The sequence below is a fragment of the uncultured Enterococcus sp. genome, from assembly GCF_913775425.1.
GTDB lineage: Bacteria > Bacillota > Bacilli > Lactobacillales > Enterococcaceae > Enterococcus_G.
Window position 1 is genome coordinate 1 of the sequence record NZ_CAJYIS010000054.1, and the last position, 50767, is coordinate 50767.

45 protein-coding genes and 1 riboswitch are annotated in these 50767 nt (G+C 37.1%); of the genes, 39 read left to right on the plus strand and 6 right to left on the minus strand.

Translation table 11 applies throughout. The features are described 5' to 3' along the window. The 9 genes from fetB to QZ413_RS05690 form a co-directional block, all read left to right on the plus strand. The coding region (gene fetB / locus QZ413_RS05650; protein ID WP_297077379.1) for an ABC transporter permease at positions 1–526 on the plus strand (526 nt) is incomplete at its 5' end. 86 nt (positions 527–612) lie between these two features. Beyond that, positions 613–1164 carry an ECF-type riboflavin transporter substrate-binding protein gene (locus QZ413_RS05655; RefSeq protein ID WP_297077380.1) on the plus strand — a complete coding sequence of 184 codons (552 nt, stop codon included), beginning with the start codon at positions 613–615 and terminating at the stop codon, positions 1162–1164. 68 nt (positions 1165–1232) lie between these two features. After that, the gene (locus tag QZ413_RS05660; RefSeq protein ID WP_297077382.1) at positions 1233–2936 is read left to right on the plus strand and encodes an ABC transporter ATP-binding protein; all 1704 of its coding nucleotides are present in this window, start codon (positions 1233–1235) and stop codon (positions 2934–2936) included. Next, positions 2933–3760 carry an energy-coupling factor transporter transmembrane protein EcfT gene (locus tag QZ413_RS05665; protein ID WP_297077384.1) on the plus strand — a complete coding sequence of 276 codons (828 nt, stop codon included), beginning with the start codon at positions 2933–2935 and terminating at the stop codon, positions 3758–3760. Before QZ413_RS05660 ends, QZ413_RS05665 begins: the two co-directional genes overlap by 4 nt. Before the next feature lie 42 nt (positions 3761–3802). After that, positions 3803–4549: a hypothetical protein gene (locus QZ413_RS05670; RefSeq protein ID WP_297077387.1), complete on the plus strand. Its 747-nt coding sequence runs from the start codon at positions 3803–3805 to the stop codon at positions 4547–4549. Between the two features lie 130 nt (positions 4550–4679). Next, positions 4680–4847, plus strand: a riboswitch (M-box (ykoK) riboswitch). 74 nt (positions 4848–4921) lie between these two features. Then, a complete protein-coding gene (locus QZ413_RS05675) occupies positions 4922–6067 on the plus strand; it encodes an FtsW/RodA/SpoVE family cell cycle protein (RefSeq protein ID WP_297077388.1) in 1146 nt (381 codons plus the stop codon). After that, positions 6060–7214, plus strand: coding sequence for an FtsW/RodA/SpoVE family cell cycle protein (locus QZ413_RS05680; RefSeq protein WP_297077390.1), 1155 nt, complete (start codon positions 6060–6062; stop codon positions 7212–7214). The genes QZ413_RS05675 and QZ413_RS05680 overlap by 8 nt, the downstream gene beginning before the upstream one ends. A gap of 29 nt (positions 7215–7243) precedes the next feature. Then, positions 7244–8143, plus strand: coding sequence for an LCP family protein (locus tag QZ413_RS05685; RefSeq protein WP_297077392.1), 900 nt, complete (start codon positions 7244–7246; stop codon positions 8141–8143). 95 nt (positions 8144–8238) lie between these two features. Next, complete coding sequence (locus QZ413_RS05690; protein ID WP_297077394.1) at positions 8239–9243, plus strand: linear amide C-N hydrolase; 1005 nt, start codon at positions 8239–8241, stop codon at positions 9241–9243. Positions 9244–9414: 171 nt separating this feature from the next. On the opposite strand, the gene QZ413_RS05695 is transcribed toward QZ413_RS05690, so the two are convergent. The 4 genes from QZ413_RS05695 to QZ413_RS05710 are packed head-to-tail and all read right to left on the minus strand — an operon-like array spanning position 9415 to position 12040. Further along, positions 9415–10698: a ferredoxin reductase family protein gene (locus tag QZ413_RS05695; RefSeq protein WP_297077396.1), complete on the minus strand. Its 1284-nt coding sequence runs from the start codon at positions 10696–10698 to the stop codon at positions 9415–9417. Then, positions 10667–11464, minus strand: coding sequence for an FAD:protein FMN transferase (locus tag QZ413_RS05700; protein ID WP_297077398.1), 798 nt, complete (start codon positions 11462–11464; stop codon positions 10667–10669). Before QZ413_RS05700 ends, QZ413_RS05695 begins: the two co-directional genes overlap by 32 nt. Positions 11465–11477: 13 nt before the next feature. Next, complete coding sequence (locus QZ413_RS05705) at positions 11478–11741, minus strand: FMN-binding protein (RefSeq protein WP_297077401.1); 264 nt, start codon at positions 11739–11741, stop codon at positions 11478–11480. After that, positions 11672–12040 carry a hypothetical protein gene (locus tag QZ413_RS05710; RefSeq protein WP_297077403.1) on the minus strand — a complete coding sequence of 123 codons (369 nt, stop codon included), beginning with the start codon at positions 12038–12040 and terminating at the stop codon, positions 11672–11674. Before QZ413_RS05710 ends, QZ413_RS05705 begins: the two co-directional genes overlap by 70 nt. 115 nt (positions 12041–12155) lie before the next feature. On the opposite strand from QZ413_RS05710, the gene QZ413_RS05715 reads away from it, so the two are divergent. The 6 genes from QZ413_RS05715 (at position 12156) to QZ413_RS05740 (ending at position 22603) form a co-directional block, all read left to right on the plus strand. Next, positions 12156–13613 carry a HAMP domain-containing sensor histidine kinase gene (locus QZ413_RS05715; RefSeq protein ID WP_297077405.1) on the plus strand — a complete coding sequence of 486 codons (1458 nt, stop codon included), beginning with the start codon at positions 12156–12158 and terminating at the stop codon, positions 13611–13613. Continuing rightward, a complete protein-coding gene (locus QZ413_RS05720) occupies positions 13591–14286 on the plus strand; it encodes a response regulator transcription factor (RefSeq protein WP_297077407.1) in 696 nt (231 codons plus the stop codon). The genes QZ413_RS05715 and QZ413_RS05720 overlap by 23 nt, the downstream gene beginning before the upstream one ends. Before the next feature lie 78 nt (positions 14287–14364). Further along, entirely contained in the window at positions 14365–14814 is a 450-nt protein-coding gene (locus QZ413_RS05725) for a DUF2798 domain-containing protein (protein ID WP_297077408.1), read from the plus strand. Positions 14815–15157: 343 nt separating this feature from the next. Continuing rightward, positions 15158–18220 carry a Cna B-type domain-containing protein gene (locus QZ413_RS05730; RefSeq protein ID WP_297077410.1) on the plus strand — a complete coding sequence of 1021 codons (3063 nt, stop codon included), beginning with the start codon at positions 15158–15160 and terminating at the stop codon, positions 18218–18220. 173 nt (positions 18221–18393) lie between these two features. Beyond that, entirely contained in the window at positions 18394–21066 is a 2673-nt protein-coding gene (locus QZ413_RS05735) for a Cna B-type domain-containing protein (protein ID WP_297077412.1), read from the plus strand. A gap of 79 nt (positions 21067–21145) precedes the next feature. Next, entirely contained in the window at positions 21146–22603 is a 1458-nt protein-coding gene (locus QZ413_RS05740; RefSeq protein WP_297077413.1) for a CotH kinase family protein, read from the plus strand. 40 nt (positions 22604–22643) lie between these two features. On the opposite strand, the gene QZ413_RS05745 is transcribed toward QZ413_RS05740, so the two are convergent. After that, entirely contained in the window at positions 22644–23498 is an 855-nt protein-coding gene (locus QZ413_RS05745) for a DegV family protein (protein WP_297077415.1), read from the minus strand. After that, complete coding sequence (locus QZ413_RS05750; RefSeq protein ID WP_297077417.1) at positions 23495–24049, minus strand: DUF1836 domain-containing protein; 555 nt, start codon at positions 24047–24049, stop codon at positions 23495–23497. The genes QZ413_RS05745 and QZ413_RS05750 overlap by 4 nt, the downstream gene beginning before the upstream one ends. A gap of 596 nt (positions 24050–24645) precedes the next feature. On the opposite strand from QZ413_RS05750, the gene QZ413_RS05755 reads away from it, so the two are divergent. From QZ413_RS05755 to QZ413_RS05870, 24 genes are all read left to right on the plus strand, one after another. After that, positions 24646–25401 (plus strand): pilin N-terminal domain-containing protein, encoded by a 756-nt coding sequence (locus QZ413_RS05755; RefSeq protein ID WP_297077418.1) that lies wholly within the window; start codon positions 24646–24648, stop codon positions 25399–25401. Further along, on the plus strand, positions 25398–27218 hold the full coding sequence (locus tag QZ413_RS05760; RefSeq protein WP_297077420.1) for a SpaH/EbpB family LPXTG-anchored major pilin: 1821 nt from the start codon (positions 25398–25400) through the stop codon (positions 27216–27218). The genes QZ413_RS05755 and QZ413_RS05760 overlap by 4 nt, the downstream gene beginning before the upstream one ends. 33 nt (positions 27219–27251) lie before the next feature. Further along, a complete protein-coding gene (locus QZ413_RS05765) occupies positions 27252–28463 on the plus strand; it encodes a class C sortase (protein ID WP_297077421.1) in 1212 nt (403 codons plus the stop codon). A 411-nt stretch (positions 28464–28874) separates the two neighbouring features. Further along, positions 28875–30281, plus strand: a complete 1407-nt coding sequence (locus tag QZ413_RS05770) for a deoxyribodipyrimidine photo-lyase (protein ID WP_297077423.1) — start codon at positions 28875–28877, stop codon at positions 30279–30281. A gap of 125 nt (positions 30282–30406) precedes the next feature. Then, complete coding sequence (locus QZ413_RS05775; protein WP_297077425.1) at positions 30407–31003, plus strand: TetR/AcrR family transcriptional regulator; 597 nt, start codon at positions 30407–30409, stop codon at positions 31001–31003. 17 nt (positions 31004–31020) lie between these two features. After that, the gene (locus QZ413_RS05780) at positions 31021–32085 is read left to right on the plus strand and encodes an ABC transporter permease (protein ID WP_297077460.1); all 1065 of its coding nucleotides are present in this window, start codon (positions 31021–31023) and stop codon (positions 32083–32085) included. Positions 32086–32097: 12 nt separating this feature from the next. After that, complete coding sequence (locus QZ413_RS05785) at positions 32098–32787, plus strand: ABC transporter ATP-binding protein (RefSeq protein WP_137614765.1); 690 nt, start codon at positions 32098–32100, stop codon at positions 32785–32787. A 10-nt stretch (positions 32788–32797) separates the two neighbouring features. After that, on the plus strand, positions 32798–33205 hold the full coding sequence (locus QZ413_RS05790) for a DUF2871 domain-containing protein (protein WP_297077429.1): 408 nt from the start codon (positions 32798–32800) through the stop codon (positions 33203–33205). Positions 33206–33343: 138 nt separating this feature from the next. Then, positions 33344–33751 carry a DUF2177 family protein gene (locus tag QZ413_RS05795; RefSeq protein WP_137614767.1) on the plus strand — a complete coding sequence of 136 codons (408 nt, stop codon included), beginning with the start codon at positions 33344–33346 and terminating at the stop codon, positions 33749–33751. A gap of 5 nt (positions 33752–33756) precedes the next feature. Further along, positions 33757–35538 (plus strand): DAK2 domain-containing protein, encoded by a 1782-nt coding sequence (locus QZ413_RS05800; RefSeq protein ID WP_297077432.1) that lies wholly within the window; start codon positions 33757–33759, stop codon positions 35536–35538. Then, positions 35535–36308 (plus strand): DUF1295 domain-containing protein, encoded by a 774-nt coding sequence (locus QZ413_RS05805; protein WP_297077434.1) that lies wholly within the window; start codon positions 35535–35537, stop codon positions 36306–36308. Before QZ413_RS05800 ends, QZ413_RS05805 begins: the two co-directional genes overlap by 4 nt. A gap of 38 nt (positions 36309–36346) precedes the next feature. Continuing rightward, entirely contained in the window at positions 36347–37414 is a 1068-nt protein-coding gene (locus tag QZ413_RS05810) for an ABC transporter permease (RefSeq protein ID WP_297077435.1), read from the plus strand. 11 nt (positions 37415–37425) lie between these two features. Then, positions 37426–38109, plus strand: coding sequence for an ABC transporter ATP-binding protein (locus QZ413_RS05815; protein ID WP_137619599.1), 684 nt, complete (start codon positions 37426–37428; stop codon positions 38107–38109). Positions 38110–38112: 3 nt separating this feature from the next. After that, positions 38113–39600 carry an NAD(P)/FAD-dependent oxidoreductase gene (locus QZ413_RS05820; protein WP_297077438.1) on the plus strand — a complete coding sequence of 496 codons (1488 nt, stop codon included), beginning with the start codon at positions 38113–38115 and terminating at the stop codon, positions 39598–39600. Continuing rightward, complete coding sequence (locus QZ413_RS05825) at positions 39590–40477, plus strand: phytoene/squalene synthase family protein (protein ID WP_297077440.1); 888 nt, start codon at positions 39590–39592, stop codon at positions 40475–40477. The genes QZ413_RS05820 and QZ413_RS05825 overlap by 11 nt, the downstream gene beginning before the upstream one ends. Beyond that, entirely contained in the window at positions 40470–41021 is a 552-nt protein-coding gene (locus tag QZ413_RS05830; RefSeq protein ID WP_297077443.1) for a TetR/AcrR family transcriptional regulator, read from the plus strand. Before QZ413_RS05825 ends, QZ413_RS05830 begins: the two co-directional genes overlap by 8 nt. Positions 41022–41034: 13 nt before the next feature. Next, positions 41035–41781 (plus strand): alpha/beta hydrolase, encoded by a 747-nt coding sequence (locus tag QZ413_RS05835; RefSeq protein WP_297077445.1) that lies wholly within the window; start codon positions 41035–41037, stop codon positions 41779–41781. 39 nt (positions 41782–41820) lie between these two features. Then, positions 41821–42225: a YbgA family protein gene (locus tag QZ413_RS05840; protein ID WP_297077447.1), complete on the plus strand. Its 405-nt coding sequence runs from the start codon at positions 41821–41823 to the stop codon at positions 42223–42225. Between the two features lie 231 nt (positions 42226–42456). Next, positions 42457–43038 carry a signal peptidase I gene (locus QZ413_RS05845; RefSeq protein WP_297077449.1) on the plus strand — a complete coding sequence of 194 codons (582 nt, stop codon included), beginning with the start codon at positions 42457–42459 and terminating at the stop codon, positions 43036–43038. Positions 43039–43067: 29 nt separating this feature from the next. After that, positions 43068–44120: a BsaA family SipW-dependent biofilm matrix protein gene (locus tag QZ413_RS05850; protein WP_297077451.1), complete on the plus strand. Its 1053-nt coding sequence runs from the start codon at positions 43068–43070 to the stop codon at positions 44118–44120. Between the two features lie 73 nt (positions 44121–44193). After that, positions 44194–44877 carry an LPXTG cell wall anchor domain-containing protein gene (locus tag QZ413_RS05855; RefSeq protein ID WP_297077453.1) on the plus strand — a complete coding sequence of 228 codons (684 nt, stop codon included), beginning with the start codon at positions 44194–44196 and terminating at the stop codon, positions 44875–44877. 6 nt (positions 44878–44883) lie between these two features. Next, a complete protein-coding gene (locus tag QZ413_RS05860; RefSeq protein ID WP_297077455.1) occupies positions 44884–45747 on the plus strand; it encodes a BsaA family SipW-dependent biofilm matrix protein in 864 nt (287 codons plus the stop codon). A gap of 13 nt (positions 45748–45760) precedes the next feature. After that, positions 45761–46384: a hypothetical protein gene (locus QZ413_RS05865; RefSeq protein ID WP_297077457.1), complete on the plus strand. Its 624-nt coding sequence runs from the start codon at positions 45761–45763 to the stop codon at positions 46382–46384. A 2-nt stretch (positions 46385–46386) separates the two neighbouring features. Then, on the plus strand, positions 46387–50767 hold a 4381-nt coding region (locus QZ413_RS05870), incomplete at its 3' end, for an isopeptide-forming domain-containing fimbrial protein (protein ID WP_297077459.1).

Consider the following 50767-nt stretch of genomic DNA (forward strand, 5'->3'; position numbering starts at 1 on the left):
ATACAATGCCCATAAACGCAATCCAAGCCAAACGAAAACCTATTGGCATTCTTTTGCAGCAATTTTTATTAGCACTTATATTACGTTGGGGATTTTATTACTGGCAGGTGCGGTATCTTTTATTCCCTCACAAATCGTACCAATCACGGGAATGATCGCTAGTAATTCAATGATTGCGATCGGCCTATGCTATCGTCAGTTAGCTTCTCAATATGAAGATCAACGCCAACAAGTTCTAGAAAAATTAGCATTAGGAGCGTCGATTAAATTAGCTTCACAACCCATTTTACGACAAAGTATCAAAACGGCGATGCAACCGACGATCGATTCAGCGAAAACGGTGGGACTTGTGAGTCTGCCTGGAATGATGTCGGGATTGATTTTTGCTGGGCTTGATCCAGTCCATGCCATCAAGTATCAAATCATGGTGATGTTTATGTTGCTATCGACAACAAGTTTAGGCTCAATCATTGCGGGGTATTATGCATATAAAACGTATTTTACGAAAGACTATCAGCTAAAATAGTAGGAATTCCATTGCTTTTTTTAGACTGAAATTATAAGATAGAAAAGAATTCATAAAAATAAACGCAGTGATAAAGGAGAAGCGACATGTCAAAAGGATTTTCAGTGAAAACAGTCGTGGCAATCGGGATTGGTGCGGCAGTATATGTGATTTTAGGCCGTTTTGTAACGATTCCAACAGGTATTCCAAATACGAACATTCAAACAACGTATCCTTTCCTAGCTTTAATGGCAGTTTTGTTTGGTCCCGTTGCCGGAGGATTGATCGGTTTGATCGGTCATGCGTTGACTGATTTTACAACGTCTGGTGCTCCTTGGTGGAGTTGGGTCGTTTGTTCCGGTATTTTAGGTGTAGTATTCGGTCTAGCTGGTCGTAAGTTAGATTTGGCACACGGTGTCTTTGAGAAAAAAGGGATCATTTCATTTAATATTGCACAAATTTTAGGAAATCTAGTGGTTTGGATCATCATCGCGCCAACTTTAGATATCTGGATCTACAGTGAACCTGCTAGTAAAGTGTATACACAAGGGGTAATTTCAGCGCTAGTCAACATTCTATCTGTTGCCATCATTGGTACGATTTTAATGAAAGCTTATGCTGCAACGCAAACAAAACAAGGTAGTCTAAAAAAAGATTGATCTTGAGAAGCTGAAAACTCAGGACGAGTAACTGAGTTTTCGGCTCTTTTTTAGGTAAAGGAGAACAGATGAAAAAGCCTATTATTGAATTTAAACAGTTTACATTTCAATATTTTACGCAAGCAGAACCAACGCTACAAGATATCGATGTTACGATATACGAAGGCGAAAAAGTTTTGGTAATTGGACCTTCTGGTAGTGGGAAATCCACTTTTGCTCATTGTATTAATGGTTTGATTCCCAATCAATATGAAGGTGAAGCAAAAGGAGAATTATGGATCAACAATCGCCAAGTTTTTCAAGATTCATTATTTGATCGTTCTTTTGAAACATCGACAGTGTTACAAGATACTGACGGTCAATTTATTGGTTTGACAGTGGCAGAAGATATCGCTTTTGCATTGGAAAATGACGAAAAACCCGTGACCTATATGAAGGAACAAGTACAAAAATGGGCAGAAATCGTTGATGTCGATCACTATTTAGCACATCGACCACAAGACCTTTCTGGTGGACAAAAACAACGGGTCTCAATGGCAGGAGTATTGATCAACGAAGCACCGATCTTGGTTTTCGATGAACCGCTTGCTAACTTAGATCCACAGGCTGGGCAAGAAGCGATTGCTTTGATCGACCAAATACATAAAGAAAATAAAACGACTATTTTGATTATCGAGCATCGATTAGAAGAAGTATTGACTCATGAAGTCGATCGTATCTTACTTTTTCATGAAGGTGCGATTGTAGCAAATGTAACACCAAATGAACTACTCGCATCGGCAACTTTAAGTGCATATGGTATTCGTGAACCCTTGTATATCAGTGCGTTAAAATACGCGGGGGTTGATTTGACCACCTTGGACCAGTTGACACCTTTATCCAAAGTGTCTCATCCTTTAATTCATGAAAAATTGACGCAGTGGCAAAAGCAGTTAGATGAAAAAATACAATCACAAGACACAAAGCCGCTATTAACCTTACGTGAGTTTAGCGCAGGGTATCTCAAAAATCAGCCTACTGTGAAACAAATCAGTCTGACGGTCAATCGTAAAGAACGTATCAGCATCGTTGGAAAAAACGGAGCCGGAAAATCAACGCTGATCAAAGCCATCTGTGGCTTTTTGCCAATTCAAGGAGAGATCATGCTAAACGGTTGTTCGATCAAACAAGCATCGATTAAAGAACGTGCGGACCACATCGGTTACGTGATGCAAAATCCTAATCAGATGATTTCACAAAAAATGATCGTCGATGAAATTGCCCTAGGATTAGTGTTACGTGGTGTTGAAGAAAATGTAATCAAAGAAAAAGTCGACCGAGTATTAAAAATCTGTGGACTGTATGCATTTCGTAATTGGCCGATTTCTGCACTTAGTTATGGGCAAAAAAAACGAGTGACTATCGCTTCGATTTTAGTACTAGAACCAGAAATTATTTTATTGGATGAGCCAACAGCTGGACAGGATTTTTATCATTATACAGAAATGATGCAGTTTATTGATCAATTATCCGAACAAGGCAACACGATTATTATGGTAACGCACGATATGCATTTGATGTTAGAATACACAGATCGGGTATTGGTGATCGATCAAGGGCAGTTGTTAGCGGATACGACGCCAGTCGATGTGTTGACAGACAAGCTGTTGATCAAACAAGCATCGTTGGCTGAAACCAGTTTATTTACACTAGCCAAACAGTTTGAATTAAATGATCCAATCGCTTTCACGCATCAGTTCATTACACATGATCGGAAGGTACGTAAACAATGAATCAACAAACATTAGGGTATCACCCGGGCGAAACAGTCATCCATAATGTGAATGCAACAGCTAAATTAGTTTTTTTATTAGTAACAACGATTGCCTGTATGACAACGTATGACACGCGCTTTTTATTCGTTATTAGTTTGTTTTCACTAGGTCTATTTAAATTCTCGAGTATCAAATGGCAACAAGTATCATTTGTAGTCAAATTTATCGCATTCTTTTCTGTTTTAAATTTAGTCGCAGTATATGTGTTCCAACCAATGTATGGAGTGCAGTTATACGGAAGCGAACATATTTTGCTAAATGGTTTCGGCCGCTTCAATTTGACACAAGAAGAAGTCTTTTATTTATTTAATTTATTGTTAAAATATTTTTGTACGATTCCACTTACATTGATTTTTTTATTGACAACAAATCCAAGTTCATTTGCAGCTAGCTTAAATCAAATTGGCATCAGCTATAAAGTCAGTTATGCTGTTTCTTTAGCTTTACGCTATATTCCAGATATCCAAGAAGACTTTATGAATATCTCGCAAGCTCAACAAGCCCGTGGGTATGAAATGTCTAGAAAAGGAAGATTATCCCAGCGGATCAAAGGAACAGCACGTATCGTATTGCCGTTGATTTTTTCAAGTTTAGAGCGTATCGAAGTCATTAGTACAGCAATGGAGCTCAGACGGTTTGGTCAGAAGAAAAAACGAACATGGTACGTTTCACAACCATTTAAAGCAATCGATTATATCGTGATTTTAGTTGCATTAATGATTCTTGCAAGTAGTATTGGCTTATTCATGGTAAATCATGGTCGTTTTTACAATCCGTTTTGATGAGAGGATCCGTTCAAATATCAAGTGAAGTGGAGCGTAATGATGATGAAACAAAAAACAAGCAGACCGTTTAGTATGTTCAAAAAAACAGCACAACACTTGTCGCTAGGATTAGCAGGGGTAGTTGCAATTTTTGGTGTTCGTCAAGACGAGCAAGTGATGGCATTAGAACATGAAAGTAAACACACCGGAAAGCAAAATGAAATCAAAATGGATACGCAAAAGCTATATATGTATCAAAAACAAACGAAGATTCCTGCAGTAACAGAACTCGCACAGAAAAAAACGCGGATCGTAGCTTCAGCACCTATTTCTTCAAATAATATAAAACAAGAATCAACTGATGTTGGATCTCTTCAAAACAGTCAATCGACTAGTAATAGTCAAAGTGCGGTTCAATCGACGAGTTTGAAGACGATGGAGAGTACAAGTCAAAAAGCAAGCGAGTCTACCAGTACACATTCAGCAAACGATCTATCTCAAAAAAACAGTCAATTAAAAGTCAGTGAATCTCAAAGTCAAAAAATGAGTGAAACAAGCTCTTCCTCACTTTTGTTAGCAGAAGAAAAACAAAGTGGCTCGACAACTACTAGTGAATCTACAGCTTCTAGTAAATCAAGCAGTGAAAGCAACTATTCACCTTTTGTGATGAGTGTGATGAACTCGCAGTCGCTTAGTTTATCGGTTAGCGAATCTTTAGTGCATCCTAATAGCACGAGTCAAGAGACGAGTGAACTGGTGAGTGATTTTTTACAAGACGATTTTGATCTTGATTTTTGGCTAAGCTAAAGTTAGGGGAACCTTAACTTTAGCTTTTTTATTTTTTAAGGAAAGTTTTAGTTATTCGTGAATTTTCGAACTTTTGTTGAAAAATAAAATATTTCTCGCTAAGATAAGGAAGAATAGAAAATGAAAACTAAATAAAACTTGTTAGGTGAGGCTCCTATACAAACATAAGCTATTGTTCAGAAACGTCGAAAGACGCCAATGGATGAAGCAGAAATTGTCGAATTAAGGCTTTTTCAAAATAGCTAAGGATATTTCCTTTACGTTGTATAGTGCTAAAACTCGGACGAAGAGATTAGATGAAGTCGTAGTCAGCTCCTTGTTCGGTGGGGGACTGACTTTTTTTATTGCGTTGAAGCATAAGGAGGTAGACATGTGCGACGTGTAAAACAACTAGATTGGGTTTTACTCGTACCTTATTTAGTATTATCGATTATCGGGTTATTGGAAATTTATAGTGCCAGTTCTTATCGCTTATTGGTAAATCATCAAGCGGCAACGAGTCTATTGATCAAACAATTCATATTTATGTTATTAAGTTGGTTTGTGATTGGGGTAACATATTCGTTGAAATTACGTTATTTTTTACAGTATCGCATCGCAAAAATTGGGATCATCGTATCATTAGTAACGTTGATCATGGTCAAAGTCGGTCTATTTGCGGTAACTGTCAACGGGGCACAACGCTGGTTGTCGATTTTTGGCTTTCAGTTTCAACCAGCTGAGCTAGCAAACTTAGCTTTGATTTTATATTTGGCTTATGTCTTTCGTTCGGCTACCTCAATTCCTAAAAAATTACTTCAAACAGTACTGATCGTCATTACCATGGCTATTCTTGTTTTATTTCAGCCAAAGATTGCTGGAGCATTTATGATTTTGTTTATTGCTGGGATGATGTTTTGGGCAGCTTTACTTCCTTTCAAAAAAGGGGCGATGATCGCAGGTGGAGCGACTTTAGGTCTGGTTCTAGTAGCTGGTGGCGTTTTATTTTTAGGAAGTCATGATCTATTACCTGGGATTTTTGCGCATGCATATGAACGGATCGCATTGGTTAAAAATCCTTTCTTAGATGAACATGGTTCGGGGTATCAAATGGCTAATTCTTATTATGCACTTTATAACGGAGGACTATTTGGACGTGGGATTGGTAACAGTATTACCAAAAAAGGATATTTACCAGAATCTGAAACAGATTTTATTTTTTCGATTTTAACAGAAGAGCTAGGATTAATCGTAGCGCTAGGTGTGATCTTATTATTATTTGGTTTATGCTTACGATTGTTTCAACTGGCAACCAAAACGGCTAATCAACAAGCAGCGCTTATTTTATTAGGAATCGGCCTGCTGATTTTTTCGCAAACCTGTATCAATTTAGCGAGTATCTTAGGATTTATTCCCATGACGGGTGTGCCATTACCTTTTATTAGCTATGGCGGAACGAGTTATTTGATCTTATCTTTTGCGATTGGATTAGCTTTAAATATTTCAGCGAATCAAAAGCGAGGTGGTTTAGATGCGTAGCGCTCGTCGCAATGTTGAAAAAATAAACTATGCATTGTTTTTACCGATTTTTTTATTGCTGCTGATCAGTGTTTGGGTTCAATATCAAGCAGCTGTATTAGATGGAAATCCAGTGAAATCGATTGTCATTAAACAACTTATTTTTGCGATTGGAATGTTATGTATTTTATTTGGTTCAAGTTTGATTCCATTTCGCTTGTTTATCAAGTATGCATATTGGTTGTATGGATTATCATTAATTCCGATGATGTTATTGCAGTTTTTTTATGATCCTACGATGTATCAGTTGACTGGAACGAAACGTTGGTTACATTTAGGACCGATTACATGGCAACCTTCAGAGTTGGTGAAGATCACGTTTGTATTGGCTGTAGTATTACTGACGATCACCTTAAGGCAAGAGAAAGTCCGCTACACGTTAAAAGAAGATTTAATTTATATGGCTAAAATTTTACTGCTCGCTTTGCCAACATTTTTACTGATGTTTTTACAAAGAGATTTTGGTACGAGTATCGTATTTATTTGGGCATTGATGGCCATTTTTGTCATCGCAGGTGTTGATTGGCGGATTTTACTGACTGGCTTTTTAGGTGTCGCACTAGCAGCGAGTGCATTATTGTTGTTCGTATTTACAAAATGGGGACAAGAAATCTTATATACGTTACATTTTAAAGAATATCAATTAGATCGAGTTCGTGCGTGGATCGATCCCTTTGCTTACAAAGATACGATTGCTTATCAACAGGTTCGTAGTATGTTAGCGACAAGTTCAGGTGGAGTCTTTGGTCAAAGTCTAGATGCCCAGTCGATCTATGTGCCAGTTAGAGAATCGGATATGGTCTTTACAGTCGTAGCAGAACGTTTTGGATATTTAGGTAGTTGTGTGGTCTTGTTTACGTATTTTTACTTGTTCTATCAAATGATTATGACAGGATTAAAAACTAATCAACGCGCCAGTTTGTATTATTGTGTAGGATTTATCTTTATTTTATTGTTCCAAGTATTTGAAAATATCGGTGCCGCTATTGGGATTTTGCCATTAACTGGGATCCCATTACCATTTTTAAGTCAAGGCGGGACTTCTTTGCTGACAATCGGGTTAGGGTTAGGGATCATTTTGGGGATGAAACCAAAACAGAATAACTGATCATAGAGAAGATCTGAAAGGAAGAAAGAATGAAAATTTTTCGTAGAGTACTTATTGGTGTTGTCGCAGTTGTATTTATAGTCGCAGGATATATTGGAATCGAATTTTTTATGGGGTACCAAGCAGCAAAAGAAGTAACCGGATCACAAACGAATGCTCCGAAAGTGGTCAAACGTAAAGATATCCCTGATATTTTACAAGTCGCATTAGTAGGATCTGATGCTCGTTCCCTAGATGAGAATGGCCGTTCGGATTCATTGATGGTCGGACAGTACAATCAAAAGACCCACGATGCAAAATTGGTATCGATCATGCGCGATTCTTATGTCGATATCCCAGGGTATGGTGAAGATAAAATTAATGCAGCTTACTCATACGGAGGCTATCCTTTATTACAAGAAACACTGAAAGATAATTTTGCGATGGATGTACCTTATTATGTGACGATTACATTTCAAAGTTTTATCGATTGTGTCAATGAGATTTTTCCGAATGGAGTGACGATCGATGCTGAAAAAGAAATGGAATTAGACGGTGTTGAGATTCATCCTGGAGTTCAAAAAATGGATGGCAATACGTTGTTACAATATGCTCGTTTCCGTGAAGATGAAGAAGGTGATTTTGGCCGTGTGAGACGTCAACAACAAGTCGTAACGGCATTAGCAGATCAGGTAAAAGACGTCACCTCGATTTTGAAATTACCAAAGGCAGTTGGAAAATTGATGGGAAGTATTCAAACAAATCTACCGCAAAGCTTTTTAGTTGAATGCGGGTTGGATTTTGTTCAAGGAGAGGTAAAAGAGATTAATACATTATCTGTGCCTGTAGAAGGTAGCTGGGATTTCAATGACGATACCCCTTCTGGTAGTGTATTAGAACTTGATCTACAACAAAATCAACAAGCAATTAAACAATTTCTAAATCAATAATCTCCTTACAAGAATGATCGTCAAATGAATGGTGAGATTTAGTCTAGATAGCTTAAACTAGACGTAGAGCTTAGTTATGTTTAGGAGGAATGAGCATGTGTACAGCAGCAATGATTGAATCATTACAAAAAAATCCTTATTGGGCAAGAACCATGGATTTTCCGATTGACTTTTTTGAAAGTGGTGGAGAAGTTCTTTATATGCCAAAAGACAACCCACTAGACATGTTATCTGGAACGATCACCGCGAAATATGATTTCTTTGGTATGGGATTGCCTAATTCTTATATGATGATGGATGGTATTAATGAAGTTGGTTTGACGGGAGGATTATTCTTTTTTGAAGAAGCGACTTGGGCAAATGAAACAAGTTTGAAGAAAAAAGATAAACTTCCAGTGGTATTAGATGAACTCGTTTCTTATTTCTTAGCACAATGTCAAACCGTTGAAGAAGTTGGCGCATTAGCATCACGTTTAGCAGTGATTGAAAAAAGTACAATGCCAGAAAATGGATTGACACCACTTCACTTGATGTTTGCCGATGCACATGGTCATGCCATCGTTTTAGAACCAGTCGAAAATGGTGAATTTACGATCCATTACCAAACAACAAAAACGATGACCAATAGTCCGACATATGATTGGCATGTCACGAATCTTAGAAATTATGTCAATCTATCTGATTATACGATTGCTCAATCGCAAGTCGGTGAGCTTGTGATCAAAGATATCGAGAGCGGTTCAGGACTACTAGGATTGCCAGGTGATTACACTAGTCCATCACGTTTCATCAAAATTACGATGTTGACGAAAATGATGGATAAGGTCAATGATGAACATGCGTTAAATGCTCTATATACCGCATTTCATTCTGTGATTATTCCAAAAGGTATTGAAAAAGATACGCCGACAGTTGGCGATTCGACTTCTTATTGGGTGGGATATGATATCAAAAATCGCACGTTACAACTGTTACCGATCGCTTCGCAAACTTTTACGACCGTATCATTAGCTGAATTAAGTGCACAATTTGGCGACAATACGACTCATTTACCGATCAATTTGACTGAAAATCTTTACCATCACCTAGTTGGCGAATAGAAGAAAAGAGGCTGTGACAGAACTCTATCACAGCACTAAAAATGAATAAATGGTGTTCCAAAAGTAGCCCTACGGAAATAAGCCGAATCATGTCGATAATAGGTTCACCTATTTCGATTATGATTCGGCTTATTTCTTGAATTTGACCACTTCTGTCACAACCTTTTTTGATTACCAGCTGAAACTTTCGTAATAGATTTGTTCTTTAGTGATGCCGTGATCGATTAAAAATGCTTCATAAGCCAGATTCATCGCCATCGGTCCGGCAATCAAGTAAATCGCATCTTCATGTAATGGAACATGTTCTTTTAGTTGGTCTTTTGTGAACCGTCCTTTTTGAAGAAATAATGTCCGATTTTGTGCTTGATCCCATGTTTCAAGTAGTTCGCTTTCTAGAAATTCTTTTTCTTTTTTGATTGAATAAAAGAAGTACATCGTTTTTTCTTTAAATTCCGATAAGATAGAAAAGAAAGGAACAACACCGATCCCACCGCCGAGTAAGACGATTTCTTGTGCGGGTTGTGTCTTTTTGATCATATCGTGTAAGACACCATAGCCTTTTGAGAACGTTACAGGTGTGTTGGAGGTGACGTTGGCTAATTGCTGAGTGTAGTCACCTACAGTTTCAATCAATAATTTGATCGATCCAGCTTGACGTGGGTCATTGGCTACAGAAAATGGGTGCGGCTCCTTTAGTCCTTGGATCTGTGGGAAGGATAAGAAAATAAAATCACCTGACTGGACTTGTTTTAACGATGATCGAGGTGCTTTGATCACGACTTCTAAAATAGTGGGAGCGACAAACGAAATCTCTTTGATCACACCAGGCATTAGGGAACGATTGGTAATCAGTAAATACCATGCATAACTTGCAAATGTCAAAATTGTATAAAGTGTCAATAAAAAGAAAAATAGTGGTAGTGTACGTAAATAGTCAATCAACCACACATGGACATAAACGACTAACGTTGCGACGATATTGAGTCGATGTAACCAAACGGAAACTTCATGTTTAAATATTTTTTCTAAACTTTTTTTGATAAACGCTGCAATTTTCACGCGACTAGTAAACCAACCGCCTAAAAAAAAGAGTGAATATACAATTAAACCGGTAAACACATACAACGAAAAATCGCCACTTGTTTTGATCCATCCAGCTGATGGAGATAGATATTTGTGTAACCAAGCTAAGAGCAAAGCGAAAATCGATAACATCCCATGGACCAGATACATGTCTGGTAGACCGATACGTTTATCTAACCATTTTGGCTTTGTGGCTAAGTAGATCACAGCAAGCATCCATGTATAGGCGATCAAACCAGCGTTGATCCCGAGTTTTTCTCCTTGATATAGACTAGGCAGTTCTTGATAAATCGCAAATAATAGCGGTAACGGCAAAGTAAATAAGATTAAAAGCCATAAACTATTCACACGAAAGCGATGACTGTGTATCATAAGTGATCCCTCCTTGTTGGAATTGATAGGTGTGATGTTCGTTTAGATAAACGATTCCAGTCAATTTTTCTTGTTTGATAAAGGTTTGAAAATGTTGATCATCCGTGGCGAGACCTACAGTGGCCCAACAATCTGCTAAAGAAAGATAAGGAGCCAAAACAGTAACTTGTTGTCTTAAATCACGACCGCTGGCAACATGCTGCCCGCGTTTTGTGTTACCAGAAGTAGCAATCGCTCCATTTTTTAAAGTATAGGTTGCGATGATTCCAGTTTTCGTGGGGTGTTCGATCCCGATCTTCCAAGAAAAATCGACCTGTTCTTTTGCGCCTACTTGCATATCACCACCGCCATTAATAGAAGCTGCGATTAATTGATTGGTATCTAGTAATGGTTGTAAGTAACGAAAAAATGCTTCCTCGATCGCCCAACCTTTGACTAAACCAGTTGGATCGTATGTTCCGCTATAAAAAGGATCAAAAATACCTGCGCTTTTTTCTTGCATCAATAAACATTGTGCAAAGATTGCTTGATATTCCTGGTTTTGAAGCAAAAATGTAGGCACGACTTGTCCCATTTGTGGATGTTGACGAACGAAACTACTTTCTAAAAATGGTGAATAGTCACGATTGATACGGGCTAAAAATTGATCGATTTGATCGATTGTTTCTTTTTTTAAATATGGATCCAGAGGCTTTGTAGTCACCAAGTGAATCGTAAATGGGATCGTCATGTGAGATAAAACAGTAATGTCATAGCAAGGTTCCATACAAATCCCTCCTTTAGCTTAATGCTTGATTTAATGCATCTTGCAGTGAACCGGTAAATCCGTTATAGGTTTCTGTAGCACCAGAAACCAATTGGATCGAACTTGATTGGGCATCGATTGCTTCTTGTTTATACGTAGGGAGAACTTGTTGGTTGATTGATTGTGATTTGCGATCACGAGTGGGATAAGACAATACATCGACATTAGTCAATTGACCATTTGCAATCGTGATTTGTACTTGTACATCGCCCCATCGTGTACTTGTACATCGCCCCATCGTGTACTTGTCGCGCTACCAGTATATGTCCCATCTTGATACCCAGAACTAGAAGCTGTAGTCGTTTGTGTATTTTCAGCAGTTTCTTGTTCTGTTTGAGTTTGGGATGTATCTTGACTAGTAGTCGTTTTTTGACTCGTAGTACTTTGATTTGTAGCCGCTTGTGTAACGTTTGCAACTGTTTGAGTTGTGGCAGCTTGCGTATCGGTATCCTTTTTGATTAAGGTAAAATACGTATCGGCTAGAATAGATGCTCCTGTTAGTGTGAGGAGCATGATTTTAGTAGGTAAATGTTTCATGTTGATTCCTCCTATAAATATGATAAATTTAGTATATCCAAGATTCATCACAAAATTGATGGAAAAATATCAACAAAGTATCAACAAACTCTTAAGAATAAGTAGGAGCAAGCTTATGAAATTGAAACAACGTCTGTATCTCTCAAATGTCATCATGATCATATTGCCGATTGTATTTGTCTTGGCATCAGGCTATTTGATTTTTTTTACAGTCAATCGTCATTTTGGTCAAGAGTTCTATCAACATTGGCGCGAAAATGCGACTTATTTTAAATTAACCGAGTCGATCGAAGAAATAGGGAAACAAAAAAAGACCACAGATCTGACCCAACAGTTACAAGAAATGTATGAAAAAAAAGGCTCTAAGCAAGTCGAAGTGTTTTATTTTGATGACCAAAATCAATTGGTTTGGAAAAGTGAACAAGAAGTTGATTCGGTCGTTGAACAAGTTTTGGCTCAACCGATGTTAAAGCAAGTCTCTTTTGATCAACGTTTGATCGAAAAGATTCCTTTCCAAAAAGGGACCGTGATCGTAGTCAATAATGCGTATCATGCAATGATTGAAAAACAACTGTTTGAACACAAAGAGCTATTGCAAAAACTGATTTGGATTTCTTTATTGGTCGCGCTATTGTTAACAGTGATTGCTATGATGGTGTTTGCGCGTATCCTCTATCAACCGATAAAAAAAGGATTGTCTGTATTGATCAAAGGGGTCGATACGATTAGCCAAGGTGAGTTGGATTACCGCATCGATTACCAAACCAAAGATGAGTTTCAAGAAGCCATCGATAATTTTAACCAAATGGCCTCACGTTTAGAGATTATGGTGGAGCAACAACAGCAATTACTAGAAAATCGTAAAGCGCTGATTGCTGGAATGTCTCATGATATTAAGACACCTTTGACTTCGATCAAAGCATACGTCGAAGGATTGGAACAAGGGATTGCTCAAACTCCAGAACAATATGCACGTTACTTACAAATCATTACACAAAAAACGAATGAGTTGAACCGCTTGGTTGATCAGTTGTTTCTATTTTCTAAATTAGATATCGGTGAGGAAACAATTCATTATGATCAAGTCATCGTCGACGATGCTTTACGTGCGTATATTGTCGAACATGAATTAGAATTTCAAACAAAAGAACTTATAGTAAAACTCGATCTAGCAGCACCAACTACCAAAGTATGGATCGATCCACAACATTTGCGTAATATTTGGCTGAATCTCTTTGAAAATAGTCTAAAATATGCACGTGTGTCGCCTGTTGTGATTCATTGTCAAACTAAGGTCGAATATGATCAGCTTTTAATTCGGATCGAAGACAATGGACAGGGAGTCGAGCCGACACAATTACCGTATCTATTTGATATATTTTATCGTGGTGATCAAGCACGAACTAATCCTGGTAAAGGTAGTGGGATCGGTTTAGCGATGGTGAAAAAAATCGTTGAGTCCGCCAATGGAACAGTCTCAGCTTATCTCACAGGAGTAGGTGGATTAGGGATTCAGATTTTATTTCCACAAGATAAGGAGGAGGGATTCGATGGAACAAATTTTAATTATTGAAGATGACGAAGCGATCGCGATGATTGAAAAAGATTTTTTGGAAATCAATGGGTATCAAGTGACAGTTGCATTAGATGGAGAAACAGGCTTGAACTATGCGACGAAGCAATCGTTTGATTTGATTATTTTAGACATCATGATTCCCAAAATCGATGGATTAACGATCATGAAGACGTTGCGTTCACGTTTAATGATTCCAATTTTGTTTGTTACGGCCAAAACAGATGAGATCGATCGTTTACGCGGACTAGGTATTGGGGCAGATGATTATATTTGTAAGCCGTTCTCACCTACAGAATTAGTTGCACGCGTCAAATCCAATTTAGCAACTTACGATCGACTCAAGCAACAATTTAATGCCGTACCGATCCAAAATGAATTAGTCGTAGGTCCGATACGAATTCAACCACAAGCGTATCGATTGTGGGTAGCTGATCAGGAAGTGACGTTAAAACGTAAGGAATTTGAATTATTATTATTCATGATGGAACATGTCGACCAAGTATTAAGTAAAGAACAATTGTATGATCGTATTTGGGGTGGAGAATCTTTTGGTGATTTACGGACGGTAGTTGTTCATATCAATCGATTACGTGAAAAAATCGAACGCGATCCTGCACAACCCAAACACATTCAAACGGTTTGGGGAGCAGGCTATAAATTTATTCCGTAAATGAGAAAATTCTCACTTACGAACGGTTGGAATTTTGTGCTAGACTAAATCCTATTCATAAATATAGGGGGAAATGATATGCCAACCAACAAAAAAGAAGGACTATTTTTTACAACGATGATGTGCGGATTGATGGTGATTGGAATGAGTATTTACAATCTTTCATTACATCAAGCCTTAACACTTGAGAGTTTTGCGATCGGATTGATTCCAGCATTTATCTTCGCGTTTGTTTTAGATGTATTTATCGTCGGCGTGATTGCGAAAAAAATTGCATTTTCGTTACCGATTCCTAAAGAAAAACCGATTTTCTTGATCTTGACCATTTCGACACTCATGATCATTGGAATGGTAACGTTTATGTCTGCCTTTGGAATCTTGATCAATGGGCAATTTTCTGAGTTTGGAACTGTCTATGCTCAAACTTGGGGATTAAACTTTATTGTCGCGTTACCTTATCAATTATTGATCGTAGGCCCAATTTCACGTTATCTGTTGTCTCAAGTTCAACAAACCGCAACCGAGTAAAATTTGGGAATTTTTGCTTAGGCATTTGTACATCTAAATCATTTTGTTAAAGCTAAGGAATCACTATATAAAAAAGAAGTTCTATGCGTTTTTTAGCATAGAACTTCTTTTTTTTGTTACAAATTAAGTTAAAAGGCTTTAATGAAACATACAGGTTGGGTTGATATTTATTATGGTATAAAATAACATATTTAAATAGAATTTTTATTTTAAAATAAAACTTTTTTAATATTAAAAATAACTATAATAATTATTTAAAGGTGTTATATTTAAGTTGAACAACATATAAGTAAATGCTAAGTTAAATATGTCGATAGAGCGTTTAAATGAGGAGGAAATGAAAATGGGGAGCATACATAAGCATCAATCGTTACATCTATACATAATAGTACTAACTTTCAGTATAATCACTTCTTTTGTGACAACGACTGTTCATGCAAAAGAATTTTTATTAAACGATTATGTATCACAAGTTGGATTTACGGATATGGAAGGAAATACTGTTAAAAAAGCAATCGTTGGTACACCGATTCAAGCAACAGTAAGTTTTGATCTACCAGAAAAGACGTTTTTTGCATCAGATCAAACGGTGATGTATCAATTGCCTTCTGAATTAGCTGCAATGGTAAACGAAAACACGATGGTGTATAACGAATACAATCAAATCGTAGGAAAAATGGAAAAATCTTATTCTGGTGATGAGCTGGTTGTGTTGCACCTGGTTTTACCCAATTACTTAGAAAAGCAAAAATTGCATGTATCTTTTTTCGTAAGAGTGAAAGAGCAGCAATTCATCAACAATCGTACGTTGACTTTTGGGGATCAAATGATCCAAGATTTAACAGTGGAAGCTGCGACTTCAGGTTTTTTTGGATGGAAAACGGACGTGTTAAATTATGCTCTAGAAGAACGAGCAGCGCCTTATTTTGAAGACGATTATACGTTGATGGGGACATATTTTGAAGCCCGCTTAAAAGGGGATACGATTAAGGCGAAAAATCCTAATTATCAAGGGCGTATCCCAGAACGTGGTGTACCCTATATCTTTTTTGGGAAAAGTGCACAAAACGGAGTGTATTATCCAAATGAGATTGCCATTTGCATCGACATTTTTCATTCCTTAGTAGAGGGCAACGGATACAAATCAGATATTGAAGAGTATGTTGATCCAGAATCTGCAAAACATATTGTAGATATTATTCATATGGGCGCGATTCGTGCAGAACAAAACGGGATGCAAATCTTGAAAAGTGCCAGTTATCAAAAACCAATTATTTTTGGCGATATGTTGACCGAAAAAGGCTACAATCAACGGGCCTATATGTTTACGGCACAATTGATCGCGTGGCAAGTTGCTGCTCTAGGGAATTTGAATCCAGACTATCGTTTGCAGACTTTGCCGATAAGTGATATCAATCCAGTGATGCGTAAACCAGGGACAGCTTTTTCAAGTGTTGATCTAACAAAGTACATCAACGAGTTAGAACAAATGCGGGTCTATTTTAATGATTGGTCATTTATCGATAGTTTGCAAAACCAAGAACTCTCAACTGATCGAGTGATCACGTTAACTTTACCTAAAGAACAAGATGATTTTGAAGTTTATTTGGATTATGAGCAGTCAGAAAACCTTGAGTATTTAGTGCAAAGCGATTTACCTGAAAAAAATGTACCGTTTACGGAATTAAAACTGCAACTGAATAAGCCATTACCGGCTGATCAGAATGTAAATTTGGTTTTTTATAAATTACCAAAAGACTCTTGGAAAGGTGACGTTGGCTTTAGTGGGATTTCAGAAGGGAATAAACAATATAAAGCTGTTTATACTTTACCGACTAAATACCGTCCAACGACTAAAGTCCCTTTTGAAAAAGAAGAGGATACAGGCGAAAAAACGGAACTTGAAGGTGAAAAGATTTGGGTTGACGGTGAGGATAAAGCACGACCGCTAGCGATCACAGTTGCTTTACTTCAAAACGGAATCGAATTTGATCAAACGGAAGCTACAATGCAAAATAATTGGCAGTATCGCTTTACGAAATTACCAAAATACGATAAAAATGGGAATGCATATACCTATACGGTCAAAGAAGAAGCTGTTCCAGGATATGAAATGAGTATTGATGGTACAACGATTACCAATACGAAAGTGACAGATATCGAAGGCGAAAAGATCTGGTATGACGACAATAGTACGAATAGACCAAAGTCGATTACAGTTCATTTGTTGCAAAATGGGAAACGAATCGATAAGCAAACGGTAACCGCACAAACCAACTGGAAGTATTCATTTAATAATCTACCGGTGTTTGATATTTCTGGAGTGAAGTATGACTATACAGTAGAAGAAGATGCTGTTTCAGGGTATGAAACCACGATCAAAGATACAACGATTATCAATACGAAATTAACAAGCATCTCCGGTCAAAAAACATGGATCGATGGCAACAATAGCGACAAAACACGCCCCAGTGAAATCACTGTGATCTTATTACAAAATAAACAAGAATATGATCGGAAGACAGTAAAACCAGATCGCTTAGGAAAATGGAGTTACACGTTTACGAATTTGCCGATGTATGATGAAAATGGAAAATTATATAGCTATACCGTAACGGAGATTCCAGTAGATGGATATGAAACCAGTGTTTCGGGAAATAACATTACAAATACCCAATTAATTAATTTAACAGGTGAAAAGAAATGGTTTGATGGGGATGGAAGCAATCGTCCTCAAAAAATCACGGTGAATCTTTATCGTAAAACGAAAGGCAGTATTTTTGGTAAAACAAAAGTAGACAGCCAATCTGTTTCAGAATCCACTAATTGGCGATACAACTTTACCGAATTGCCAAAATACAATAGTAGCGGAACGTTATACGAATACTCCATTGAAGAAGAAACTGTCCCTGGGTATGAGTCTGTGATTTCAAATGACTATCAAACGATTTCAAACTATGCCTATACTGAAGTTAATGGTGAAAAAATCTGGGATGATGGCGATAATCAACTCAATTCACGGCCAAATTCGATCATTGTCGAATTATTACAAGACGGTCAACCCTATCAAGAAAAACAAATTACCGCAGATAAACATGGAAAATGGAATTATGCTTTTACCAACTTACCAATGTACAATAAAGAAACCAATCAAATCTATACGTACACCGTCACCGAAAAAGAAATTCCCGAACAATATCTTTTATCGGTTTCCGAAGCAGTTATTAAAAATGGCAAAACCACGATCGATCTAACGAATACTTATCGACCAACTGGCGTATTGCCAGAAACCGGGAAAGGTAAGTTAAAAAGAAGACTAATCATCGCCGGTTCAGGCATTACAGCTATGAGTTTACTTGCTACATCTTATGCAGTATATCAATCTAAAAAATATTTTGATAACTAATACAAGGTGACTGCCTTATCATAGGTGGTCATTTTCTATATTTATAACACCTTACAAAAGTGTTCGTAAAATTACAAAGGAATGTTCGTGACTAACAATAAATATAATTTATACTGATAATTGAAGAGAAGATGACGAATAAAATAACGTTATATACAAAGGGGATTACAAAAATGAATATCAAAAAAAACGTATTTCTAGTTTTATTTTTAGGTGTGATGTTCAGTTTAGTGGGGTTAAGTCAGACAGCAAAAGCCGATGTACAGTCGCTAGATTCGATTGCTACGTTGGAACAAGTTGAGGTAGTCAAAGGTGGAGAACAAAATTTAGAAGATGTTTCAGTTGGAATGCCGTTAGTTGTGACACTAACTTTTAAACTAAAACAAGAAGCTATTGTGAATGGAGAATATGGTTACAATTTACCAACCCAATTAGAATTATTTGCAACAAGTGAACTAGAATTTCGTAATGCACAGGACCAATTATTTGGTACACAAGAACGGATCCAAATGGGGCAACAATATGTTGTACTAAATTTAAGTGATACCAGTTTGTTGAAAGCTGGACAATCTCTTAAAATCCAATTGCTAGCTGCGTTAAAAGATGGCACACCGACTGGCGAAGTTAATCTTGATTTTGGGAACAATCTACATCAGATGATTGATATAAAAGAGGCCAATCCAGGATTTTTTGAATTACAACAAGCTCAAGAAATCACAGATCTACGTCGAAGCCGTGCCTTGATATCTAAGAATTGGACGGCAGATACTAGTACGATGGCCGAGTATTTTCGAGTACTAGTCAATACATCTGCTGTTAGCAATCGCAATCCTTACTATAGTAGTGGAATTGAAAGTTCCGGATACCCATATTACTTTTGGGGACTAAATAGTTGGGGACAGTACTTGCCGAATCAGTTAGCGATGTGTGTCGATATTTTTCACCCAAAAATTACAGGGGCTGGCCAATGGGATTCAGATTTAGCAAAATATATTGGAAAAGATGCCGCAGAAGACGTAGTCTATACGATGCATATGGGGGCCACTTTAGCAGAAAATGCGGGTATGAATCATTTATCTGATAAAGCACAGTATACAGTACCTAAATTATTTAATAACCGTACGATGAGTTCGTCGACTGTTGATATGGCACGTTTATACATGTTTCGCATGCAAACAATGGTTTGGCAGATTGCAGCTTCCAATAATGTGAATATCTATCAACGATTAGTCATTTATGATAGTGATTTTACACCACAATATAATCTAAATGGAAGTGGATTTAGTGGGGGGTATTCGAATTTTAACTGGGCTTGGAGTGCAAAATATACACAAGCTAAAAAAGATATCGAAGCTTTGAAAAAAAGTTTTAAAGATTTAAGTTATCTGAAATTCGAGAACGAAACACCTACAAGTTCAACTGTCATCAATAAAAATAATAAAAAAGTTCCAGTGGATGAGTATACAGTAGAACAAAATAAAACTTATACGATTAATGTGCCCGCTGGACAACAATTGTTTTTACATACGATCGATACAACGACCGGGACAACATCTGTTTCGAAAAATTTAGATCTTGTAAAAATCGAAACAATCAATAATTCGAAAGTCAATGGCTCATTTACTACTGTCAAGGTGACACCAATCAAAGATTTTGACGGTAAACAAGTCGTGATTGGATTTAAGAAAAACACAGCTGACTTTTGGAATAGTGATAATGGGAAAACAGGGTTGATCAGTGACTCGAATCCAAATCAATATAAAGCGATCTTTACTATGCCAGAAGCATTGAAATTGGAAAAAGAAATTATTTTGAATATGAAACCTGTAGAAAAAACAAGTATTTCAGGTGAGAAAAAATGGTTGGATGATGGCAAAAATCGTCCAAATCAGATTACCGTAAGCCTACTACAAAATGGTCAAGAAACAGGCCAAACACAAGTCGTTACGGCAGCAAATAACTGGAAATACGAATTTACTGATTTAGTGAAGTATGATGAATCCGGAAAAGCTTATGAATATAGTGTGAAAGAAATTACAGTTCCAGGATATGAAAGTCACGTAGATGGAACGACGATCACAAACATTCAGTTGACTGCGTTAAAAGGTGAGAAAAAATGGTTTGACGATAATGGATATACAGATGGAGTGAAGCGCCCAGATCAGATAACGGTTCATCTTTATCGTAAATTAAAAGAGAGCAGCGATGAACCAATCGATACAAAACAAGTACAAGTGGCAACTGCAAACAATAACTGGAAATATGAATTTACGAATCTGCCTAAATACGATGAGACTGGTAAAGAGTATGAATACAGTATCAAAGAAGATGCTGTCCCAGGTTATGATTCTGTTGTTTCAAGTGACTCACAGGTAATTTCAAATTATGCTCATACCGAAGTGGAAGGCGAGAAAAAATGGGAGGATGGCAATAATCAGTATGGTACGCGCCCTAAAGAAATCGTTGTCCAATTACTTCAAAATGAGAAAGTAATCAAAGAACAAACAGTAAAACCTGATCAAAACGGAAACTGGACCTATACCTTTACTGACTTGCCGATGTATGATCAAAAAACAAATCAAAAATATAGTTATACTGTGAAAGAAAAAGAAATTCCTAATGGCTATACTTTTGCTGCAGAACAGGCTGTGATGAAAAATGGGAAAATTACTGCGAATATGTTGAACACCTATCAACCTGAAGGTGTGCTTCCGGAAACTGGAGCAGGAATGACTAAGCAACTGTTGATCATCGTCGGAGCTAGTGTGGTATTGATCAGTCTAGGTTTTGTTAGCTTTTCTTGGTATCAAAAAAAAAATATAATTAATAGAAAAAGAGTTCCTTAATAAAGGAACTCTTTTTTTAAGGTTCATTTAAGTCCGATACACTATAGTCAGTATAGGTTAACAATACAGGAGGGATTTTATGAAAAAAATGAAAACCTACCTTGTTTCGGCAGCCATGCTTACCATGCTTTTAGCAGGATGCAGCGTACAAGGTACAACAAGTTCATCGACAACAACCAAATCAGATACAACAAATGTCTCGACAACAAGTAGTGATTCAACGAGTACGGAAAATACGTTCTTTACAGATGATACTGTTCATACGATTGAAATCGAATTTAATGACGAGGATTATCAAGCGATGTTGACTGCTTATAAAGAAGACAATAAGAAGAAATGGATCTCAGCGACCGTAACGATCGATGGTCAAAAATTTGAGAACGTCGGGTTGAAATTAAAAGGAAATTCAACCTTACGAAATGCATTATCTAGTGGTCAAGGTGTGAAGAATGGTGAGGTAACCACAGATAGTACAACAGACAGTAGTACCGATAGCACAGAAACCAATGCCGAAGACTTGCCATGGATCATTCGTTTAGATAAATATGTGGATGGCCAAAGTTATTCAGGTAGAACAGATTTTGTTATCCGCGGCAACAATAGCGAAACATCTTTAAATGAAGCGGTGGCCTTATCGATGCTGACGGCAGCAGATATTCCAACCGAACAAAGTGCCTTTACCAAAGTTTCAGTTAATGGTTCAGATCAAACATTACGTTTAGTGATCGATACACCAGATGATGATTTATGGACGGAGGAACATTTTGGCACTAACGTATTAGTATACAAAGCAGATGCCGATGGGGATTATTCTTATCGTGGCGATGATGCAAGTTCTTATACAGATGTCTTTGATCAAAAATATGGTGATGATGACATGACACCGATGATTGATTTCTTGAAATTTATCAATGAAGCAAGTGATGAAGATTTTGCGAATAAATTATCGGATTACCTTGATGTCGATGAGTTTGCTACATATCTTGCGATGCAAGAAATCGTTGGCAACGACGATGATATCGACGGTCCGGGAAATAATGCGTATTGGGTCTATGACAAAGATACGAAGAAATTCCAAATCATCGCTTGGGATCAGAACCTATCCTTTGGTGGTATGGGGCAAAATGGACCTGGCGGCGGTGGCCAAATGGGGCAAATGGATGGTACGGGTGATGATACGAACCGACCAACCCCGCCAACTGGCCAAGATGGACAGATGGGTCAAACTCCGCCAGATCAAGCAACAGATCAAAATCAAACTGGTGATCAAACGGCCGGTCAAAACCCAGGTGGTGGCGGTGGTATGAATAAAGAAAATCCACTGACAGAAAAATTTGAGGCCAATAGTACATTTGCTGCTTTGATTGCTGAGAAGAAAACGGAGTTGATCGCTTCACTTGTGACAAGTGGCGATGCAGCGAAAATCGTCAGCGATGATCAAGCATTACTTGAAAAAGATGCCAGTGATCTAGTAGATCAAAGCACCATTCAAAGTGAAGCGTCATCGATTACAACCTATTTAAGTTCATTAAAATAAAAGCAAAAGAGGGATGACAGAAGTCTGTCATCCCTCTTTTTTAATCTAAAATTTGCACACCTAATCCGACTAGTCCTGGACCAGTATGGACGACCAAGGCTGGCGAGATCGTACCAAATAGTACTTCTGTTGCATCCGGGAACGTTTCTTTGACTAAAGAACGTACCCATTCACCTTCTTCCAATGCATCTCCATGCGCTACAGCAATTCGATACTTTGTATGATCACCGATATCTTTTTTGAGTAATTTGATCAAGTTCTCTAAACTTTTTTTGCGACCACGAGTTTTGGCTACAGTATAATAGATTCCTTCTTCATTACAAGAAATCGTCGGATTTAAGCGTAACGCTGTCCCGACGATCGAAGAGACTAAACCGATTCGGCCACCTTTTTGTAGAAATTCTAATGTTGCGACATTAAAATATAAGATTGTTTTTTGAACTTCTCGTTTGAGTATCTGCATGATTTCTTGGAATGCAAGCCCACTTTGGATCAATTCATAAGCGTGGATTGCTTGTAAACCGGCACCGATACCGATATTTTTAGTATCTAATACGTTCATTTCAAGACTCGTTTCATCTGCGAGCAACCGTAATACATTATACGTTCCGCTTAATCCACTTGAGATCGTTACTGCAATGATTTTTTCGTAGCCGTCTGCTTTGATTTTTTCTAAAACAGATAAGATTTCAGCACCATCGGGTAGAGAGGTACTGGGGATTTCAGTCGTTAGTCTTTGATAAACTTCTTCTGGTGAAATATCGACTTTATCCTTGTAGACGTGATTTTTATAGATAATTTGTAGGGGGATCGTATAGACTCCAGCCTTAGAGGTAATTTCTATTGGGACATCTGTTCCAGAATCGACTAAAACAGCAATTTTTTCTTGATTCACTTTGCTTCCACCTTTTCTAGATAATCTTTTTCAAGCTGAACCATTTTTTCAGCTAATAATTTGCCCGAAAAACTTTTAGCGGCTGCAGTTACAGCAATCAGTTCTAAGGGAACGTTGGCGATTGGTGTTGAAAAATCACCTTGAATTTGTTTGCCGATCAATTGGATGGCTTGTTCTTGAGTTACACAAAACAAATCATAGGCTTGTCTGATACCGATTTGTTTCGCTTGGAATAAAATTCCCGTTCGAATCTCTTCAAGTACTAAGACTTGTTTAAGTGAGGTAATGGCGATTAAAAAAGCCAAGTGCTTACGATTATATTTTTTTTTGATTGGTGCTGGAATGATCTTCTTTTTGACATAATTATTGACCATTGCTGCTGTCAATAATGAGTGCTTTTCACTTTGAATGACAGGGGATAAATATTGGTCAACAAGCGTGATCACTTGATCCATATAAAGTTCTAAATCGGGCAATTCTTGCCAGCGTGGCAAATGAAAGCAAGTCAATTCTTGTGCCCATTCGCGTAATTCTTGTTGGAGTGTATCCATGAGTGCGCTCCTTATATTGAGTTTTAAAAATCGTTTTATCTAGTTTTTGAAACTAGATAAAGGATACCATATTTTCCATGTGATGAATAGTATTGCATTTCAGTTGTAATATTTTTTTATGTTTCGTTATTTTACTTAAATATAAAAAATGAATTTAATAACGAAATAAAAATTGTGAATTTAATAATTTATTTGTTAAAAAAAGGATAAAAAAACATAAATAATAAAAGTTATTTCATGTAACATCTGTTATGATGTTATCATTTTAATTGTAATAGATGGTTTTTATTTGTATAACTAAAATAATATGTGAATAAATTATTAATATAAGCTTTTTTTTTATTTTTAATGTAAAAAAATAACTATATTTTAACTTTCATTTTTGTTAGATTGTCGTACAAAAATGTTTGGATAATCGATTAATGATTTTGGATGCACACGCTATACTTGAGTTAAATAAAAATCATCTACTGACAATTAGCTAGTAGGGAATAGTGAATGCGAGGGGGAGCAGGATGAATAGATGAGAAAAACGTACGATGAATATTCATGAGTTTCAGAAAAAAGGGGGGTCATCATGAAAGAGGAGATGGACAATGAAGAAATTAGTTAGCGGAGTACTAATGGTTTCTGTTTTAAGTGGTTTCTTACTGATGTTGTTTACTCGTTCAGTAGATGCTGAAACAGCGATTGCGAATGTTACGATGATCATTCATGAAGATGAAAGTGACAGTGAGCAGACGACGATGGGTGGTAGATTAGTTGGGTTATACGATATCACTTCAATTTATTTGGAAGCAAAACAAGCTTCAGACTTCGATGAGAAAAAATTTAGTGAAACATGGTCAGATAAAACGTTACACAGTGATGAAGGATTACCTGCACCATTAAAAACGGCAACAACCAATAGTGAAGGCGAATGTGAATTTGTCGTTCCTATGAAACAAAATGGTGAATATGCTGTGTATCTTGTTCGTGAAATGAGTCAAATCCAGTCGAAAAAAGTATTGCCTTCAGTGATTATTTTGCCAGTTCGTTCAGTCGAAACTAACGAAGTATTAACTACTATCGATGTGTATCCCAAATATATTGATGGAAAAGTATCAGAAAAGCCAACCACTCCAACAGAACCGAGTGTACCAGAAGAACCATATACACCGACAGAGCCAAGTGTACCAGAAGAACCGTACACCCCAACTGAAACGACTTCAACTGAGTCGACACCGTTTGGGAAATTTCCAAGTACCAACGAGCTGAAAACCAAGGCTTCGTGGATCGGTGCAGGGATTATCTTACTGGCGGGGATTTTGATTATAGCCAGAAAAAAACAAACTAAAGGAGAGAGAAAATGAAAAAGAAAAAACGCAATCTATGGATGAGCATGATGTTGTTATTACCAGTCATGGCTGGTGTGATCACAGCAGGAAGCCATCAGGTCAAAGCAGCTGAAGAAGATAAAAATACTGTAAATATTACGCTAAATAAAAAAGCATATGATGAAGTAAGAGATGACAAAGGGAATATCATTCCACCTACAGAGTATCCAAATACAGGATTGGAAATGGACGAATTTAAAAATGCGAAACCGTTACCAGGTGTGACGTTTAAAGCCTATAATGTCACTGAAGACTACACTGCAGCATATAAAGCTGCCTTTGACACGACGATCGATCAAAAAGAAGCAGCAGAAAAAGCAGCTGAAGCAGCCAAAAACAAACTAATGAGCACTTACAGTAATACAGAATTACCTAGTTCAGGGAAAGTTGGGACTGAAGTTACAGATGCTAATGGTCAAGCAAAATTTACAGACTTAACAGCAAAATCTAACGGAATCTATCAAGCATATATGTTTTTTGAAACAGCTAAACCAGCTAACGTTTCTCAAGAAGCTGCACCGATGTTAGTTGTTTTGCCTGTAGAAAATGGTGGAAAACTGTTAACAGATATTCAACTTTATCCTAAAAATGTAATTAAAAATGAATTTGATAAACAAATGGTAGGGCATGAAAAAGAAACAACTGAAAATGGTTTAGCTGTTGGTCAAAAAGGTGGATATACGGTTAAAGAGGATACAGGATATGCACAAACTGTCGGCGATAAAATTCAATATTATGTCGATTTTACCGTACCAAATGGTATTGGGGAAAGTGTTCCATTTGAAAATGGTACTAGAACTTTATACGACAAATTAACGATCAGCGATAAAATGAACGTAGTCGGTACAACATTTAATCAAATTGACAGTTTCACTGTACCAAGTGAAAACAATAAAGAGATCACTGGTGAATTAAAAGATCACTATACATTAACAAATGTTACAGGTCCAGTTACAGTGGATGGTAAAACGACTCAAACTGATCCATCAGGATTTACAATTGCTTTTAATTTAAACAATAACGTAGACGATGCAACTTCAAAAGCAACTGCAGCTGCACTCGAGCCATATGCAGGTCAAACATTGCGCGTATACTACACGATCACGATCAATGAATTTGCAGTTCCAGATGTGTATATGCAAAATGGAGCAACATACGAATTCAAAAAATCAACTGAAAATGATAGCCACAAAGATGAATCAAAAGCACCTAAATTAATCGTTGGTGGACGCCATTTCAAAAAAATCGACGGTAGTTCAGAAAATGGTTTAGCTGGAGCAGAATTCATCATTCAATTGAATAACGATATTAAAAACAACCAAGGTCAAATCGTCGGTAAAGCAGGACAATATGTTCAATACACAGAAGGACCAGCTGATAAAGTCAATGGATTAGGAACAGGAGCTGCACAAGAAATTTACAATCCAGCAACTGCTCAAGGTGTACGTTATGTCGATGACCAATCTAAAGCAAGCATTATCAAATCTGGCGAAAACGGAAACTTTGAAGTAAAAGGATTATTGTATGCTGAAGAAGATGCTTATGCCTTGATTGAAACCAAAGCACCAGAAGGTTATGTGATTGTAAAAGAAAAAACTGATTTTACGATCAATGCAGGTAGTTATGGTCAAGCAGGTGATGACTTAGAAATCACGATCATCAATAATCATGAAGGATTCTTGCCAGGTACTGGTGGTAATGGAATTTATGCTTACTTAGCAGTAGGGGCGCTTGTTGTAGCAGCAGCAGGTTTCTGGTTTGTAAGATCTAGAAAAAATGAAGTGAAATTTTAATCACTTGCAATAAATAAAATGGGGGTAATATATATGAAGCGTACAAATAGAAGTTCTGGGCCGAAAAATCAATTGTTTAGTCGATTGATGGTACTAGGGTTACTTTTGATTGGATTGCTGATTATGTGTTACCCTTTTTATATTGATGCGGTAAATGGCTATATCGACCAATATCGGATTACGAAATTTGAACAAGAAATGACGGAGCGTAATGCTGAAACCGTCGCGGCACAAAAGAAAAAAATGGAAGAAAAGAATAAGGAAATCGCTAAAAATGGTTTAGTAGCAAATTCAGATCCATTTACTGATATTTCAGAAAATGAGATCACCTCAAATGCAATGCGGAAAGAACATTTGATTGGATCGATTAGTATTCCTAAGATCAAAGTTACGATTCCTTTATTTGATACGACCAATGACTTCTTGCTACAAGACGGTGCAACAGTATTAGATGATTATTCGATGCCGACTGGCGGTGAAGATACGCATGCCGTGATTGCAGGACATAGAGGACTAGCTCAACGAAAACTATTTACAGATCTAGACAAAATCAAACTGGGCGATACTTTTGTTATCAATGTATTAAATGATAATTTAGCTTACGAAGTTGATAATATCCAAGTCGTAAAACCGAATGATATCTCAGCGCTTGCGATCCAACCACATCGCGATTTGGTCACGTTAGTTACATGTACGCCTTATATGATCAATAGTCATCGTTTATTGATTACAGGCCATCGCGTACCGTATACACCGGTGATTGCCAAAGAAGTTGCAAAAGGAAATCAAGGAATGAATTTGCAACGAATCTTGATTTTAAGTGCCTTTGTCACAGTTACTCTAACTATATTTGCCACGATGGGCTATATGATCTACCGTGCACGTCAAACGACAAGAATGATCACGATTCGTTTACTTGTAACTAATCAAGAAAATCAACCGCTGGCACATGAGCAAGTGTTGCTATATCCCAAAAAAGGTAGTCAACCATTGATGGAAAATGGACGCCGAATGATTCGGACGACAAACGCTCTAGGGATTGTAGAATTCAACTATTTAAAAGCAGATATCTATCGAGCAAAGTTAGTCTATCATGAAGATGTCGAAGTATTTGTTGGCATCAAATCGAAGAAACAAAAAGCGATCGAAGTCTATCAAGTACAAGTAAAACATCAAACACATCAAAAACAAAAGGATTGTCAAATCTCGCTTGTTCAACCAAGAACGTCATTTGCAATCTCTTAAAGAACACATCCGTTTAAAATAGGATGTGTTCTTTATTTTAGTCCGAAAAATATGCAAGATATAAAAAAAAATGAACTTTAAAATTTGTTATTTTTTGATAGAATTAAATTATCAAAAGTTATTGAAACAATATTTTTATAAATAACCTTATATATATTATTGTTTTTTTATTAGTGATTTTAAAGGAATCGAATACTGACAACCGTTATTCAAAAAAATATCTTCTTTTGCTTTTTAATCTAATAAAAATAAGTATCTTTTGATACCTCCCCAAAAAACCTATGAAAACAAGCAGAGCAATGGATGTTTCGTTAAAACCATCCGTTGCTCTGCTTGTTTTGCTATGCATAATAATGCCATAATTTTTTTAAATCACGTATACTAGATAAAAACAAGTGGGAGGAAATGACGATGACTTCAGTAATGTGGTTTCGTAAAGATTTACGAATTTCAGATAATAAAGCACTAGCAAAAGCTTGTGAGGAATCAGAGGAATTGATTTTATTTTTTCAATTAAATCCAGAACAATTTATCGAAGGCAGTCCTAATCATCAGGCCTTTTTTTCAAGTGTAGCGTATCTAAAAAAACAAATCGATCAACATCGCCACTTGCATGTTCATTTTGGAGATCCTAAAGATTCATTTAAAGAACTATTGAAGGCTGTGCCAGAAATTACAGATATTTATTTTAATACTGATGAAACGGGATATGGTGCTACTCGTGATCAAGAAATGCGTACTTTTTTTAAAGAACAAAAGATCCAAGTCCACGAATTTATGGATGGGTATCTGCATGGAGCAAGAGAAATTACACGAAATGGTAACTATTACAAAGTCTATACACCGTACTATAAAAAATGGATCGAGCAAGTGAAGGAAAGTCCAATCGAAGTGGATTTAAGCAAAACGACAGTAAAAAGTCAGCTGATTTTTGAAAAAGAAGAAGCGCGATTCGAGACGTTTTGTGAGCAATTACCTGTGCTTGACGATCAGCCTTTAGGTGAAGCCTATGCAATAGAACGACTGAAGAAATTTGTCAACGAAGATCTTAAAGTATATGATCAAAAGCGCGATATTCCTGAAGCAGATCAAACCAGTCGCTTGTCTCGTCACTTGCGTACCGGTGAAATTTCGATTCGTACCGTTTGGCAAGCAGTTCAAAAGGCACCGAATTCGACCGGTAAAACGACATTCGAAAAAGAATTGTGCTGGCGTGATTTTTACCACATGATCTACGCAGCTTTTCCAAAACAAAAAGAAGAAAGTGTCCAAGAAAATTATCGATATGTCGAATGGGAAAATAAACGAGCTGACTTTAAAAAATGGCAAGCTGGTCAAACGGGGTTTCCAATCGTGGATGCGGCGATGCGTCAGTTGAATGAAACCGGCTGGATGCACAATCGTTTGCGGATGATCACAGCTTCTTTTTTAACTAAGGATCTTTTAATCGATTGGCGTTGGGGTGAAAAGTATTTTCAGCAGATGCTAGTTGACTATGATCCGGCAAGCAACATTGGCGGCTGGCAATGGGCGGCTTCGACAGGTACCGATGCAGTTCCTTATTTTCGAATTTTCAATCCGACTACGCAATCCGAAAAATTTGATCCAAAAGGAAACTTTATTCGAACTTTTGTACCAGAGTTAAAAGCAATACCAAATAAATTTATCCATCAACCTGAAAAAATGACCGAAGCCCAACAAAAAGAATATGGGATCAAATTAGGTGAAACGTATCCGTTACCGATAGTGGACCATAAAGAACAACGTAAAAAAGCACTTGCAAAGTATGAATTTAGTAAAGAAAGAGCACAAGAATAGTATTGCGAAAAGACTTACAGTACTGTAAGTCTTTTCTTTTTGTTTAATTCTTGACTTCAAAAAATAGTTCGATTAGAATAATAAACAAGAAGTGACGAAATGTCACTTTTGAAGGAGCGAGTAAAATGCCAACACAAACTTTTTATAATTTAGCCGATGAAAAACGTATGTTGATTGAAGGAAGCTTAATCGATCTGTTCAATGAATTCCATATTAGTCAAGTCAAAGTAGCGCAAGTCGTAGAAGCGACTGGAATCTCACGAGCAGCGTTTTATAAATACTTTGTCAATCTAGAAGATGCCCATCGGTATATTGTCCAAAAATTTGCCAATCAGATCCATCATGATATTTTAGATGCAGTCATGGCGACACCAGAAGACATATTCTTTGGTTTGAAAGAATATTTGATAACAAGTCTGACGCTCGATCGTTTGAGCCAAGAATTCAAAGGATTACACTTATTGCTTAAAGGAGAGACGACGACTTTATATAAGCGCACAACAGTCGACGAGAGTAAACACTTCATCGGTCAGTGGATGCGTTTATTAAAACAAAATCAATTTAACATCGAGACGAAAGAAGAAGCACATGCGTTTTTATTCTTTTTAATGGATCTGGTGACAGATTCCATCACTTCAGCGCTCGTCAATGAATGGACTGAAGATGAATTAGTAGCTGATTTTGATTTTCGAACACAATGGTTAATTAAAGGCTTAAGATAAAATTGGAGGGATAAATGATGTTTTTAGCTTTAAACGAAATTCGACATTCAAAACTACGGTATAGTTTAGTGATCGGTGTGATGTTTCTGATTGCTTACTTGGTCTTCTTTTTAACAGGCCTATCTTATGGGTTAGCGCAAGAATTTCAAATGTCGATTGATAAATGGCAAGCCGATAATGTTATTTTAACAAGTGTTTCAAATGATAATTTAAATATGTCGATGATTACGCAAAAAGAATTCGATGCTATCAAAGCAAGTGATAAAGCAGGGTTAGTTCAAAAACCAGGTATTTTGGTCAAAGGTAATGATCAAGATGATAAGGTAAACGTTACGTTTTTTGGAATCGACAAAGAGCAGTTTATTGCGCCAAATATTATTGAAGGAAAAATGTTTAGCGAAAAGAATGAAGCAGTGGCCGATGAAAGTGTGAAAAAACAATACAACATCAAACTGGGGGATACAGTCAGTGTAGCTGGGACAGGTGAAAAAGTAAAAATCGTTGGATTTACAGATAAAGCAAGTTACTCTGCCTCACCTGTTCTTTATGTATCGTATGCCACAACGACCGATTTAGGTGGTGCACCCACTAAAAATAATGAACAAATATATAATGCAGTTGTGACCAGAGGGACTGTCAAAGATCTACCAAAAGGTTTAGAAAAATTAACGATCGCAACATTTATTAATAAATTGCCAGGATACAACGCACAAGTATTAACATTTAGCTTTATGATTGGCTTTTTAGTCGTGATTGCTGCTGTCGTGATTGGGATTTTCGTGTATGTACTTACGATGCAAAAAATCAATATCTTTGGTGTGATGAAAGCTCAAGGGATCTCAAGTGCCTATATCGCACGCTCCGTAATTGCACAAACGTTCTTTTTAGCTGTCGTAGGAGTCGTTGTCGGGTTGCTTGCAACACTAGGTTCTGCATTGTTGTTGCCTCAAGCCGTACCATTCCAAGTGAATACGATGTTCTTTGTAGGTATTAGCGTCTTGATGGTGGTCATTGCGATCTTAGGTGCCGTGTTCTCAGTACGCACGATCGTGAAGATCGACCCATTGAAAGCCATTGGATAAGGAGGAGATTAGATGAAAGCTATTGAATTAAAAAATGTAACGAAATATTTTAAAGACGGCGACGAAACGATCGAAGCCTTGAAACCTACTAATTTTTCGGTTGAAAAAGGCGAGTTTGTGGCAATCATCGGTCCTTCTGGTTCGGGGAAAAGTACCTTTTTAACGATCACTGGAGGCTTACAATCGCCTTCTGAAGGAGAAGTATTGATCAACGGTCAACCATTTAGTGATAAAAAAGAAAAAGAACGTGCTAAATTACGATTTGATGAAATTGGTTTTATCTTACAAGCATCAAATCTCGTTCCGTTTTTGACCGTCAAACAACAAATGAAGCTTGTGGATAAAGTGACAAGGGCAAAATCTAAAATCGATGTTGAACAATTATTCGAACAATTAGGCGTAGCAAAATTAAAAAATAAATATCCAGAAGAATTATCTGGAGGAGAACGTCAACGAATCGCGATCATCCGAGCGCTTTACAATGATCCGACGATTATTTTAGCCGATGAACCAACTGCGAGTCTAGATACAGAGAAATCGTATGAAGTGGTTAAAATTTTAGCAAAAGAAACAAAAGAAAAAAATAAAGCAACGATTATGGTTACACATGATATTCGTTTAGTTGATTTTTGCGATAAAGTATACGTGATGAAAGATGGCGTATTGACACAAAAAGATCATGTAAAAGCCGAGGAAGTTTAAGGGGGAAATGATGAAAAAACTAGTCAGAGTAAGTATGTCGTATATGATCATTGGATTATTATTGGGGGTTTATTATAGAGAATTGACTAAATGGTTTGATTTTAGTGGGAAAACACAACTAAGCACCCTACACACACATACGTTAGTCTTGGGGATGTTTTTCTTCTTGATTGTGTTATTATTAGAAAAAAATTTCCATATTATGGCACATAAATGGTACAAGCGATTTTATATCACGTACAATATCGGTTTGGGAATCACCTTATTACTTATGCTGATCCACGGAACAATGACCGTGATGGGGATTGAAAGTTCAGCAGCGATCTCAGGTATTGCCGGTCTAGGGCATATTATCATGACGATCGGGTTAGGTTTTTTCTTTGCTGTATTATTTGGTTCAGTAGAAGAGCATGCGTAGAGCATGTTCTTTTTTTGTCATAAAAAATAACGTGTTATTTAATTAGCAGAAAAAAGCGCTTGAATTTGAGCAACATTCTAGGCATGAAAATGGAGATATGCTACACTTTGCTTATCAAGTGATAAGGGGGAGGAAGGCATGTCACAATTTTTCAAATTATTTTTAACAAGTGCGATTGTCTTTTTGATTTTTGACTTATTTTGGTTGTTGGTAGTATCGAAAAAAATGTATCAACATTTTATTGGACAACTAATGGGAGAAGTAAAATTGGCTCCAGCAGTGATTTTTTATGTGCTTTATGTGATAGGTGTTGTCTTTTTCGTATTATTACCAGGAGTCGAAAAACAGAGTATTCTTTATACAATCGGTGCGGGAGCATTATTTGGGTTGATTTGTTACGCAACGTACGATTTGACAAATTTAGCCACGCTTAAAGATTGGCCAGTGAAGATGACGATTATCGACCTTGCTTGGGGGACTGGTGTAACCGCTGTGACGTCGGCAATTGTTTATATGATCCAAGCGAATTTTTTTAAGGGAATGTGAATGAAATGAAAGAATCAGAAGGAACCAGGTTACTCGAAGGCTTTTTGAATGGGGCTAAAGAAGTCGTCAATCAAAAACAAGAATTGAATCGAATCAATGTATTTCCTGTAGCTGATGGAGATACTGGGAGTAACTTGGCTGCTTTGATGCAAACGATCTTAGACCAAGTTTCCATACAAACAAACAGCATCAAAGATGGATTGAACCAATTATCAGAAGCGGCAATGATGGGTGCTAGAGGAAATTCGGGTATGATCTTTGCTCAATATTTTTATGGGTTAAGTACTAGCTATGATGATGCACTCGTAGCAGAAAAAGCACTTGTTTATGCAGCACAAGAAGCGTCAAAAAAAGCATATCAAGCTGTCTTGGAACCAAAAGAAGGTACGATTTTATCAGTTATGCATGTGTGGTCAGAACATCTCGTTGAGCAGATCGAACACGGAAATACCCTGATTGAGGCGTTGACGGTTGCAAAAAGACAGACTAAAGCAGCGTTGGAACAGACACAGTTCCAAATGGCTGTACTGAAGAAGAATAAATTAGTCGATGCAGGTGCAAAAGGATTTTATTATTTTATTGCCGGTCTAACCGAATATTTTTGTAATGGGGATGTCTCTCACTATGAAAAGATGCAAGTAGATCAACAGGAAGCAATCGAAGAACATTTTCTAAGCGAGGCACCTAGATATCGTTATTGTTCAGAATTTTTAGTCAAACAGTTGACGATAGAATTTGACACATTTAAAGCACAACTGGCACACTATGGTGATTCTTTGGTTTTGATTGGTGATCAAACACAAGTAAAGATACATATCCACACTAGTGAACCTGCACGATTGATGTCTTATTTAGTATCTAATGGTCAAGTGACGTATCAAAAAGTCGACGATATGCAATTGCAATATCAAATTGGACAAAACGCAAAAGCAAAGATTGCGATTGTAACCGATTCGATCGCAGACTTACCAAAAGATTTTAGCTTGGAACATCAAGTACATGTGTTACCGATGAATCTTTTACTAGATGAAGAAACATTTTTAGACAAATTGACTATCGAACCAGATTATTTACAGCAACGACTAAAAACAGCTAAAAGTATGAGTACTGCGCAACCAAATATAAAAACGGTCGATGCCTTGCTTTCGTTTTTAGAAGGGAAATATGATCATGTGTTGGTTATCAGTGTAGCGGCTAAATTAAGTGGAACGTATCAATTGATCACCCAACGCATAAAAGAAAAACAGCTCTCTTCTAACTGGATTCAAGTAATCGATTCGAAACTCAATTCGATTGCCCAAGGATTACTTGTCAAACGAGCCGTAGAGTTAGTTGAGGCAGATAAATCATTTGAAACAGTCGTGAATGAATTGCGGTCCTTGCGTGAACGTATTTTTATATATGTAGCAGTAGCGGATTTAGATCCGATGATTCAATCTGGCAGAATTCCCCAATTATTAGGAAAAATCGCTCAAAAAGCCTCTGTCCATCCAATCGTCAGTCTAAATGAAGAAGGCGATGGCAAGTTGATTGGCGCTTCTTTGAGTCAAAAACAAAGTTTGAAAAAAATCACAAAAAAGGTTAGCGGATTTGCTAACAAACAGCGTTTAGAAGCAGTCTATGTCACACATGTGTTCAATGAACAAGCAGCACTTGATTGGAAAACGAGCTTAAACGCACGAGCGATACCAGTCGATGCGATCGTAGAAAGCTCAGCAGCGATTGCGATCAGTGCGGGACAATCAAGTTTAGCGATCGCCGGGGTATTAAAGGAGGAAGAAAAATGATGTATGGGATTGTTGCATTTGCATTACTCATCTATTTTATTTGTTGGTTTATTATTTCAAAAGGCAAACGCAAGTATTCGTTAGTCGATATTGCTTGGGGTGGGGGGTTCGTTGTAGTAGCTTGGGTCGGTTTGATTGCTACAGATTTGATCACATTACAACAATTAGCCATTTTAGTACTCGTGACATTATGGGGTGGAAGATTATTTACCCATCTTGCTCGTCGCAATTGGAACAAGCCAGAAGACTATCGCTATGTGAACATGCGTAAACGCTGGGGGACAAAATATGTCGATATCAAAGCGTTCTTAAATGTATTCGTCTTGCAAGGCGTATTATTATTTATTATTGCGCTACCGATCACGTATACATTTGCTAACCCAAATGAATCCATGATGTGGTGGCAATGGCTTGGCGTTTTGATTTGGTTGATTGGCTTTATTTTTGAAGTTGGCGGCGATCGTCAATTAGAACAGTTCAAAAAAAATCCACAGAATAAAGGCAAATTACTAACAAGTGGTTTTTGGTCGGTAACACGTCATCCAAATTACTTTGGTGAAGCCGTTTGTTGGTGGGGCGTATTTTTAGTTGCGCTGACAAGTTGGTCGACATTATGGCTGATTTTAAGTCCAATCTGTATTACATTGTTGTTATTATTTGTTTCAGGAGTTCCATTATTAGAAAAGAAATACCATGATCGTCAAGACTTTAAAGAATATGCAGCACATACTGCAAAATTCTTTCCAATTATTGGGAAAAAAGGGCTATAAGTGTAGCCTTTTTTTTCTACCAAAAAGGGGGAAAATCGATGTTTTTAGCATTAAATGAAATCAAACATTCTAAATTACGTTACACATTAGTCATTGGTGTGATGTTTTTAATTGCCTATCTGGTCTTTTTTTTGACAGGATTAGCTTACGGATTAGCTCAAGAAAATCGAATGGGAATCGATAAATGGCAAGCAGATAATATTTTATTATCCAGTGAAGCCAATGATAATTTGAATATGTCGATGATCGATCCTAAAGATTTTGATAAGGTTGATGTCAAAGACAAGGCTGAATTGTCACAACTTTCTGGTATCGTCTATCGTGAAGGGGATAAATCAGAAAAAGAAAATGTCAGTTTCTTTGGAATCAATCCAGATCAGTTTATTACTCCAGAAGTTACAGAAGGAAAATTATTTACAAAAGATAATGAGGTCGTTGCCGATGAAAGTTTAAAAATCAATGCAGGGTATAAAATCGGCGATACGATCATCTTAGCAACAAATGAAGACGAATTGACTATCACAGGATTTACAAAAAATGCAAAATTTAATGTGGCACCAATCCTGTACACAACGCTAGATACGGTCCACAAACTAAAATACGGTGAACGTGCGCAAATGCAACCGATGAAATTAAATGCCATTGTGACAAAAGGGAAACTAACGGATGTACCAAGTAGTTTACAACGTTTAACGATTTCAACATTTATCAATAAACTTCCGGGATATAATGCCCAAGTGTTGACTTTTGGTTTTATGATCGGCTTTTTAGTCGTCATCGCTGCAGTAGTTATTGGGATCTTCATCTATGTTTTAACGATGCAAAAAACGGCGATTTTTGGTGTGATGAAAGCCCAAGGAATCTCTAGTAGTTACATTGCCCGCTCTGTTATTGCCCAAACGTTCTTTTTAGCGGTTGTGGGTGTTGGGATCGGGTTGCTTGCTACGATCGGCTCAGGACTTGTATTGCCAGAAGCGGTACCGTTTCAAAGTAATGCGTTATTTTTTGCCGCAGTCAGTATTATGATGGTTGTCGTTGCAATCATTGGAGCCTTTTTCTCAGTTCGTACTATTGTCAAAATCGATCCATTAAAAGCCATTAGTTAGGAGGAAAATAGATGAGCGCGATAGAAATGAAACACGTGACCAAGCAATTTCAGGATGGTGATGAGACGATTCATGCGTTAAAAGAAACGAATTTTTCAGTAGATAAAGGAGAATTTGTAGCTATTATTGGACCATCGGGATCTGGAAAAAGTACATTTTTAACCATTATCGGAGGCTTACAGAGTCCAACTTCAGGTGAAGTTTTGATCAACGGCCAACCATTTAGTCAGAAAAAAGAAAAACAACGAGCGGCTTTACGTTTTAAAGAAATCGGCTTTATTTTACAAGCATCAAATCTTGTTCCGTTTTTGACCGTCAAAGATCAATTGAAATTAGTCGATAAAGTCACGAAACAAAAAGCACGGTCAGTTGGAACAGAATTATTTACTCAACTAGGCGTCGAAAAATTAGTTTCAAAATATCCAGAAGAGCTTTCAGGAGGAGAACGTCAACGAATCGCTATCATCCGTGCTTTATATCATGATCCTACGATTATTTTAGCTGATGAGCCCACTGCAAGTTTAGATACGGAAAAAGCCTATGAAGTGGTCAAAATTTTAGCAAAAGAAACGAAAGAAAAACAAAAAGCGACGATCATGGTCACGCATGACCTCCGTTTAGTCGACTATTGTGATAAAGTATATATAATGAAAGATGGAGAGTTAACCGAAAAAAAAGAAAAGTCAGGTGAATAGTACATGGAAAAAATTATAGTGGTTGGAGCAGGCGTAGCAGGATTAAGTGCAGCTGTTCGTTTACAAAATCTGGGTTATGATGTTCATTTATATGAAAAAGACGTCAAGCCTGGTGGAAAAATGAATCAAATCGAAAAAGATGGCTTTCGTTTTGACGTAGGACCAACGATCGTGATGATGCCCGAAATTTATCGTGAGGTGTTTGAAGTCTGCGGGAAAGATCCTGATGACTACATTCCAATGGAAAAAGTCGATCCAATGCTAGAATTGTTTTTTGCAAACGACGACCCATTGCTATTTTCAAGTGACCTTACGACGTTGACAAAAACGTTAGAAGATATCTCAGAAGAAGATGCGCAAGGCTATTTTGCCTTTTTAGCGGATATCTACAAACGATACTTGATTGCAAAAGAACATTTTATTATGAAATCGTTCCGTGGTCCGCTTGATTTTTATAATCCAAAATCATTGTGGGCGGGTGTTCGTTTGCGTACGTTTAGCGATGCCTATTCTTCGATCTCTAAATTTGTCAAAGATGACCGCTTGCGTAAATCGCTTGCCTTTCAGACATTGTATATCGGTGTTTCACCGTATCAAGGTCCATCATTGTATACGATTATTCCGATGATCGAGCTCTTTTATGGGGTGCATTTTATGAAAGGTGGGATGTATACCTTAGCGAAATCATTAGACCGATTGTTTAAAGAATTAGGTGGAACAGCTCATTATGGTACACCAGTCGATGAAATCGTCATCGAACAAAAGTCTGCCAAAGGAATCCGTATTGGCCAAGAGATGATTGCAGCCGATGCTGTCGTGTGTGGAGCTGATTTTCCATATGCAATGAAGCATTTGATCCCTGACGAAAAGAAACGCGGAAAATATACTAACAAAAAAATCGATAAAATGGAGTACTCATGTTCTTGCTTCTTGATGTATCTTGGCTTAGATAAGCATTATCCAGGAGAGACGTTACATAGTATTTATTTTGCTGAAGATTTTGAACGCAATGTGAGTGATTTGTTTGAAGACGGGGTACTTCCAGAAGATCCTTCATTTTATTTGTATCGACCAACTTTACTTGATAAAGATTTAGCACCAGAAGGCAAGGAAGGCCTGTATGTCTTGATTCCAGTACCAGAAGTGTCAAAATATAATGACTGGTCAGATCAGGCGATTCAAACGTATCGCAATAAAATTGTTGAGTTGATCCAAACGAAAACGCAATTTACAGATCTAAATGATCATATCGTGTTTGAAGAATATTACACACCAGATAAATTCAAGCAACAATTCAATGCCTATAACGGTGCGACATTTGGACTGAAGCCAATCTTGTCACAAAGTAATTACTATCGCCCACACAACAAATTTGATTATGCAGAAAATCTTTATTTCTGCGGAAGTAGTACCCATCCTGGAGCGGGAGTGCCGATCGTCATGCAAAGTGCTAAACTTGCAGTAGAGGAGCTGGTCAAAGATGATCAATAATCAATATACATTTTCTTCTCAGCAAGCTGATTTTTTAGCTTGCGAGAAGATCATCAAGCATCATTCGAAAACGTTCTATTTTGCTTTTTCAAAATTACCCAAAGAGCAAGCTCAAAGTATTTTTGCGATCTATGCATTTTGTAGAGAGGCAGATGACATCGTTGATTTAACTAAAGATCGCGCAAAACTAGAGGCCTTATATCAAAAATTAGTTGCATTTGAGCAAGGAAATATTCCGAACGAACCGATTTTCAGAGCGTTAGCGGTGGTTTTTCAACACTACCCAATGGATATCGCACCATTTTATGATATGTTAGAAGGCCAAGCAAAAGATCTAGAATTCAGACAACCCAAAACATTAGGTGAGTTAAAAGAGTATGCTTATTACGTTGCAGGAAGCGTCGGGTTGATGTTATTGCCATTGCTATCACGGTATCCTGAAAAAATCCAAGAACCAGCTAAAAAATTAGGAGAAGCAATGCAAATCACTAATATTTTACGTGATATTGGTGAAGATTATCGTATGGGACGGATTTATTTACCAATGGAAGATATGCTTCGCTTTGATGTTTGTCCATATGACTTGGGTAAAACTGAACCAACAGAAGCAGTAGTGGAATTATGGGAATTTCTAGCACAAGAAGCGGAACGGTTGTACGATGAATCATTTGAAATGCTGCCATTATTGGAAACTAAGGCACAAAAGCCTTTATATCTAGCTGCGACAGTCTACCGTGAGATTTTAATGGAGATTCGTCATAAACAGTATCAAATGTTAACCAAACGGCAATCGGTCAGCCGATTTAGAAAGTTGGAGTTATTTCAACAAGCGACCAAACAAGTTGCGCGCCTGATAGCAGGTGAGGCAAATGTATGAAGAGATCTTAGATGTAGCAGAAGAATTATTTATGGTCCAAGGCTATCGAGCGACGTCCACAAGGCAGATTACCGAAAAATTAGGTGTGACACAACCAACGTTGTATTATCATTTTAAGAAAAAAGAAGATATCTATTATCATGTGATGTTGCGTTTATCCGCAACTGTTGAAGCGCAGTTGCGGATTATCGCGAATGACGAAGCTCTATCAGCTGAAGAAAAAATCTTACATATGGCTTTATTCCTACAGCAAAAACATCCATTTAATCTTTTTGTGATGATGCATGATATCCAACATTCTCTATCCAAAGAAATGTCACAGAAACTATACCGATTGTGGACGACTTCTTATAAAACACCATTTATAGAGTTATTTGAACAAGCGGAATTTCATTTAAAATCAGAAATTGATCCGACATTTGCTGTCAGTCAATTATTTATTTTGATTGCTGCTTATTTAGAGACACCGAACCGACAAAGCGATTTAGCTAAAAGTGTTCAGGTATTTTTATATGGTGTTATGGCAACAGAAATTAAAGAGTAGAGGGAGTAGTGAAATGAAAAAGTGGCCCCGTTGGAAAAAAATTGTTGGAATTGTTGTGTTTGTACTACTCGTTGTAGTCATTGCCAGTACAGTTTTTATCCAAAAGAGTTGGTATCCTGCAACAGTAGAAGCACAAAAGCAAAGTCAAGTCGCTACATCAACCAAAAGCTATGACCTTTATACAAGTGGACAAAAAGGTGCAACGAGTATCATTTTCTATCCGGGTGCTTTTGTGGCCACAGCAAGTTATAGTAACTGGGCATCGCAACTGGCAGCGGCAGGAATCAATGTTTATGTGCTAAATGTTCCGCTTGATTTGGCGGTGTTAGCACCAGACGCAGCGAATACGATTCTCAAAGCACATCCTGACGAAAAATTTATTTTAGCGGGACATTCATTAGGTGGTGTAATGGCAAGTCGTTTTGCCAAAGAACATGCAAGTCAAGTAGCTGGAGTTATTTTTTTGGCGAGCTATCCAGATAAAAAAGGTAGTTTAAAAGAGGAAACGTTCCCGGTTTTATCCATTACAGCTTCAAACGATGGAGTTTTAAATTGGGCTAAATATGATGAAGCGAAGCAATATTTACCTAAAGATACAACTTATGTTGAAATAAAGGGTGGAAACCATGCTGGTTTTGGAACATATGGCGATCAAAAAGGGGATGATACTGCAACGATTTCTAATGCGATGCAACAAACTAAAATCAGTACCTATATTATGGAATGGATTGCGCAGTATATTCTACCAAAAACTTCTTAATCTGTTCGATTAAGAAGTTTTTTTTTGAGGAGTGATCAGATGGAACAAGATAAAGAACACTTAAAAGCATTTCAACGTTCGTGGGCCTATCATAAATATTGGGTGATGCTGCACTCGCAAAAAGCCTACGAAGAAATTCGAACACTTGCTAAATTTAACGATTGGAATGAAGCAAAACAATTGCGCTATGAAGCGATTTTAGCAGAATGTACTACTCTAAAGCCAACTCGGGGAAGTACGATTAATACCTGTTTACATGTTTGGGGGTACTTTAAAAAAGAGGCAACTGTTGAGGAGAAAACACAGTTTTTTACGTGGATTGAAGAAGATCCCATTCCGGCAATATTAATCTTTGATTGGTTACATGATCTTTCCGTTAAATATAAAAAACGTTATTTAATCAACAACAAACTTTTTGAAAAAACATGTGAAAAAAAGACTTAAAAAGTTTGAATTTTTTATGAATTTCGCTATAATTGGGGTGTAATTAAAGAATTTAACATGAATGAAATTATTTGGAGTATTTGCTAGTGATGTTGATATGAAAGATGGTTTGATTCATGTTTTTTTATCTATATTGTGAAAAAGATTCAATAACTTTCGTTTTATTAGAAGTGATTAAAAATAATTAAACCTTAAATTGAATGTTTTGTCACAAAAAAAGGAAGTGATGTAGTGAAGCAAGAAAACAAGATTCTACACTATATATGGAATATCTTTTTTTATACAGTAATCGTTCTATTTTTAGTTGGTGCTGGTTTATTTGCTTTTATGCAGCAACAAGACCGATCGGTTGGAGGATACCGATTATTTGGTGTTTTAACGGACTCGATGATTGCGCCAGGAAATACATTGAAAGAGGGTGGTTTTCGTTCTGGAGATATCGTCATTACTAAAGAGGTCGATCCTGGTAAGTTAAAAGTAGGTGATGTAGTTACCTTTCGTTTGACACCAATCGATGGACAAAGTGAAGAAACTAATTTTTTAACACACCGGATCATTAAACTGACTCCTCAAGAAAATGGTCAGATTCAAGTGACCACACAAGGTGACGCCAATCGCTCGTCAGATCAACCAATCAACGCAGATAAGATTGTGGGAAAAGAAGTGTTTCGCATCCCAGCGATCGGTGGTTGGCTATTGTTTATTCGTGGACATTTATTATTATCGCTTATGGTTCTAGTGGCTGTCTTAGCACTAGTTTGGGGAATAACGCAATTATTTTCAAAAGATCCATCCTCAATAAAGGAAACATAAGAAAAAATCAAGATTGGGAGGAAATAGAAATGAAGAAAAATAATCGGAAGAAGTGGATTGCAGCTGCAACTGCGCTCGCTGCAGTCGGAGTATTAGTCGGAACATTTGCTTGGTTTACAAGTAATGACCAAACAGTCAATAAATTTGAAGGTGGCGTAGCCGGAAATGACGTAGAAGTAGTCGAAACCTTTACACCGCCAACAGATTGGAAACCAGGACAAACGGTAGAGAAAAAGGTGGGTGTGTTAAATAGTGGAACATATGATTCATTCACTCGCGTTTCTCTATCTGGAAAATTAACAAAATTAAAAGATCCTAATGGGAAATTAACAACTGATGTCAGTGTACTAAATAATAAAAATGCAGACCAAGTGTATTTATATACGTATAGTGGATCTCTAAATGGATTTACTGAGATTCCTTCAACAAGCCTAAAATACACGACAAAAGATAGCAATGAAGTCACGACAATTAAAGACGGAGCTCCTTCATTTACTGTGGCTAGTGGTGCTTATGCAGGAACATACACTCTAAGAGTATTGGTGAATGCAGACGGACAATATACTTCTTATTGGAATAATCCAGCTAATAATACCAAATATTATGCTAAAGTCGGATCTTACAGTAAAGATGGAAATACTGTAATATTGCAAACAAATCCACAATTTGAATATTTAGATTTAACACCAGATACACCTGTTACCGTGGATTGGTTAAAAACTAAACCAACCGTTACCGTACAGGATGACGGCACGGCTACAGTAACATCAAATGCAGATGAAAATATTCAAATCCATTTTGTTAATTTATCGAAAACTCCTACTACAGGAAAATGGTTCTACAATGATGATGATGGCTATTTTTACTATGTTGGTAAATTAGCACCTCAAGAAACAACTGAATTATTGATTGATTCGGTTACGCTAAACCAAAATGCGGATAACAGCTATACTAAGGTCAAATATGATTTAACAATCAATGCAGACGGTATCCAAGCGCGTAAAGGAGCTCCATCAAGTGATCAGTGGGTCAATGGAACGAATGATACCTTGCGTACTGCTTTAGAAGACTTAGCTAATTAATTAAAATTTAACTGGAAATAAAGCTAGTAGGCAGCAGCGTGCTAGCTTTATTTTGAAATAGGAGGAGGAGTGGATGAGAAAAATCATTTTTTCATGTCTTCCGTTACTCTTTTTGACGAGTTGCTTTTTTATGCTATCGACAGCACGTGCGCAAGAATTACCTTCGAGTCTATTGATTGGAGACAATGAAGGCATCAAGGTACAAAATAATGGTGAATATTTCGTCAATGTGACTGATGTCATGCCTGGAAAAAGCTGGTATAAAAAACTAACGATTCAAAATACTGAAAAAGATGTACCGTATTCACTGACTTTACAGATCTCGCCAGCGAAAGTATCGGGAATTTTAGATCTATCAAAAGCGATCCAAATGAAATTGACCTATGAAGGGGAAGTCGTTTACGAAGGGCCTGCTTCAGGAATCAATGATACGCAAAATTTACAACAAAATCCTTTGTCGCTCGGGACATTTGCCTCAGGAGATAAACGGATCTTTGAAGTCGAGTATTCGCTGTCGGAAAAGTATACGAGTAAAGATTTTGAAGTCAAAAATACGATGGAAAATGTTTGGACGTTTTCTGCCATTAAAAAGAAATCTTCACTACCAAGTACAGGTGGAAATACGAATAAACCGTTTGGGAATCTACCGATGACCAACGAACAACTAAAAAGTGGCATGGTGATCGGTTTATTGTTATTAGGTCTTTGGGCGATTTTATTAATTCTTCGCAAACGTACTCAACAAAGAAAGGTGTGAGAAATGATGAAAGATAAACTAGTTCAGTCAATCAAGCGTTATCCAAAAGTCGTTCTCCTCCTTTTTTTATTAGTTATTAGTGCGAGTAGCTTTACCGTTGGAACGTATGCGTGGTATGTCTCGTCAGATCAAACGGAAAACAAATTTCAAGGTACCGTTTTTCAATCACAAATTGCAGAAGTCTTCGCACCCGTGGTGGACTGGCAACCCAATCAAACCAAACCAAAACAAGTTTCGGTTCAAAATGCAGGAGAAATGCCTTCATTTGTACGATTATCACTTTATGAATTTTTAATTGATTTTAAAATCAACTACGAAGATCAGTCTGGCAATGCGAATTTAGAACAACTTAAAGGGCCTACTGCGAATCCCATCGATGAAAAAAATACCGATACATGGGTCAAACAACATTCATATTTAGCTAATGATGGTAATTACTACTTAGCCAATCATGCTTGGATTCCTTCGACTGATCCTAGTAAACAACAAATGTTTACTTATAATCCAGATCGAACGTTAGACCGTAATGAATTTGCTTATAGTAGTCAAACGTATCAACAGTTAAAATATTTTCAACTTAATTTTACTAACAATCTAATGACAACTGTGCAAGCAAACACGCAAAATGGTTACTGGTTATATGAAAAAGGTTATTTTTATTATTCAAAACCTTTACAACCTGGAGAAACAACAAGTGATTTATTAGAAAGTGTTAGGTTAGCATACAACTTTCCAAACAAGTATAAAAATGCGCTCTACACGATCAAAGTATTTATGGATGCACATGATCCAACCGATTCTATCTACGCTAACTGGGGGATCTCAACAGATAGTGAAGCCGGAAAATTAATCAAAGCACAATTAAATTAGGAGGGAATAGAAGATGAAGTTACATAATCAAAAAAACAAAATGATCCTCATCGCAAGTTCCCTCTTTATTTTATTGATGGGCATTGGGATTTTCGGTGGATACACATACGCTTCATTTACCGATAAAGACAGCAGAGATAACGGTTTTGTTGCTACTGGGTTAAAGGGAACGATTAAAGAAGATTTTCCTAAGCCTGGAACAGTAGAACCAGGAAAAACCTATACTAAAGAAGTGACGATCAAAAATGAAGAACACGCACCATTTTTTGTACGCATTTTAGTATTACCAGAAATGACCTCACAAGACGGGATTCTTTTACCAGCAAATATCGGGCAAGAATTAGTCATGGATATAGGAAATGATTGGCAATTAGGCGAAGATGGATTCTATTATTATAAAAAAGTAGTCGATTATAATGAAACAACAACACCATTATTTACGAAAGTCAAAATTCCAACGAGTTTAGCAGATACCTATAACAATGCGAACTTAACGATCAATGTTAAGAGTGAAACGGTCTCAGCAGCAGGGATTAATTACCGCGATGCATATTTTCATGGTGTGACACCGACTGAAACAGACTTAAAAGCGTTAGATACTCTATACAACTCACTTTCGATCAAAGGAGGAAACTAATCATGCACTTATTCAAAAAAACACTTAAATCATTGTTTCTTCTTTTGATCTTGATGGGGGTTGGATTAGGGGTAAAAGGTGCGACGATTCAAGCGGTCGATGAATCAGCAAGTCGTGGATTAAATGCAGATGGCTTATATGAATATACAGATAAAGAGTTAGGCGTAGGCTTTACAAATTGGCAAAATGATGGAACGATAAGTTTTGAGCAAGAATTTTTGAATCTCGATAAAAAGGGAAAACCTGCTTCTAAACAAATCTTGACGTCTATAGTAGGTCGTAAAAATTTGTATCAACAGATTAATACAATTACAATAAGATCGCTATCAAAAGACACAGTTCCTTATTACAGTAATAGTTTTAATGCGATTGCTGTCAAAGGAGCGGAAGACCCTACACTTTATGCGCAAAGCTCAAGATATAAAAACAGCGTGCTTTTATCAAACAGTGGAACTGGTTTTTTCTACGATGTGCCGTTTGATACGAATACTTCAGCAATTCCAGGAAATAAAGGCATAAACGCGGGTCCGTCAATAACCGTTTTTCCAAATTATGCAACAGATAAACAATCATCATTTAATATCTATTTAAACCCAAATCAATCGGCTGTTCCAAGTCTTCCTGCAATAGGAGGAGCCTCTAATTTACAGTCGGTTTATTTTTCACAAGACAGTCCACAAAATAAAACTATTACAGCAACAATGAAAGTCAATTTGTACTATCTGGCTGCTAACTCAGGAACAGAAAATACATTAGGTTCTATTGGGTACACGGGGAATCCTTCAGTCGCTGTTCCCCAAATGACCAAAATTCTCTACCGTGATGTGAATAATCCAAAACAAGATATTAGTCCAAGCAAAACTCTAGGACAACGAAAAGAAGCGGGTGGTACGGATACCGGGATGTATATGGAGCCACTTAGTGCATCGAGTATCCCCATTTCTGGGTACACGTATAAAAATTATCAAGTATTACTTGGTAGAGGAGATAAAAACGATGTTTATACTTCAGAAACTAGGGCTGTTTCTGCCGATACCACATGGGAAGGTGCTCAAAATACTAGTGGTAAAGCGCATCGCTATATTATTTTTTATTACGAAAAAAAACCTGATACAGGAACTATAAAAAAAAGCAATGATAAAAAAGATACTGGTGTGGTAGTCAATTCGAGTACACCAGACAATATCGTGACCTATACGTTAAATGTTACCAATACTTCTGATCATGATGTCAAAGGATTTGAAATGCAAGATACCTTGCCAAGTGGAATGTCAAATATCACTAACAGTTTGAGCGGAAGCCCAAGTAACGTTCAATTAAATGGGACAGCATTATCTGCCACAAGTAGCACGAGTAATGACTACTATAGTTATAGTGCTACGAATAATACTTTAAGCGTCAAACTAAATAAAACGGCAATCAAACCTCAAGAAACCGTAAAAATTACGTATCAATTAAAAGTAAAAACGGGCACAGTGGGAGAACAGAAAAAAAATACAGTTATTTTAAAGAGTTCTACTGGTGAAACTTTAGACAAAGCAGGCTCTACTTTTAGCATTAACGAACCACCTAGTGGAATACTTACGAAAACCAATACGGCAGCAAGTGCATTGATTTTAAATCAACCGGTCACTTATACATTAAATGCGACCAATACCACAAGTGCCACGACTTTTAATAACGCAAAATTGGTCGATGTATTGCCAAATAATTTAGCAAGCCCAACCAATATTAAATTAAATGGCATAGCACTGAAAACAACAGGTGATAATTATTATGAACTAAGTGGACAGAAACTTACGGTCCATTTTAAAACAATAGCACCTAAACAAGTGATGAAGGTGACGTACGATACTTATCCAACAGCTGTCGTGTCACCGTTAGTCAATAATGCGGACTTTTTACTTTCAGACGACACCTCACTAGCGAAAGCCAAGTCAACGGTCAATGTCGTCGATACAAAAGGAAGCGTGACGAAAGTAAATGATGCGACCGCACCGATTTTAGCCAATAGTATGGTGAATTACACGATCACCGCGACTAATGAATCGACGGTGGCTTTGAGTAAGTTCAAATTAGTCGATACATTACCTAGTGGTGTTGCTTTGACTAAAGACTCAACCATCAGTGTTGCTGGAACTAAGATCAGTTCAAAAGCAGATCTTGAAAATAGTGGTGGGAATGTTGCTACAAGTGATTATTATGAGTGGAATAGCACCAGTCAGATACTCACGGTTTATTTCAATAAAACGACGCTTAATCCAAATGCCAATGTAAAAGTCGTGTATTCAGCGCAAGCTTCCAAACCAGGAACGCACACGAATACTGTTGAATTTAAGGATCCTAATAATAAAACTTTAGGAAATGCTTCGTCAGAGATTCAGGTATATCAGGCATCATTGACAAAAACAAATGATAAAGCCAAAACCGGTGCTATTGTTGGACAAACGGTAACATACACATTGACCGCAAATAATTTAGCCTCTTCTGCTGGTGATATTAAAGGATCATTCATTTATGATGATCTGCCAACGGGAATGGGAGTGCCGCAAAATGTCTATCTACAAGTCATTCCGAGTGGAACAAGCCCTTCAGATAATGCTAAAGTAAAACTTCCAAATACTGGTGGATCTACGACAAACTATTATACTTTGGATAATAATAAAACAAGATTGACGATCCATTTTAATGGCACGACATTTAAACCTGGAGATCAAGCGGTTATCACTTACGAAAGTGTAGTTACTGCGGGGAATACGGGAGATACAAAGAAAAACAGTGCTGATTGGCGTAATTCTAAATCAACATCGATGGCTAAAGCCGATTCCACTTTTCCGATTGTCGCTGAAGCATTTAAAGCAAGTTTAACTAAAACGAACGACAAAGCAACATCTGGAACGGTACGTGGTCAAGATGTTACCTATACGTTGAGCGTAAAAAATGATATGACCTACACCAATTTAGAAGATGCGTACGTTCAAGATACATTCCCAACAGACATGTCAAAACCAAAACAAGTGACGGTAAATAACGTGTTGATCAGTCAAAAAAATGCCCAAGATCAAACGTTAAACTATAACTACTATACGTGGGATAGTGGGATTTTAACGGTTTATCTACAAGGCGCGAGTATTGCGCCTGGAAAAACGGCTGAAATCAAATACACGACGACACTAGCTAGTTTAAGTACAACGTCTTCTGATGCAGAAAAACAAGCCGTGAAAAAAGAAAATACAGCAAAACTGTTTAGCGTAAAAAAAGATGAGCTAGAGACTGCAAAATCTGAGTTTCCGATCATCAAAGGCGAATTGACCAAAACCAATGATCAACCAGTGGGGGTAGTCAAAGTTACCCAGAAAAAAGGTGAGAGTGACGCTGCTTATCAAACTAGAGTGAAAAATGATACGATTGAGTATACGTTGAAATTTAAAAATACCTCTTTGATTAATTTAAGTAATACATATATCAAAGATAAGTTACCTGAAGGATTAAGTGAACCTAAAACAATTCTTTTAAATGGTAAAGTACTCGCTAATGGTGATACAGCGAAACTCGAAAATGGCTATTTGATTATCAATTTAAATTATACGGTACTTCAACCTAATGTCGAGCAAACACTTACTTATAAAGCTTATGTGACGTCTGATGAAGTGCAATCGCCATTTGTAAATACGGCAGAATTATTTACACAAGACAATCATTCCCTAGCTAATTCAGAGTCAACAGTAAACTTATTCAAAGGGAGTATTGTCAAAGAAAATAATAAACCCAATGGAGCCTTTACAGGCGATGTAGTGCATTACACGATCGATGCAAAAAATGCTGAGAATTCGTCTATTTTAGAAAATTCTTATATTAAAGATAAGTTGCCGACCGGAATGTCTACGCCAACCAATATTATGATGAATGGTAAAGCATTAGTTGAATTTGACAAAGATACTTCAAATACTGAAAATCGTAACAACACCGATACGTATGAATTCGATACGAAAAACAATATTTTGATTATCCATATCAATGGTAGTGATATTGCACCAGGTGAAACTGTTAAGATCGAGTATGACAGTACGATTACAGCAATAAATAGCGGCGAAGTACAAAAGGTAAATACAGCCACGTTTTATAAACGGGGTAGCCGTGATGCAAATAATAAGTGGGTCGATCACGAGCTAGATACTGACAATTCGACCGTTAAACTCGTAAAACCAACTAAAACGGTCAAACTCAATATCAAACAAGAGTATTTTACCACTTCACAAAATAATCGTTTAGTCTATCCAAAAACAGGTTATTTTAACTTAAAGAATCTATCGACGGCAAGTAATCAAGTCGTTGAAAGTTATTCTGTGACAAGCAAATCTTACGCAATCGACAGTCCGGATG

Excerpts from the sequence above, each read along its gene's own strand:
- QZ413_RS05655 (WP_297077380.1), top strand. The coding sequence starts at position 613 with ATGTCAAAAGGATTTTCAGTGAAAACAGTCGTGGCAATCGGGATTGGT.
- QZ413_RS05660 (WP_297077382.1), top strand. The coding sequence starts at position 1,233 with ATGAAAAAGCCTATTATTGAATTTAAACAGTTTACATTTCAATATTTT.
- QZ413_RS05665 (WP_297077384.1), top strand. The coding sequence starts at position 2,933 with ATGAATCAACAAACATTAGGGTATCACCCGGGCGAAACAGTCATCCAT.
- QZ413_RS05670 (WP_297077387.1), top strand. The coding sequence starts at position 3,803 with ATGATGAAACAAAAAACAAGCAGACCGTTTAGTATGTTCAAAAAAACA.
- QZ413_RS05680 (WP_297077390.1), top strand. The coding sequence starts at position 6,060 with ATGCGTAGCGCTCGTCGCAATGTTGAAAAAATAAACTATGCATTGTTT.
- QZ413_RS05685 (WP_297077392.1), top strand. The coding sequence starts at position 7,244 with ATGAAAATTTTTCGTAGAGTACTTATTGGTGTTGTCGCAGTTGTATTT.
- QZ413_RS05690 (WP_297077394.1), top strand. The coding sequence starts at position 8,239 with ATGTGTACAGCAGCAATGATTGAATCATTACAAAAAAATCCTTATTGG.
- QZ413_RS05695 (WP_297077396.1), bottom strand. The coding sequence starts at position 10,698 with ATGATACACAGTCATCGCTTTCGTGTGAATAGTTTATGGCTTTTAATC.
- QZ413_RS05700 (WP_297077398.1), bottom strand. The coding sequence starts at position 11,464 with ATGGAACCTTGCTATGACATTACTGTTTTATCTCACATGACGATCCCA.
- QZ413_RS05705 (WP_297077401.1), bottom strand. The coding sequence starts at position 11,741 with ATGGGGCGATGTACAAGTACACGATGGGGCGATGTACAAGTACAAATC.
- QZ413_RS05710 (WP_297077403.1), bottom strand. The coding sequence starts at position 12,040 with ATGAAACATTTACCTACTAAAATCATGCTCCTCACACTAACAGGAGCA.
- QZ413_RS05715 (WP_297077405.1), top strand. The coding sequence starts at position 12,156 with ATGAAATTGAAACAACGTCTGTATCTCTCAAATGTCATCATGATCATA.
- QZ413_RS05720 (WP_297077407.1), top strand. The coding sequence starts at position 13,591 with ATGGAACAAATTTTAATTATTGAAGATGACGAAGCGATCGCGATGATT.
- QZ413_RS05725 (WP_297077408.1), top strand. The coding sequence starts at position 14,365 with ATGCCAACCAACAAAAAAGAAGGACTATTTTTTACAACGATGATGTGC.
- QZ413_RS05730 (WP_297077410.1), top strand. The coding sequence starts at position 15,158 with ATGGGGAGCATACATAAGCATCAATCGTTACATCTATACATAATAGTA.
- QZ413_RS05735 (WP_297077412.1), top strand. The coding sequence starts at position 18,394 with ATGAATATCAAAAAAAACGTATTTCTAGTTTTATTTTTAGGTGTGATG.
- QZ413_RS05740 (WP_297077413.1), top strand. The coding sequence starts at position 21,146 with ATGAAAAAAATGAAAACCTACCTTGTTTCGGCAGCCATGCTTACCATG.
- QZ413_RS05750 (WP_297077417.1), bottom strand. The coding sequence starts at position 24,049 with ATGGATACACTCCAACAAGAATTACGCGAATGGGCACAAGAATTGACT.
- QZ413_RS05755 (WP_297077418.1), top strand. The coding sequence starts at position 24,646 with ATGAAGAAATTAGTTAGCGGAGTACTAATGGTTTCTGTTTTAAGTGGT.
- QZ413_RS05760 (WP_297077420.1), top strand. The coding sequence starts at position 25,398 with ATGAAAAAGAAAAAACGCAATCTATGGATGAGCATGATGTTGTTATTA.
- QZ413_RS05765 (WP_297077421.1), top strand. The coding sequence starts at position 27,252 with ATGAAGCGTACAAATAGAAGTTCTGGGCCGAAAAATCAATTGTTTAGT.
- QZ413_RS05770 (WP_297077423.1), top strand. The coding sequence starts at position 28,875 with ATGACTTCAGTAATGTGGTTTCGTAAAGATTTACGAATTTCAGATAAT.
- QZ413_RS05775 (WP_297077425.1), top strand. The coding sequence starts at position 30,407 with ATGCCAACACAAACTTTTTATAATTTAGCCGATGAAAAACGTATGTTG.
- QZ413_RS05780 (WP_297077460.1), top strand. The coding sequence starts at position 31,021 with ATGTTTTTAGCTTTAAACGAAATTCGACATTCAAAACTACGGTATAGT.
- QZ413_RS05785 (WP_137614765.1), top strand. The coding sequence starts at position 32,098 with ATGAAAGCTATTGAATTAAAAAATGTAACGAAATATTTTAAAGACGGC.
- QZ413_RS05790 (WP_297077429.1), top strand. The coding sequence starts at position 32,798 with ATGAAAAAACTAGTCAGAGTAAGTATGTCGTATATGATCATTGGATTA.
- QZ413_RS05795 (WP_137614767.1), top strand. The coding sequence starts at position 33,344 with ATGTCACAATTTTTCAAATTATTTTTAACAAGTGCGATTGTCTTTTTG.
- QZ413_RS05800 (WP_297077432.1), top strand. The coding sequence starts at position 33,757 with ATGAAAGAATCAGAAGGAACCAGGTTACTCGAAGGCTTTTTGAATGGG.
- QZ413_RS05805 (WP_297077434.1), top strand. The coding sequence starts at position 35,535 with ATGATGTATGGGATTGTTGCATTTGCATTACTCATCTATTTTATTTGT.
- QZ413_RS05810 (WP_297077435.1), top strand. The coding sequence starts at position 36,347 with ATGTTTTTAGCATTAAATGAAATCAAACATTCTAAATTACGTTACACA.
- QZ413_RS05815 (WP_137619599.1), top strand. The coding sequence starts at position 37,426 with ATGAGCGCGATAGAAATGAAACACGTGACCAAGCAATTTCAGGATGGT.
- QZ413_RS05820 (WP_297077438.1), top strand. The coding sequence starts at position 38,113 with ATGGAAAAAATTATAGTGGTTGGAGCAGGCGTAGCAGGATTAAGTGCA.
- QZ413_RS05825 (WP_297077440.1), top strand. The coding sequence starts at position 39,590 with ATGATCAATAATCAATATACATTTTCTTCTCAGCAAGCTGATTTTTTA.
- QZ413_RS05830 (WP_297077443.1), top strand. The coding sequence starts at position 40,470 with ATGTATGAAGAGATCTTAGATGTAGCAGAAGAATTATTTATGGTCCAA.
- QZ413_RS05835 (WP_297077445.1), top strand. The coding sequence starts at position 41,035 with ATGAAAAAGTGGCCCCGTTGGAAAAAAATTGTTGGAATTGTTGTGTTT.
- QZ413_RS05840 (WP_297077447.1), top strand. The coding sequence starts at position 41,821 with ATGGAACAAGATAAAGAACACTTAAAAGCATTTCAACGTTCGTGGGCC.
- QZ413_RS05850 (WP_297077451.1), top strand. The coding sequence starts at position 43,068 with ATGAAGAAAAATAATCGGAAGAAGTGGATTGCAGCTGCAACTGCGCTC.
- QZ413_RS05855 (WP_297077453.1), top strand. The coding sequence starts at position 44,194 with ATGAGAAAAATCATTTTTTCATGTCTTCCGTTACTCTTTTTGACGAGT.
- QZ413_RS05860 (WP_297077455.1), top strand. The coding sequence starts at position 44,884 with ATGAAAGATAAACTAGTTCAGTCAATCAAGCGTTATCCAAAAGTCGTT.
- QZ413_RS05865 (WP_297077457.1), top strand. The coding sequence starts at position 45,761 with ATGAAGTTACATAATCAAAAAAACAAAATGATCCTCATCGCAAGTTCC.